The organism is Streptomyces sp. NPDC053673, from assembly GCF_055585225.1.
This window is the reverse complement of record NZ_JBVJKN010000005.1, coordinates 214403-270317: the sequence shown is the minus strand read 5'-3', so window position 1 is coordinate 270317 and position 55915 is coordinate 214403. Positions and strand designations below refer to the sequence as shown.

Below are 55915 nucleotides of genomic sequence, written 5' to 3'. Positions count from 1 at the left end.
AGCCGACCTTCCAGGACGCGCTTGCCCCATTCATTGGGGACGGCGAGGAGAGCAGTGTCGGCCACCAGCGCGAGCGGCTGGCAGCGCTCGATCCACTGCTTGTCCTTGGGCTCGATGCCCTGCTGGCCCTCTCCGAGGAGTTGCTCCAGCACTCGTGGCCACACTGCGGCAAGATCGGCAGGTACGTCAGCCACAAGGCACGCTCTCTCACAGGTCCCACGAATGTGTGGTTCTCGGGACGGGTCGGTCAGGCCCGGCAGGCGGGTAGGAAAGGAATTCGAGTCCAGTCACGGTAGTCAGGCCGACCCGTGCGGTTCAAGTTGTTGTCCACAGCCTGTGCACAGTCGGCGCGGCGGTGACCCTGGTTTGACCGGATGGCGTAGCCGCGCGTACCGTAACCAGGTCGAGTTGTCGATGGCTGCTGCCGCCTGCCTCCGATGGGCAAAGATCACGATCAGTGATTGTGAAGCGGTGCACTCGGGCGTATTGCGAGCTACTCGTGGGCGCACGGTGACAGCCAGGCGATGCCCCGCCACTACACGAATCATTTCTGGAGCCCCCGAGTGAGCAAGCGCACCTTCCAGCCGAACAACCGTCGTCGTGCGAAGACCCACGGTTTCCGCCTGCGCATGCGTACCCGTGCCGGCCGCGCCATCCTGGCGAACCGCCGCAGCAAGGGTCGCGCCAACCTGTCCGCCTGATCGCTAACAGGTCATGACGTGCTGCCTACCGAGAATCGGCTGAGGCGGCGCGAGGACTTCGCGATCGCGGTACGCCGAGGACGCCGGGCCGGACGCCCGCTTCTCGTCGTCCATCTACGCAGCGGTGCAACGGACCCGCACGCGCCTGGGGAGAGCGCTCCCCCGACGCGTGCGGGTTTCGTCGTGAGCAAGGCAGTAGGTGGCGCGGTCGTACGGAACCAGGTGAAGCGCAGACTGCGGCACCTGATACGCGACCGCCTGCCGAAGCTGCCCCCCGGTAGCCTGGTGGTCGTACGGGCGCTGCCCGGAGCGGGCGACGCCGACCATGCACAGCTGGCCCGAGACCTGGACGCCGCCTTTCAGCGGCTGCTGGGAGGGGGCGCGCGATGAAGTACCCGCTGCTGGCTCTGATCAAGCTGTACCAGTGGACGATCAGCCCGCTGCTGGGGCCCGTCTGCAGGTACTACCCGTCGTGTTCTCACTACGGATATACAGCCATCGACCGGCATGGCGCGGTGAAAGGCACGGCGCTGACCGCCTGGCGCATTCTGCGGTGCAATCCGTGGTCGCCCGGTGGCGTGGACCATGTCCCACCGCGCAAACGACCTCGTTGGCACGAGCTGCTGCGCGACTACCTGCGCGGCGGCAGGGGCGGGCAACAACCTGAGACCAGCCCGGCCGCAGAGACCTCGCCCAATGCTCAAGGAGCCTGATTAGTGGACACGATTGCCAGTCTCTTCAGCTTTATCACCACACCCGTCTCCTGGATCATCGTCCAGTTCCACTCTCTTTACGGGGCGGTCTTCGGTCCCGACACGGGCTGGGCCTGGGGACTGTCCATCGTGTCCCTGGTGGTGCTGATCCGAATCTGTCTGATCCCGCTCTTTGTGAAGCAGATCAAGTCGATGCGGAACATGCAGGCGCTCCAGCCGAAGATGAAGGCGATCCAGGAGCGCTACAAGAACGACCGACAGCGTCAGTCCGAAGAGATGATGAAGCTGTACAAGGACACGGGTACCAACCCGCTGTCCTCGTGCCTGCCCATCCTGGCGCAGTCGCCGTTCTTCTTCGCTCTGTACCACGTGCTCAGCAATATCGCCTCGGGCAAGACCATCGGCGTCCTCAACCAGAGTCTGGTGGACAGCGCGCGGCAGGCTGAGATCTTCGGCGCTCCGATCGCCGCGAAGTTCACGGATTCCGCGGAGAAGGTCGCGGCGCTCCACGCTTCGATCACCGATGTGCGCATCGTCACCGCGGTCATGATCGTCCTGATGTCGGCGTCGCAGTTCTACACGCAGCGCCAGCTGATGCAGAAGAACGTCGACCTGAGCGTCAAGACGCCGTACATGCAGCAGCAGAAGATGCTGATGTACATCTTCCCGATCATCTTCGCCGTGATGGGCATCAACTTCCCCGTCGGTGTCCTTGTCTACTGGCTGACCACCAACGTGTGGACCATGGGCCAGCAGATGTACGTGATCAACCAGAACCCCACCCCGGGGTCCAAGGCGCAGGACAACTACCTGCAGCGTCTGCTGAAGAGCGTCAGTGCTCACGGTGAGGTGCGCGGCCGCCGTAAGCGCAACGTGGTCCAGGCCATCGTCGCCAAGGGCTCCGACCGCAACGACAACGAGCGCAAGTTCATCGCAGGCCTGGCCAAAGCGGGCTTCGCCGCCCAGGCGGACGGCACCGTGACCAAGAGCGATGCTGTCGCCACGGAGGCCGAAGCCGCCGCAGCCGCGCGGCGACAGCCCAAGCGTCAGAGCAAGGCCCAGCGCCAGTCCGGTGGTGCCCAGCCCCAGCAAGCCGGCTCGGTGAAGCCGTCGCTGGAGAAGCAGGACCAGCCGCAGGACGCCACGCCGAAGCCGGCCGGCAAGACCGGCCCCGGTACTGCTCGTCAAGCCAAGACCGGACAGCGCAAGGGCCAGCAGAGGCCCAAGCACCCGTCGTCCAAGAAGTAAGAAGGAGTCCATCCGTGACGGAAGGCACCACCTCCGCCGCCGCCGAGGGTGGCGACACCCTGACCCGCCTGGAGCAGGAGGGGGAGATCGCCGCTGACTACCTCGAGGGCCTGCTCGACATCGCCGATCTTGACGGCGACATCGACATGGACGTCGAGGCGGACCGGGCCGCGGTCTCGATCATCAGTGACGCGAGCAGCCGGGATCTGCAGAAGCTCGTGGGCCGCGACGGCGAGGTGCTGGAGGCGCTCCAGGAGCTGACGCGGCTTGCGGTGCACCGGGAGACCGGGGACCGCAGCCGGCTGATGCTCGACATCGCGGGCTTCCGCGCCAAGAAGCGTGCCGAGCTCGCCGAGCTCGGGGCCAAGGCCGCGGACGAGGTCAAGAACACGGGCGAGCCGGTGAAGCTGAAGCCGATGACGCCGTTCGAGCGCAAGGTTGTGCACGACGCGGTCGCGGCCGCGGGTCTGCGCAGTGAGTCCGAGGGCGAGGAGCCGCAGCGCTTCGTCGTCGTGCTCCCGGCCTGACCTCATCGTTCTGTCGGCCCCGTCTGTGTTCGCAGACGGGGCCGAATTTTGTCAGCCTGTTAGTCAGCCACCACAGCGCGGTAATGCGGTATGGAAGGACGGTTCCGGTGACGGAGGCAGCAGAGCTTCCCCAGGCGCCACAGGAGGCGCGGACGGTATTCGGTGAGTTCTTCCCTGAGGCCGTCAGGTACGCGGAGCTGCTCGCGGATGCGGGAGTCAAGCGCGGCCTGATCGGTCCGCGTGAGGTGCCGCGGCTGTGGGAGCGGCATCTGCTGAACTGTGCGGTGCTCTCGGAGGTCGTGCCGGAGGGCGTCACGGTCTGCGACGTCGGCTCCGGCGCGGGGCTTCCCGGTATTCCGTTGGCTCTCGTCCGCCCGGATCTCAAGATCACACTCCTTGAGCCGCTGCTGCGGCGCACGAACTTCCTCCAGGAGGTCGTCGAGCTCCTGGGGCTGGACCATGTCACGGTGGTACGGGGCCGGGCCGAAGAGATGCTCGGAAAGCTGCCGCCCGTGCATGTGGTGACCGCTCGCGCGGTGGCTCCACTGGACCGGCTGGCCGGCTGGGGCGTTCCGCTGCTCCGCCCGTACGGGGAGATGCTCGCGCTCAAGGGCGACACCGCAGAGGAAGAGATCAACGGTGCCCGAGCGGCCCTGAGCAAGCTCGGGGTCGTGGAGACCTCCGTGCTGCATGTCGGGGAAGGCATCGTAGATCCGCTCTCCACGGTGGTACGGGTCGAGGTCGGAGAGAGCCCGGGCGGTGTGAGATTCGCGGCCAAGCGGGCCAAGGCTGCTCGTACCGAGCGCACCCGTCGCCGTCGATAAGTCCAGTCGGGCGAGCTAGGAGCGCTTCGTCGGCTGCTTGCCGCCCCCGTCCCCATACGTACGCATTTCGGAGTGTCGTAACGATGTGACCGTGCGGCGCGTGCATCGTGTTTCACGTGAAACGTCGCTCACTGCTGCAGGGAATCATCAGCCGCGGTCGCGCGGCTGCCGCGCCGCGCGACCGTAAGCCCCTCGCGAGGGCTACGGACTTGTCCACAGAGGTGGATTTCTCCACAGAACCACCGGCCTCGCTGGTTCACGACCCCGAAAGCATGGCAGGCTCTGTTCATCGCGAGCCTGAAGCCGAGGAGAGTGAATCCTTGCGGTCCGACGCCAACATCGCGGGACCGATGACCGACCCGGTCCCTGGTCCCCGTACCGAACTGGCGGGGGAGGATGTTTCACGTGAAACACCGCCCCCGATGGACGACACCCCCATTGGTCGTGCTGCCCAACTGGCGGTGGAGGCTCTGGGCCGTGCCGGCGAGGGTCTCCCACGGCCTGAGCAGACACGCGTCATGGTGGTCGCCAACCAGAAGGGTGGGGTAGGTAAGACGACCACAACGGTCAACCTTGCCGCTTCGCTTGCGTTGCACGGCGCCCGTGTTCTGGTAATCGACCTCGACCCCCAGGGCAATGCCTCCACGGCGCTGGGGATCGATCATCATGCCGAAGTCCCCTCGATCTATGACGTCCTCGTGGAGAGTAAGCCGCTCTCCGAGGTGGTCCAGCCGGTCCCGGACGTCGAAGGCCTCTTCTGTGCACCGGCCACCATCGATCTCGCTGGTGCGGAGATCGAGCTGGTTTCCCTGGTGGCACGGGAGAGCCGGCTTCAGCGAGCGATCCAGGCCTACGAGCAGCCGTTGGACTACATCCTCATCGACTGCCCGCCGTCGCTCGGCCTGCTGACCGTCAACGCCCTCGTCGCGGGCGCTGAGGTGCTGATCCCCATCCAGTGCGAGTATTACGCCCTGGAGGGCCTGGGCCAGCTCCTGCGGAACGTCGACCTGGTACGCGGGCACCTCAACCCCGCGCTGCATGTGTCGACGATCCTGCTCACCATGTACGACGGTCGGACCAGGCTCGCCTCGCAGGTGGCGGACGAGGTCCGCAGCCACTTCGGTGACGAGGTGCTGCGGACGAGCATTCCTCGATCCGTGCGAATCTCGGAGGCGCCCAGCTATGGGCAGACGGTGCTCACGTACGACCCGGGCTCCAGCGGCTCGCTGTCGTATCTTGAGGCAGCCCGTGAGATCGCACTGCGCGGGGTCGGGGTCCACTATGAGGCCCAGTCCGCGCATGTGGTCAGCCAGAACAATCAGCAGAGCATGTCGGAGGGGATCCAGTGAGCGAGCGACGTAGAGGTTTGGGGCGTGGGCTCGGTGCGCTGATCCCGGCCGCTCCGCAGGAGAAGCCTGTGCCCTCCGATGGGGCAGGCCCGACGTCTTCGGGTGCGGCCCCGGTACTGACGGCTGAGCGGGGTGTGGCCGCAGCGAAGGTGGCCACGCTTCCTCCGGGGTCTGTGACGCCCGAGCAGCGTGCGCCTGAGTCGGAGCCAGAGCCTTCCTCCGACGCGGTGTCGACTGCCGGTGCGCACTTCGCCGAGGTGCCGCTGGACTCCATCACACCGAACCCCCGCCAGCCGCGTGAGGTGTTCGACGAGGACGCGCTCGCCGAGCTGGTCACCTCCATCAAAGAGGTCGGGCTGCTCCAGCCCGTTGTTGTCCGGCAACTGGCCCCCGAGCGGTACGAGCTCATCATGGGCGAGCGTCGCTGGCGCGCCTGCCGCGAGGCGGGCCTGGAGCGCATCCCCGCGATCGTGCGGGCCACGGAGGACGAGAAGCTCCTGCTGGACGCCCTCCTGGAGAACCTCCACCGGGCCCAGCTGAACCCGCTGGAAGAGGCAGCCGCTTACGACCAGTTGCTCAAGGACTTCAACTGCACGCACGACCAGCTGGCCGACCGGATCGGGCGCTCGCGTCCGCAGGTCTCGAACACGCTGCGACTGCTCCGACTTTCGCCCCCCGTCCAGCGCCGCGTGGCTGCCGGTGTGCTGTCCGCCGGTCATGCCCGGGCCCTGCTCTCGGTGGAGGACTCCGAGGAGCAGGACCGGCTGGCACACAGGATCGTGGCTGAAGGCCTCTCGGTGCGGGCTGTCGAGGAGATCGTCACCCTGATGGGCTCACGGCCCACGAGCGCCCCGAAGTCGAAGGGGCCTCGGGCCGGGGCCCGGCTGTCGCCGGCGCTCACCGATCTCGCGTCTCGCCTTTCCGACCGTTTCGAGACGAGGGTGAAGGTCGACCTCGGTCAGAAGAAGGGGAAGATCGTCGTCGAGTTCGCCTCGATAGAAGATCTGGACCGGATCCTCGGCACTCTTGCCCCGGGAGAGGGGCGAGTCATGGAGAAGGGACTCTCCGAGGAAGGCTCGGAGGACGACGAGGCCTGAGGCCTCCGCGTAGTGATCAAGGGCGGGTCGTGTCCGGCAGTCGGCGGAACACGGTCCGCCCTTTGCCGTCTCACGGTAGGCGTGTCCTCGCTGGGTGGATACGATGCGTTCTGGTATGGCGCATCCACCTTGACCCAACTCAGAGGAAGGCGAGCCATGCGATCGGTGAGCCGCAGCCAGCTAGTGACGGCCGGCCTGAGCCTTGGCGCAGTCGGCGGGTTCATCGGCAGCCTGCTCCGGGAACGGAGCGCGTTGTCCGCTGCTCTTGGCGCGGCAGTCGAAGGAAGTGAGGAGCAGCCTTCATGGGCCGTCGGCTCGTACCACTCACGCTGGACAACCTTCCAGACCTCCCCAAGCGCTGCCGAGCGTGTGTCTTCTGGGAGCTTGATCCAGTCAGTGGAGAAGCCGCAGTAAAAGCGGGCAGACCTGAGCTGGAGAAGGAAGCCTGGATCTCCGCCGTGCTACTGGAGTGGGGATCCTGCGGCCGCGTCGTCTATGTCGACGAGGTCCCGGTCGGGTTCGTTCTCTATGCCCCGCCCGCATACGTGCCGCGCTCCACCGCCTTCCCGACCAGTCCTGTCTCGCCGGATGCTGTGCAGCTGATGACTGCCTGGATCATGCCGGGCTACCAGGAACAGGGGCTCGGTCGAGTGATGGTGCAGACCGTCGCCAAGGACTTGCTGCGGCGTGGCTTCAAGGCGATCGAGGCCTTCGGGGACGCGCGCTGGACGGAGCCGGCATGTGTCCTGCCTGCCGACCATCTCCTGGCCGTCGGCTTCAAGACCGTCCGCCCGCATCCCACCTACCCCAGGTTGAGGCTGGAGCTGCGCACCACGCTCTCCTGGAAGGAAGACGTGGAGCTGGCATTGGACCGACTTTTGGGAGCGGTACAGAAGGAACCCGCGCTTCGGCCGTTGTGACGGGTGTCCAGAGACGCGGGATGGGCCAACCCCCAGAGGGTTGGCCCATCCGTGTTTCACGTGAAACGAAGCGCGTCAGACCTTGGTGGCCTCATCGCCGATGAAGGCGTCGAGCTCGCGGACGAGCATGGCCTTCGGCTTGGCGCCCACGATGGTCTGGGCGACCTCGCCGTGCTGGTAGACGTTCAGCGTCGGGATGGACATCACGCCGTACTTGGCGGCCGTGGCCGGGTTCTCGTCGATGTTGAGCTTGACGATCTGAAGCTTGTCACCGTGCTCCGCAGCGATGGCCTCCAGCGACGGGGCGATCTGGCGGCACGGACCGCACCACTCGGCCCAGAAGTCCACAAGCACAGGCTTGTCGCTCTTGAGGACTACCTCTTCGAAGGTGTCGTCGGTCACTGTCTTGAGGGCCACGGGGGTCTCCTTAACTTGCTGTTGTGGGGTGTGGGGCTTTACAGAGTCAGACGGCGGTCGCGGCGGCGGCCTTCTCCTCGTCCGCGAGGGCGGCGAGGAAGCGCTCGGCGTCCAGGGCAGCGGAGCAGCCGGTGCCCGCGGCGGTGATGGCCTGTCGGTAGGTGTGGTCGACCACGTCACCGGCGCCGAAGACACCGGTGAGGTTCGTCCGGGTGGACGGTGCCTCGACCTTCAGGTAACCCTCGTCGTCCAGCTCCAGCTGGCCCTTGAAGAGCTCGGTGCGAGGGTCGTGGCCGACGGCGATGAACAGGCCGGTCACAGGCAGGTGGGAGGTCTCACCAGTCTTGGTGTTGCGCAGCGTCAGACCGGAGAGCTTCTGGTCACCGTGAATCTCGGCCACCTCGCTGTCCCAGGCGAACTTGATCTTCGGGTCGGCGAAGGCGCGCTCCTGCATGGCCTTGGAGGCGCGGAGGCTGTCGCGGCGGTGAACGATGGTGACGGACTTGGCGAAGCGCGAGAGGAATGTGGCCTCCTCCATGGCAGTGTCACCGCCGCCGACGACGGCGATGTCCTGGTCCTTGAAGAAGAAGCCGTCACAGGTGGCGCACCAGGAGACACCGCGTCCGGAGAGGGTGTCCTCGTTCGGCAGGCCGAGCTTGCGGTGCTGAGAGCCCGTCGTGACGATGACGGCCTTGGCGCGGTGCACCGTGCCCGCGGTGTCCGTGACGGTCTTGACCTCACCGGAGAGATCCACGGCGATGACATCGTCCGGGACGAGCTCGGCACCGAAGCGCTCGGCCTGCGCCCGCATGTTGTCCATCAGGTCCGGCCCCATGATGCCGTCACGGAAGCCGGGGAAGTTCTCCACCTCAGTGGTGTTCATCAGCGCACCACCGGCGGTGACGGCGCCTTCGAACACCAGCGGCTTCAGCGACGCACGCGCGGTGTACAGCGCAGCGGTGTAGCCGGCCGGCCCGGAGCCGATGATGATCACGTTACGGACGTCGCTCACGGGTTTCTTCCTCGTCTCTGCAGACTGCCTGCTGCCTACTGGGGCCGGGTCAACGACTCTCACCCCACCCAACGGATCCTACGGGGCGCGCATTCCCGCGGTGCCCGAGCGGCACGGCAGCAGTCTCAGGGGCGAGGGTAGGCGTGGCTCAGCAGAAGCTCCGCCTTACCTGTCGGCGCGGTGTCGACGCACGCCGCATCGACCACATACGCCTCGACCTGAGAGCTGTCGCTGGAGTGCGGCAGCACCACGAGGTACGCCTTGGTGCCCTGGTAGGTGCCCTGCTCGACGGCAAGGGCGGGATCAGTACGGCCGGTGCCCCGCTGGATACAGGGAGGCACAGGTGCGCCGGATCGCAGCGGAGAATTCGGGCTCGACTCGATGCTGAGGGAGGGTTCCTGCCCCGTGCGAGGCCCCTGCTTCGAGGCATCGTCCGGGACCTCCTTCTTCACGGTCTCGGCGGTCAGCAGCGTATGAACGCGACCTTGGAGGGAGTCGTCCGAGAAGACCGGCCCGGTCTGTGTGGCGCTGATTCCCTGGTCCGCCTTCATGCCGTCGGCACCGTCGCCCGTGCGGACCGCTTGGAAGAGCAGGACGCTGAGCCCCACGGCAGCCATGCTGAAAGCGGTCCCCAGAATGGCGGTACGTCGGCGCCGTCGAGCCTGTGCCGTTCGGCCGGGGCCGACGGAAGCGCGCGGGCGTCCTGCGGGACGGTCGGCGGGTGCTCGGTCGGGCTGCTGCAGTGCGGGCTCTGTTTCACGTGAAACATGCGACGGCTCATCGTCAGGAGCGGTGGCGTTGAGCAGCGCCTCGGCGGCCAGGGCGGCATCGATACGGCCTGCGATGTCGGCAGGCATGCGCTGCGGCCCGGGCAGCGTGCCGAGCAGGCCGCGGATCTCTTCCAGCGATGCTCGTACATCGGCACACAGATCACAGCCGTCGAGATGCTGCCTGACCGCGGCCTGACGGGACGGTGAGAGGAGGCCCTCGGTGAGATCGGAGATCTCGGAGACATCCGGGTGCTGAGCCGTGCCGGTCGTGGAGGTCACGCGCGCCCACCTCCGCCCTTCACAGCAGCAGGATCACTCGGTCCTGCATCCTTTGGTCCCGACGCCGGTGGGACGGATGTCCCTGGCGTCCGGTTCCTTCCCCCGTCAAGACCACGGCTATCCCCGGTGTCACTGCGCAGATGAGTGAGCATCGGGAGCAATCGTGCCCGGCCGCGTGCACAGCGGCTCTTCACGGTCCCCGTGGGTACGTCCAGCACCCGTGCCGCCTCTGCCACGGGGTACCCCTGCATGTCGACCAGGACCAGCGCCGCTCGCTGGTCAGCGGGAAGTGTGGCCAGCGCGGCCAGCAGCTCCCGGTGAAGGTCCTGGCGTTCTGCGGGCGCCTCGGCGGACTCATGAGGCTCGAGGAGCTGCTCAAGCCGCTCGGTGTCGTCGACGGGTGACGTCTTGCGGGAGGCGGCCTTCCGGGCCCGGTCGAGACAGGCATTGACCGTGATGCGGTGGAGCCAGGTCGTCACGGCGGACTGGCCGCGGAAGGTGTGGGCGGCTCGGAAGGCCGAAACGAGCGCATCCTGCACGGCGTCCGCGGCCTCCTCACGATCCCCCAGTGTGCGCAGAGCGACGGCCCAGAGCCGATCGCGGTGGCGCCGTACGAGCTCACCGAAGGCGTCAGGGTCTCCGGCGACATGACGAGCCAGCAGATCCCGGTCGCTTGTGTCGCCAAGCGTCGCGTCGTCCAACGGTGAGCCCCCTCCCCACGTCTCGCTCTGATGTCAGCTGGAGAACCTGATGTCCGTGATGCCTTGCTTATGGCCCGGGTTGCTGAACTCGTCCTGCGGCGAGAACGGCATGGCAGTCATCCACATCACCACGTAGCGGCTCTTCACCGGCTTCTCGGCCGTGAGCTTCAGGGAGTTGCCCTCGGTCTGGCCGGCCGCGATCTTCTTCATGGAGTCGACCGAGCCGGCCGGCGTCAGAGAATCCGTCGCATAGAGCGCGATGGCGGTGTGGTTACCGTCGTAGTGGAGAGCTATCGAGGCAGTCGCGATGTTCCTCTCGGCGCCGAGGTCATAGACGATGCCCACGCCTTGCTTGAACGGCGCCAGAACGGGACCGCCGACGTAGCTCTTGCTGCGCCAGTACGAGGAGCTGTCGTCGTCGTAGGTCTTGTTGACGTCCTCCGCATTCTGCGGATTGCCGTCCGGGGCGTACTCCTTGGCGTCCTGGACGGTCAGTGGTACCGGCGTCCTCGGCTTGTCGTCCCCGCCGTTGTCCGTCGTCTGGGAGGTTCCGGGGTCTTCGGGGGCCTTGTCGTCGTCCAGGAGCTTGTCGGCGACCTGCCAGCTGCCCAGTCCCAGCGCGGCGATGAGCAGCGCGGACACGGCCCATTTGAGGGCCTTGCCGGTGCGGCTCTCCAGCGGGGCGGGCGGCGCCGCCACCGGCTGGGTGGCGGCGGTCCCGGCGTGTGCCGAGGGCCGTCCGTAGGTGCCTTGCTGGTACGTGGTGCGCTGATACTCGGGTGGGGCCGTGAACGAGGGCTCCGGCGGCCGGATACGGGGCATCGCCGCGACTGCCTTGGCGAGTTCGTCCGGGGTGGTGCAGGGCGGCTCCTGGCGGGACGCGGTGGCACCGTCGTTGACCAGGGCGCGCATGGCGAGCTCGGACAGCCCGCGGTGAACGCCTGCCCGCACCTGGTCGGGGGCAATGAGCCCAACGCCCTTGGGGAGCCCGGACAGGCCGTAGGCGTCGTTCTCGTACGGCCAACGCTGGGTCAGCGCGGCGTAGAGCAGTGCCCCGATGGCCTCGGTGTCCGTGCGCTGCGGACGCTCGGCACTGATGCCACGCAGGGCGGCGTTCACGGCGAGCCCGCGGATCCGGTACTGCCCGGTCGAACTGCGGAGTACGGCGCCCGGCGTGAGCCGGAGGTGGGCGAGGCCCTCCCGGTGCGCCGCGGCCATTGCCTGAGAGACCTGGCTCACGAGCTGGAACGCGTCATGAGCCTCCATCGGCCCTGCGGCGAGGAGCGCGGTGAGCTCTATGGCGTCCGGCAGCCACTCATGCACGACGTAGACGACGTCGTTCTCCTCGACGGCGTCCAGCACCTGTACGAACCGGGGGTCGCCCAGGAGAGCTGAGGAGCGGGCCGCCGCGAGCACGGACCGGGCCCGCGGATGATCGGCGGGAAGGATATGGACGCCGACAGCACGGCGCAGTTTTTCGTCGACTGCACGCCAGCTGCTGAAACCGTCCAGACGGGTGACACACTCCTCGAGTCGGTAGCGTCTGGCGAGTTTGTGACCGCTGTGCAGTTCGGGCGCCGCCATAGGAGGCTGCTCGCCGCCCTTCTGCTCGGTGCCCGTGTCCTGAGCGTTCTTCTCTGCCGTGTCGTCGGCTTCCGCCACCCCGTCGGTCGTGGCCTTCTCCGCCTGGGCGGTCAGCGGGTCGTCACCGCTGTTGTCGGCCACGTCGACGGCAGCCGTGCTACGTTCCGCCACCGTCGTTCCCTGCCTCCCCATCCGTTGCGCCATATCCAGCAGCCATGCCAATTGTGCCCACAGTCCGCCGCTATGCACGACACACGGTGGCGGACGATGGTTGTGCGCGAAAGAGCGCTGTTAGCGCCCCAGTCGCCCGCGGACCATGCCGACCAGGGCGTTGAGCTCCTCGATCCGCATCTTCTTCGCTGAGACGAAGAAGATGACAAGCAGGACCACTCCGCCGGCGGCGAGTGCGACGAGCGAGCCGAGCGCGCCCTCGCCGAGAGCCTTGAGTACGAAGAACCCCACCGCCCCGCCCGCTACCGCAGCGGGGACGGAAGCCAGGCACAACCGTGCGTAGGTCCGCACCACATGGGAGCCGTCGAGGTCACCGCCCAGCCGGTTGCGCAGCCGGCGCCAGGCGATCCCGACGCCGACGGCGTAGGCGAGACCGTACGCGGCGGCCATACCCACCACGGCCCACTCCGCCGGGAGGACGAAGTAGCAGGCGGCCGACGCCGCCGCGTTCACTGCGGCCACGATGACCGTGTTGTAGAACGGCGTGCGGGTGTCCTCGTAGGCGTAGAAGCCACGGAGGACGACGTACTGCACCGAGTACGGAATAAGACCGAGACCGAAGGCCATCAGGATGAAGCCCATGGACTTGGCGGCTTCCGTGCCGGCGGACGCGTAGAGCAGGGTGCACATCGGCACGCCCAGTGCCAGGAACGAGAAGGCGACCGGGACAATCGCGACGGCCGAGTTCCGCAGTCCCTGCGAGATGTCGTCGCGGACGGCGCCCGGGTCCCCGTCATGAGCGGCCCGGGAGAGTCGCGGCAACAGAGCCGCCATGACCGACACCGTGATGATCGCCTGCGGCATGCCCCAGATGAGCTGGGCATTGGAGTAGGCAAGGAAGCCCGCCCCGTCCTTGCCCGACGCATCACCGGCGGCGGTGGAGAGCTGGGTGACCACGACCACGCCTGCCTGGTTGGCGAGGACGAACAGAACCGTCCATTTGGCGAGCTTGACGGTCTTCCCCAGCCCGTGGCCCTTCCAGTCGAAGCGGGGACGGAAGCGGAAGCCGGTCTCACGGAGATAGGGGATCATCGCGAGGGCCTGGACGCTCAGGCCCAGCAGGGTACCGATGCCCAGCAGGCGCACGCCCTCGGGCGGAATCGTCTGCACACTCATCTGGGACTCGGCGGAGGTGCCGTAGACCCAGATGAACATCCCGAAGGTGAAGATCATGACGATGTTGTTGAGGACCGGGGTCCACATCATCGCGCCGAACTTTCCGCGGGCATTGAGGATCTGGCCCATGACCACGTGCACACCCATGAAGAAGATCGTGGGAAGGCAGTAGCGGGCGAAGGTGACGGCGACGCTGTTCGCCGGAGGGTTGCCGGCGATCGTGGGCGACAGGGCTGCGATCAGCAGCGGCGCTGCGAACACGGCGATCGCGACGATCGCACCGAGCGCGACCATGACGAGGGTCAGCAGCCGGTTGGCGTAGGCCTCGCCGCCGTCCTCGTCGTTCTTCATGGCACGCACGAGCTGTGGAACGAAGACAGAGTTGAGGCCGCCGCCCACCGTAAGGATGTAGATCATCGTCGGCAGGGTGTAGGCGACGGTGAAAGCGTCGCCGAGCAGCGCGGCACCCAGGGCGCCGGTGATCACCAGGCTGCGAACGAAGCCCGTGAGTCGCGACACCAGTGTGCCGGCGGCCATGACGGCGCTGGATTTGAGCAGCCCCGACGCCCTGCCGCCCGACTTCTTGGGTGCGGGCGCAGGTGACGGCGCTGGGACGGGTGCGGGGTCCGCCTCCGCACCGGGAGTGGGCGCCGACTGGCCCGCGACCTGCTGGTCCCGGTAGAGGTGGGCGAAGGCGTCCGGCGCGGGCTCGTCCTTGCCGGCTCGTGTCACGAGATCGTCGACGCCGGTGAACTGGACAGTCCCGGCGTCGTCCCCGTACGGCAGACGACGAGACGGACCGTCCGGCTCGGGTGGCGGTGTCTGGGCCCAGATCCGGGGGTCAGGCGCATGCTGCTGAGCCGGCGGCTGCTGGTACATCGGCTGTGGCCGCTGGAAGCCGGCGGGCGGTGGCGGAGGATGGGCGGCGCGGTCATAGAGCGCCTCCGATACCGGGTCCTGGGCGGAGAGGTCCTGTGCCCGATAGGGGTCGTGCGCGTACGCGTCCTGCACATACGGGTCCGGCGTGGGCTCGGGCGACGGCGGTGGCACCTGGCCCGCCGCAGGCTCCGCCGGCTGGGGACCGGGTGGGGGGTACTGAGCGCCCGGGGAGGGCGCAGTGCTCCCCGCGCCCTGCCCGCGGTCACCGTCGTACGGCGCGTTCATGGTTACCCCACCTCATCGTCCCCGGCCGACCGGCCACGACATCGCTCAACGGTCCACTTTCTCACCCGTGCTCGACGGGTCGGCGCTTTCCGGTCCGGTGTCCGGTGTCAGGTCACTCGGCTGCTCCGGGCCGTCGCCCTCCGCACCCGCTGGGCTCTCTTCAGCCGGTTGGGCGTCCGCGGCGGCATCGCGAGCCGCCGCGCGCTTGCGCTGGGTGTACATCCTGACGCCTGCGAGGACGAGAAGCAGCACGCCGCCGGCGATGACGAGCATCACAGTCGGGGTGATCTCGGAGACCTTGACCGTGAAGGTCATGGGACCGCCGTACAGCTTGCCGTCCTCGGTGTAGAGCTGGGCCGTCACCTGCACCGGTCCGTTGGCGTTGGCCGCGGCGGCGAACTTCACCGACTGGCTGTGCCCGCCGTCGATCTTGACCGGCTGCTCGGCGATCACGGTGCTGTCGTCCAGCTTGAGGCGTGTGGGGTTCGAGGACTTGATCCGAAGGACGAGGTTGTCGACCCCCTGGACCAGCTTGTTCTGCACGGTCACGGGGATCGTGGCGCTGCGGCCCGACAGCGTCAGTGCCGACTTCTGGATCAGCCGCACCTCAGTGGTGAGGTTCTTCAGATAGCTCTGCACCCCGCTGCGGTACTGGGCGGCCGGGGCCGCCTTGCCGCGCCAGGACGTGGACATCTCCCGGTTGATCGCATTGCCGAACGGGGTCACCACCCGGTCCGGGGACGTGAGGATGACCTTGAAGTTGTCGAGGGTCTCCTGGGTGGACTTGATGTCCTGGAAGGTCCGCACCGGCAGCTCCCGCGTACGGAGCTTCTTCGGATACTGCGAGGAGGCCGGAACCTGGGTGGTGGCGTCGGGGTCGGGCTTGGCCGACGCAGCCGCGATCAGGTCCAGTGGCTGGGTCCAGCGCTCGCCGGCGAGGCCGTGCAGCGCCTTCGCCATCGTCTGTGCCTGGGCGGACGTCGGCATTCGCTGCGGGGCGACCACGATGCTCCGCTGCGCGTCCGGCGCCTGAAGGGTCAGAGCCTGCGTCTGGGCCAGGAACTCCTGGACCGTCTTAGTCGAGGTCCCCGCCTTGCTCATGTCCCCGTAGAACGCCGTTGAGAGCCGCCCGTCCGCCACGACCGCCGTCGTGCCGCCGCCGATGGGCCGCGCCGCGGAGGGCGTGTAGGACACCGAGCCGGTCTCGCGGAGACTGTCGCTTCGGGCGATGATCTTGTGTGCTCCGGCCGAGGTCGCGACATCGACGATCGACGGGTCGATCGCGCCCTCCACCGGCCAGGCGAAGTCGATGGACGGCTTCACATGGAGGATCGTCTCAACGGTCGACTCGGCCACCGCCGTGGCGGGCTGCAGATGGCTGAGGGACCCGGAAACGTCCTTCCCACGGTGTGCGAGGGAGGCCAGGTCGGGGTCCCCGAACGGCACGGCGACGACCTTGCGGCCCTGGACCGCTTCCTCGAGAGTGCTCAGCCACTTCTTGGCCACGGCCTGGTTCCGGCCGGGGGTCGTGGCGCCCTGACCGTTCTTGATCCGGTAATTCCGGGTCATCGCGTCGACCGTGGCCAGCAGGTCCGGGTCGATGACCCATGTCACGGGCAGCTGACTGCCGAGGGAGACGAGCTGCTCGAGCCGGCCTCCCGGGGCGAGCTCAGTGGCCAGGGTGTCGTTCTCGAAGACCGGGGTCTGCTGCTCGTCCGAGCCGGTCTCGGCCGACAGATGCGTCGTCGAGATGAGCGGCCAGAGGAAGGTGAGCTGGGTCTTCTTGCCGGTGGCCTCCGGCTGCCACGGGAGGAACGTCCGCTCGATGCCCAGCACCCGCTCGCGCGGCTCGCTCTGGGTTTGTCCGGAGAGGGAGACACCGAGCTGGTACACGCCCTCCTCGTCGAGCTTGAGCTTGCTGACCGGGACGGTCAGCTTGAATTCCTGGCTGATGCCCGATGCCAGCCGGGCGAACCTGACGGTGTACGGGCCGCCGAGCTCCTCGGCGTCACTTTCCGGCGAGTAGCTGGTACGCGCGGACGCCTCGTCGATCTCCGGCCGGTCCGCCATGCGCGGTCCGACGCGCAGATCGACCTGCGCGTCCGTGACCGGTTCCTTGCCCTTGTTCGTCACGGTGCCCGTGATGGTGAGCGTGTCGTCTTTCACAGGGGCGCTCGGTGACAGGTCGTTCAGTGCCACATCGACAGTGCGGGATTCGCTACCGTCCGTTGCGGCGTACGCGGCCGGTGCCGCCGGTACGCACAGCAGACCGGCGAGCAGTGGAGTTCCCGCGAGGACGGCGGCTGTGCGCCGCAGCCACCGGCGGGCAGGAGAAAGACCCATCCCCTGGAATTCTGCCGCCTCGGCCACGCGCTCGTCCGTCCCTCGTCGTCTGTTGCCGTTGGTGGGTGTCGCTAGGTGCGTCCACGAATGGTAACGAGGTGCGCTGTGACGAAGTGCTGGGGACTGCTCCACATGATCGGAGGAGGGGCGTGAGCGCGAGGGAAACAGGGAAGCTCGCGTGCGCGCGGGCACGTACTCTTTTCTGTTGTGCCGAACGCCAACGAAGACAACCTCACCGAACTGAGCCAGGTGCAGCGCCGCGCTGTGAGCGAGCTGCTGCGCGTATCCCCTGTCGCCGATGACCTCGCCCGCCGATTCCAGCAGGCAGGGTTCAGCCTCGCGCTGGTCGGCGGCTCGGTGCGGGACGCGCTGCTCGGCCGGCTCGGCAACGATCTCGACTTCACCACTGATGCCCGCCCCGAGGACGTTCTGAAGATCGTCCGGCCGTGGGCCGACTCTGTGTGGGAGGTCGGGATCGCGTTCGGCACGGTTGGGTGTCAGAAGGACGCCCGCGTCGGAGACGCCCTGCAGCGCTTCCAGATCGAGGTCACGACGTACCGCTCCGAGGCGTACGACCGGACCTCCCGCAAGCCTGAGGTGTCCTACGGCGACTCCATCGAGGAAGATCTGGTCCGCCGCGACTTCACCGTGAACGCGATGGCCGTAGCGCTGCCGGAGAAGGAGTTCATCGACCCGCACGGCGGTCTGGAGGACCTCGCGGCGAGCGTTCTGCGTACCCCTGGCACTCCCGAGGACTCGTTCTCCGACGACCCGCTGCGCATGCTCCGGGCCGCGCGCTTCGCCGCTCAGCTGGACTTCGAGGTGGCCCCCGAGGTCATCACCGCCATGAAGGAGATGGCCGAGCGGATCGAGATCGTCTCCGCGGAGCGGATCCGTGATGAGTTCAACAAGCTCATCCTCTCCCCGCACCCCCGGAAGGGTTTGGCGCTGCTGGTCGACACCGGTCTCGCTGGCCACTTCATCCCCGAACTGCCGGCTCTCCGACTGGAGAGTGATGAACACCACCGGCACAAGGACGTGTATGAGCACTCGCTGACCGTGTTGGAACAGGCCATCGACCTGGAGGAGAGCGGACCGGATCTCGTACTCCGCCTCTCTGCGCTCCTTCACGACATCGGTAAGCCGAGGACGCGGCGGTTCGAGACGGACGGCCGGGTCTCGTTCCATCATCACGAGGTGGTGGGCGCCAAGATGACCAAGAAGCGGCTGACGGCGCTCAAGTACTCCAACGACTTGGTCAAGGACATCGCCCGGCTGGTGGAGCTGCATCTACGTTTCCACGGTTACGGCACCGGCGAGTGGACCGACTCGGCGGTGCGTCGGTACGTGCGGGACGCCGGCCCTCAGCTGGAGCGACTGCACAAGCTGACGCGCTCGGACTGCACCACACGGAACAAGCGGAAGGCGAGCGCGCTGTCGCGTGCCTATGACGGGCTCGAGGAGCGCATCGTCCAGCTCAAGGAGCAGGAGGAGCTGGATTCGATCCGTCCGGACCTGGACGGGAACCAGATCATGGAGGTTCTGGGTGTCGGCCCCGGCCCGGTGATCGGCAAGGCCTACGCATTCCTGCTGGAGCTGCGGCTGGAGAACGGGCCGATGGAGCATGACGATGCCGTCGCGGCCCTCAAGGGCTGGTGGGCAACTCAGGGCTGACCCCGAAACGGGCGCCATGTTTCACGTGAAACATGGCGCCCGTCGTGCTGGGAGGGTGGCGATGTTTCACGTGAAACATTGCCCCGCTAGCGCACACCTCCCGTGTGCCGCCACCGGAGCATCATCGCGGCGACCGCCCCGTAGAGCGCGGCGACCATGAGGACCAGCGGGACGGATCTGCCGTCGGGAGGCAGCATCAGGGCGGTCACGCCCGCGGCGCCGACGAAAGCGACGTTGTACAACATGTCGTAGAGGGAGAACACCCGACCTCGGAAGGCGTCATCAATGGACGTCTGCACGACTGTGTCGGTGGTGATCTTGACTCCCTGGGTGACGAGGCCGAGAACGAACGCGGCGGCGAGCGTCGGCACGGGAGTGAAGGAAAGACCGAGGGCCGGTTCGAAGATGGCCGCCGCCCCCGTGCACATCGCCACCCAGCCGTACTGGCCGAGCCGGTCGACCGCCCAGGGTGTGGTGACAGCCGCGGCGAAGTACCCCGCGCCTGAGATGATCACGGCCAGACCCAGGAGAGCCAGCCCTTCCGATTCCGTCTCCGACCATGCGTAGCGGCAGAGCATCAGGACCATCACGGTCAGAGAGCCGTAACAAAAGCGGACCAAGGTCATTGCGATGAGGACCTGGACGGCGGCCGGCCGCTTGGTCAGATGGCGCAGCCCGCTGATGAGGCCGCGGGCTGTCGACGCTACGGCTGCGGCCAGCCGTGGCTGCACCAGCTCCGGATCGGGGCCGAGGAGTCCACGGTCCATGCGCAGCGATGCGAGCGCGGCGCAGAGGTAGAGCGCTGCGCCGAGCAGCACCACGGCTGCGTCCGAGCCGGAAGCGGCCAGTCGTACGACGAATGCGAGCCCTGCTCCCGCAGTGGCGGCGAGGGTGCCCGCCGTCGGCGAGACGGAGTTGGCCATGACGAGCCGCTCCTCGTCGACAACGCGCGGCAGTGCGGCGGAAAGTCCGGCCAGGATGAAGCGATTGACGGCTGTGACGGACAGTGCGGAGGCGTAGAAGAGCCAGTCGGGGACGGACGCGAGGATCAATACGGCGGTGCAGCAGGCGAGGGCGGCCCGCAACAGATTCCCGTAGAGGAAGACCTGACGCCGCTGCCAGCGATCCAGCAGGACACCCGCGAAGGGGCCGATCAGTGAATACGGCAGGAGCAACACCGCCATGGCGGAGGCGATCGCGGCGGGGGAGGCTTGGTTCTCCGGAGAGAAGACGACGTGCGTGGCGAGCGCGACCTGGTAGACGCCGTCGGCCGACTGGGAGAGCAGCCGTACGGCAAGCAGGCGGCGGAAGTTCGTCAGGCGCAGGAGTACGCGCAAATCACGTACGACAGGCATGTGGGCAAGCGTCACACACGAAGAGGGTCCCCGGGCGGATTGCCCGGGGACCCTCAACGATCGGACAGCGGACGAGCTTTAGCGCTCGACCTCGCCCTTGATGAACTTCTCGACGTTCTCGAAGGCCTCGTCGTCGAAGTACTGCACCGGCGGGGACTTCATGAAGTACGAGGACGCGGACAGGATCGGGCCGCCGATGCCGCGGTCCTTGGCGATCTTCGCGGCGCGCACGGCGTCGATGATGACACCCGCCGAGTTCGGGGAGTCCCACACCTCGAGCTTGTACTCGAGGTTCAGCGGGACATCGCCGAAGGCGCGGCCCTCGAGGCGGACGTACGCCCACTTGCGGTCGTCCAGCCACTGCACGAAGTCCGACGGGCCGATGTGGACGTTCTTCTCGCCCAGCTCACGGTCGGGGATCTGCGAGGTGACTGCCTGCGTCTTCGAGATCTTCTTGGACTCAAGACGCTCACGCTCGAGCATGTTCTTGAAGTCCATGTTGCCGCCGACGTTCAGCTGCATGGTGCGCTCGAGGCGGACACCGCGGTCCTCGAAGAGCTTCGCCATGACGCGGTGCGTGATGGTGGCGCCGACCTGCGACTTGATGTCGTCGCCGACGATCGGGACGCCTGCCTCGGTGAACTTGTCCGCCCACTCCTTGGTACCGGCGATGAAGACCGGGAGAGCGTTGACGAAGGCGACCTTGGCGTCGATGGCGCACTGCGCGTAGAACTTCGCAGCGTCCTCGGAACCGACGGGCAGGTAGCAGACGAGAACGTCGACCTGCTTGTCCTTGAGGGTCTGGACGACGTCGACCGGGGTCTCGGCGGACTCCTCGATGGTCTGGCGGTAGTACTTGCCCAGACCGTCGTAGGTGTGGCCGCGCTGCACGGTCACACCCGTGCTCGGCACGTCGCAGATCTTGATGGTGTTGTTCTCGCTGGCACCGATGGCGTCGGCGAGGTCGAGGCCGACCTTCTTCGCGTCGACGTCGAAGGCGGCGACGAACTCGACGTCACCAACGTGGTAGTCGCCGAACTGGACGTGCATCAGACCGGGCACCTTGCCGGCCGGATCTGCGTCCTTGTAGTACTCGACGCCCTGCACCAGCGAGGCGGCGCAGTTGCCCACGCCGACGATGGCTACGCGAACCGAACCCATTCCGGTTGCTCCCTGTGTGTTCTCGTACGAGACCCTGCATGGATGCGGGGCCTCACTTGGTGGTGTCATCGGACGGATCCGGCTGGTTGGAGTGCCCGGAAGGGCTCCCCTCGGGGGACACTGCGCCCCGGTGCCGGGGCAGGCCGCCCGTCTCTGCAGATGTGGTGTCCTGCTGAGCGTCCTCGGAGGCGGAGGATCGTCGCTGATCCCGCCCCGCCCGCTCGCTCTCGATGAGCTCGTTCAGCCAGCGCACTTCGCGCTCCACGGACTCCATGCCGTGCCGCTGCAGCTCAAGCGTGTAGTCGTCAAGGCGCTCGCGGGTGCGGGCGAGGGAGGTACGCATCTTCTCCAGACGCTCCTCCAGCCGGCTGCGCCGGCCCTCCAGCACCCGCATCCGTACCTCGCGCTCCGTCTGCCCGAAGAAGGCGAACCGGGCCGCGAAGTGTTCGTCTTCCCAGGTGTCGGGGCCGGTGTGGGAGAGGAGCTCCTCGAAGTGCTCCTTACCTTCTGCCGTCAGCCGGTAGACGATCTTGGCCCGACGCCCCGCGAGCGAGGCGGCAAGAGCGTCCTCAGGAGCGCTGCCCGGCTCCTCGATCAACCAGCCGTTGGCGACCAGCGTCTTGAGGCAGGGGTAGAGGGTCCCGTAACTGAAGGCCCGGAAGATCCCCAGCGACGTGTTGAGCCGCTTGCGCAGCTCGTATCCGTGCATCGGGGCCTCGCGGAGCAGGCCGAGAACGGCGAACTCGAGGATGCCGGAGCGTCTGCTCATCGATCGCCTCCTCAGCCTTCCCTGACTGCTATGCCGCTCTGATGTATCGACTCGATACATCCAGACGATAGAACGGCGCTCTTGCTGCTACAAGAGGAGGCATCGTGACCGGCGTCACATCGTCAATTCGCCGCAATCGAGATGCCTGTTTTGGGGTGAATTTCGACCCTGGGTGGTTTTTGGTCGTGCGTAGTCTGTGCGGCATGCAGACCACCGGGAACCGTGTGACGCCAGCGAGCGTCATCGTCCTGGATGCATTGCGGATGAGCCCTTCACGGGGCTGGTCCGTATTGATGCGGGGGGACCGGATCTCAACTGCCGCTTCCAGGCCTACGCGCCTGCCCTAGGAGTAGTCGTTCGATGAGCGAGCACCGTCGCAAACCGCCGCAGCCGCAGGGTGGCGGACGTGCCGCGGCCAGGCGCGCCGCCCAGCAGCCTCCATCAGGCCGCCGCGCTGCCCCGCCCCGGGGCACGAGCACCGGAACCCCCTCTGCCTCGTACGGGCAGGAGGAGCGATCGTACGGAGGCCGGGCAGAGGCTCGGCGTGCCGCCCAGCGGGGCGGTGGCGGGCGCAGAAGAGCCGCGGAAGGCGGTGGCGCGGGCTACGGCGGTCACGGCGGCGGTCGGCGTGGTGGCGGCCCCGGTGGGCCTGGGCGCGGCCACGGCGGCAACCCGGGCAAGAAGCGGCTGATCGACTACCCGCGCCACGACAAGTACGGCTGGCGGCGCTGGGTCCCGTCGTGGAAGCTCATGACGGGGCTGTGTCTCGGCTTCCTCGGCAGCCTGATGGCCGCCGGGACCATCGCCTACGCGATGGTGGGGATCCCGGAGCAGGACAAGGCGGCTGCGGCGCAGAACAACGTCTACTACTGGAAGGACGGCAGCCAGATGGCTGCCACCGGTGGTGAGATCAACCGTCAGATCATCTCCTACGAGAACATCCCCAAGGCGATGCGTCACGCGGTGATGTCGGCCGAGAACAAGACGTTCGAAACCGACTCGGGCATCGACCCCATGGGTATCGCCCGTGCCGTGGTCAACATGGCCAAGGGCGGGCAGACGCAGGGTGGCTCGACCATCACCCAGCAGTACGTGAAGAACGCCATGCTGGGTGACCAGTCGCAGACCTTGAGCCGGAAGGTCAAGGAGCTCTTCATCTCCATGAAGGTGGGCGCCGAACTGGAGAAGGAAGACATCATGGAGGGCTACCTGAACACGTCGTACTACGGGCGTGGCGCCTACGGAATCCAGGCCGCGGCCCGTACGTACTACAACACGAACGCCAAGGACCTCAGCCCGAGCCAGTGCGCCTTCCTCGCCTCGCTGCTCAAGGGCGCCACGTACTACGACCCGGCCGGTTCCACGGAGATCGACCGGACGGCGACCCGCGAGGCCAATACGGCCCGCGCGGTGAAGCGCTGGCAATGGATCATGGGAGAGATGGCCAACGACGGCTATCCCGAGTCCTCGACGTACGCGGTGGCTCGCAAGGGGGCGTTCCCGATGCCCGAGCCGCCCAAGAAGAACGCCCAGCTCAGCGGGCAGACCGGCTATCTCGTGGACCTTGCCAAGGCCTACTTCATCAACAACAACCCCAGGGGCATCACGGCCGAGGACCTGTCCAAGGGCGGCTACGAGATCTACACGACCTTCGAGAAGCCCAGGGTCGAAAAGCTGAAGGCCGCTGTCGAGAACGTCCGCAAGAAGAACATCGACCCGAAAAAGCGCCCGGAAACGGACACCCACGTTCAGTTCGGTGGCGCCTCGGTGGACCCGAAGACGGGCGCGATCGTCGCCATCTATGGCGGTGAGGACGCGACGAAGCACTTCACCAACAATGCGGACGAGACCGGTGCCCAGGTCGGCTCGACGTTCAAGCCGTTCGTTCTCGCCGCTGCGATGCGGGACGGCGTGCGCAACCCGAAGCTCCCGTCTGATCAGGGAGACGAAGACCGCACATTGGTCGACCCGGACAAGAGCAAGTACAGCGCCATCGACAACCTCAAGATCAAGAACTATGACGGCACGGTCTGGGAGAACGAGAAGGGAGAGCAGTGGCTGCAGGCCAATGACGGCCATAAGTCGTACAAGGACATCACCTTGCGTGAAGCCATGATCCGCTCTGCCAACTCGCCCTTCGTCCAGCTGGGCATGGATGTGGGCGTCGACAAGGTGAGGGAGGCGGCGGTCGACGCCGGGCTGCGGGAGGACTCGCTGGTCAAGTCGAACGTCCCGTCGTTCTCGATCGGTATCTCCAGCCCCAGCGCCATCCGTATGGCGGGCGCGTACGCGACCTTCGCCGCCAATGGTGAGCAGCGCGAGCCGTTCTCCGTCCTCAAGGCACGCCATCGTGGCGAGGTGGTCTACAACCACGAGGACGAGTCCGAGCAGCGGTTCTCCTCGGCCATCGCGAGCAATGTGACCGACGTGCTGAAGGATGTCGTCGAAGACCCCGCCGGCACGGGCCGGAACGCGGCGCTCCCGGGCCGGGACGTCGCCGGCAAGACCGGTACGACCGACGGCAACAGGTCGGCCTGGTTCGTCGGCTACACGCCTCAGCTGTCCACCGCCATCGACATGTACCGGATGGACGACAACGCGAAGAGCAAGGACCGCAAGTTCGAGAAGATGTTCGGTACGGGTGGTCAGCAGAAGATCCACGGTTCGTCGTTCCCGTCCGAGATCTGGCACGACTACATGTCGGAGGCCCTGGAGGGCACGAAGGTCGAGCGCTTCCCCGAGCCGGAGTCCCTGGACGCCGACGCGGTCTTCGGAGGCGGTCTGTCGAGCCCCGAGCCGTCGCCTTCCCTCACGCCCTCGCAGACGCCGTCCGCGAGCCCGTCCCAGACGCCGTCCCAGACGCCGTCCGATACTCCCAAGCCCAGCAAGTCCTGCGACCCGTTCGACTGGAAGTGCACGCCTACGGGCGGTCAGGACGGCGGTGGCACCACTGCCGGTACTGACGCCGGCACCACCGACGGTGGTACGACGGATGGAGGGGTCACCACCAGTCCCTCACCAGACACCACGAGCGGTACCACCAATGGCAACGGCAATGGCAACGGCGGCTGGTTCGGAGGCTCGACGGGCTGACAGCCCTTCTCTCCGAACCCGCCACGAGGGCCGCCGCACCGGAACGTCGATTCCGGTGCGGCGGCCCTCGCCGTTGTCCACAGGCCGTACGCGTCCACAGCCCCGTACGGCAGGATGGGCCCCATGCCGAGCCCACAGAAGACGATCGTGCAGAAGGACCAGCCGCTGGTATGTCCCACGCAGCGGGACGAGGTCGCGGCGGCCGGCAGTGAGCTGATCGGTGGTCCTGTGGGCCGCTGGGCGTGGGTCGGCAGTGGCTGGTTCACGCCTGTGCGGGTCGTCGCCCTGGTGGCGATCGGGATGTTCGCGCTCGGCATGGTGCAGAAGATCCCCTGCTACGACTGGGCCTGGTTCCGTGGCACCAGCTCGCAGTACACGCACGCCTGCTACTCGGACATCCCTCACCTCTTCCTCGGGCGGGGCTTCGCCGACGGTCAGATTCCGTACTTCGACCGGCTGAGCGGCGACATGGAGTACCTCGAATACCCCGTTCTGACAGGGCTGTTCATGCAGGCCGCCGCCTGGCTGACGCCATCCGGCGGGTCCATCCAGCACCGCGAGCAGATGTACTGGATGGTCAATGCGGGCATGCTGCTGATCTGCACCGCCGTCATCGCCGTCTGCGTTGCCCGCACCCACCGCCGCAGGCCCTGGGACGGGCTACTGGTCGCGCTCGCGCCCGCGTTCGCCCTCACCGCCACCATCAACTGGGATCTGCTGGCCGTGGCCCTCACGGCGGCGGCGATGCTCATGTGGTCACGTGGACGACCCCTGGCCTTCGGCATCCTCATCGGACTCGCGACCGCCGCCAAGCTCTATCCGGTCCTGTTGCTCGGACCTCTCCTGGTGCTGTGCTGGCGGGCGGGCAAATACCGGGCGTACGGGGCAGCCCTGCTGGGTGCGGCGGGCTCCTGGCTGATCGTGAACCTGCCGGTCATGCTGCTCGCCCCCGAGGGGTGGAAGAAGTTCTACACCTTCAGCCAGGAGCGGCAGGTCGACTTCGGCTCGTTCTGGCTGATCATCACCCAGCGCACGGGCGAGCCGCTCGACGTCGACACGGTCAACACGTACGCGACGCTGCTGATGCTGCTGGCCTGCGCAGGTCTCGCAGCGCTGGCGCTCACCGCACCGCGCCGGCCGCGGTTCGCGCAGCTCGCCTTCCTGGTCGTGGCGGCGTTCATCCTTACTAACAAGGTCTACTCGCCGCAGTACGTGCTGTGGCTGATCCCTCTCGCCGCGCTGGCCAGGCCCCGTTGGCGGGACTTCCTGATCTGGCAGGCCTGCGAGGTCGTGTACTTCCTGGGGATCTGGATGTACCTCGCGTACACGACAAGCGGTGACAAGCACCAAGGCCTGCCCACGGAGGGCTACCAGCTGGCGATCGCCGTGCATCTGCTGGGGACGCTCTACCTGTGCGCCGTGGTCGTACGGGACATCCTGATGCCGGAGCGTGACGTCGTACGGCAGGACGGAACGGACGACCCGTCCGGCGGGGTGCTGGACAGGGCACAGGACGTGTTCGTGCTCGGTCAGGCGGCGCATCCACCGCGGCACGCCGCGCACGCGGTTGAGGGGCCGCGGGTGGAGTGGGGAACCACAGGGACTACAGGGACCGCGGGAGGCTAGCCGCGGCGCGCGCGGCGTGGGGCCGGCAACCGGCGGCCGGGCCGGGCCCCGTGGGCGGGCCTAGCGGTCGACCAGGCGGTCGAACTGCGTGGTCGTGTGGCGCAGATGGGCGACCAGCTCATCGCCGACCTTCGGCTCCTGCGAGTCCGCCGGTACGAAGAGGATCGACACCTGCATGTGCGGCGGCTCGGCGAACCAGCGCTGCTTGCCTGCCCAGACGAACGGCGACAGATTGCGGTTGACGGTCGCCAGACCCGCGCGGGCGACGCCCTTGGCGCGCGGCATGACGCCGTGCAGGGCCTTCGGCGCCTCCAGGCCGACCCCGTGCGACGTGCCGCCTGCGACGACCACCAGCCAGCCGTCCGAAGCGGCCTTCTGCTGGCGGTAGCCGAAACGGTCGCCCTTGGCTACGCGGGTGACGTCGAGGACAGAGCCCCGGTACTCGGTCGCTTCGTGGTCACCGAGCCACAGCCGCGTGCCGATCCGGGCACGGAAGCGGGTCTGCGGGAACTGCTGCTGGAGCCGCGCCAGTTCTTCGGCGCGCAGATGGCTCACAAACATGGTGTGCAGGGGCAGCCGCGCGGCGCGCAGCCGGTCCATCCAGGCGATGACCTCCTCGACCGCGTCGGAGCCGTCCGTGCGGTCCAGCGGCAGATGCAGGGCGAAGCCCTCGAGGCGTACGTCCTCGATCGCCGTGTTCAGCTGGCCCAGTTCCTGCTCTGAGACGCCGTGACGCTTCATGGAGCTCATGCACTCGATGACGACGCGCGCGCCGACCAGGGCATGCACACCGTCGACCGAGGAGACCGAGCGGATGACCCGGTCCGGCAGCGGAACCGGCTCCTCACCGCGCCGGAACGGGGTGAGGACGAGGAGATCGCCGCTGAACCAGTCCTTTATCCGCGCCGCTTCATAGGTCGTGCCCACGGCGAGCATGTCCGAGCCGAAGCGGGTCGTTTCTTCGGCGAGGCGCTCATGACCGAACCCGTAGCCGTTGCCCTTGCAGACCGGGACGAGGCCCGGGAACTGGTCGATCACGGACTTCTGGTGCGCCCGCCAGCGTGCGGTGTCTACGTAGAGGGAGAGCGCCATGGCCGGACCGGAACCTTTCTGGTGGCAGCGGTGTATCAGAGATATGAGCGAGGTTACGGAAGGATCAGCGGCGCGACATGTAGATGTCGAGCGCCTTGTGCAGGAGCTTGTTGAGCGGGAAATCCCACTCACCGACGTATTCGACGGCCTCTCCGCCGGTGCCGACCTTGAACTGGATCAGGCCGAAGAGGTGGTCGGTCTCGTCGAGCGAGTCGCTGATACCGCGCAGGTCGTAGACGGTGGCGCCCATGGCGTAGGCGTCGCGCAGCATCCGCCACTGCATCGCGTTCGAGGGCCGGAACTCGCGGCCGATGTTGTCGGAAGCGCCGTACGAGTACCAGACGTGCCCGCCGACCACGAGCATCGTCGCCGCAGACAGGTTCACCCCGTTGTGCCGCGCGAAGTAGAGACGCATGCGGTTCGGGTCCTCGCTGTTCAGCACCGTCCACATGCGCTGGAAGTACGAAAGCGGGCGGGGCCGGAAGCGGTCGCGCTCCGCCGTGATCTCGTACAGCCGCTGCCACTCGGCGAGGTCGTCGTAGCCGCCCTGGACGACCTCGACGCCGGCCTTCTCGGCCTTCTTGATGTTGCGCCGCCACAGCTGGTTGAAGCCCTTGAGGACATCGTCGAGCGACCGGTTGGCCAGGGGTACTTGGTAGACGTACCGGGGCTGTACGTCACCGAAGCCGGCGCCGCCGTCCTCGCCCTGCTGCCAGCCCATCTTGCGCAGCCGGTCCGCGACCTCGAAGGCGCGCGGCTCGATGTGGGTGGCTTCGACGTCACGCAGACGCTTCACATCCGGGTCCTGGATACCGGCCTTGATCGCAGGCGCGTCCCAGCGGCGGATGACGACCGGCGGGCCCATCTTCACGGAGAAGGCGCCCTGGTGCTTGAGGTGCGCCAGCATCGGCTGCAGCCAGTCGTCCAGGTTCGGGGCATACCAGTTGATCACCGGGCCCTCGGGCAGATACGCCAGGTACCGCTTGATCTTGGGCAGCTGGCGGTACAGGACGAGACCGACTCCGACGAGCTCCCCGCTCTTGTCGAACCAGCCAAGGCTCTCCGAGCGCCACTCGGTCTTGACATCCGCCCACGCCGGGACCTGGCAGTGACTCGCCGCGGGCAGGCTCTGGATGTACGCCAGATGCTGCTCTCGGCTGATGGTCCTCAGGGTCAGGCTCATGCGGGGTGCTCCTCGGCAGGTGTGTCCCCATGGGTCAGGGGCTCCGGCTCTCGCGCCGAAGCCTACTGGGCCGTGGCAACACCCCGCGTAGCCGTGAGCGAAGGGGCTAGTAGCCGATCAAGCCACCGAAGAGCCCGCCGTGTGCCATCCCGAGGAAAAAGCCCAAGGCTGAGGCACCGAGTCCGATGATCAGGAGGAAGCGTTCACGGGTCGTGGCGGAGATGAACTGGCCGTACGCGCCCGTGAGAATTCCGATCAGCCCGGACCAGGAGCTGAGCAGGTGGAGGCTGTCGAACAGGGCGGACACAAAGGCCACGACACCCAGGACCAGCGTCACCACCATCAGGGTGTCCTGAAGTGGATGGGGTTTGCCGTCCGTGGCGAGGAGAGAGCCGGTGGGGTTCGATCGCATTGTCTGTGCCATGAAGCACCTCCTGGCGTTGCCGGAAAGGCGGCGCACTGTGACGCCGCCCACACCCGATGGATACAGGGTGCGGCCCCTCGCAGCCGGATTTCAACCGGAAGCGGGTCTGCGGGTACTCTGTACGGTCTGCACCGGTGTCTGCCCAGGCCAGCACTCGATCCCTCGCTTTTCGAGGCCGATTGTCAGTGGCGCCTGATTTACTCGTAGACATCGATGCTTACGCATCACGACCCTCCTGCCACGGAACGACCGTGGCCGCTGAGTCCAAAGGAGGTGGGTTCCACATGCGTCACTACGAGGTGATGGTCATCCTCGACCCCGATCTCGAGGAGCGCGCTGTCTCCCCGCTGATCGAGAACTTCCTCTCCGTCGTCCGTGAGGGCAACGGAAAGGTTGAGAAGGTCGACACCTGGGGCCGTCGTCGTCTCGCTTACGAGATCAAGAAGAAGCCCGAGGGCATCTACTCGGTCATCGACCTGCAGGCCGAGCCTGCGGTCGTCAAGGAGCTCGACCGCCAGATGAACCTGAACGAGTCGGTCCTCCGGACCAAGGTCCTCCGTCCCGAGACCCACTGAGCGCCTAGCTCAGAGGTCATCGGGTTCGAGTAGCAGCAAGCAGCCAGCAGCAATCCCGCCGAGAGGTTCACCCATGGCAGGCGAGACCGTCATCACGGTCGTCGGCAATCTCGTCGACGACCCCGAGCTGCGTTTCACCCCGTCCGGTGCGGCGGTCGCGAAGTTCCGCGTCGCGTCCACTCCCCGCACCTTCGACCGTCAGACCAATGAGTGGAAGGACGGCGAGAGCCTGTTCCTCACCTGCTCGGTCTGGCGTCAGGCGGCGGAGAACGTCGCCGAGTCGCTCCAGCGCGGCATGCGTGTCGTCGTGCAGGGCCGGCTGAAGCAGCGGTCCTACGAGGACCGCGAGGGAGTCAAGCGCACGGTCTACGAGCTGGACGTCGAGGAAGTCGGCCCCAGCCTCAAGAACGCCACGGCCAAGGTCACCAAGACCACCGGTCGCGGTGGCCAGGGCGGCTACGGCGGCGGCCAGCAGGGCGGCGGCAACTGGGGCGGCGGTCCCAGCGGTGGCCAGCAGGGTGGCGGCGGTGCTCCCGCCGACGACCCCTGGGCCACCAGTGCGCCGGCCGGCGGTCAGCAGCAGGGCGGCGGCGGTGGCGGCTGGGGCGGAAGCTCCGGCGGCGGCTACTCGGACGAGCCCCCCTTCTAGGGATCCGTCCCAGGGGCAGCTCGTACCCCCACTTCTTGATCACACAGGAGATACACCATGGCGAAGCCGCCTGTGCGCAAGCCGAAGAAGAAGGTCTGCGCTTTCTGCAAGGACAAGACCGCGTACGTGGACTACAAGGACACGAACATGCTGCGGAAGTTCATTTCCGACCGCGGCAAGATCCGTGCCCGTCGCGTGACCGGCAACTGCACGCAGCACCAGCGTGACGTCGCCACGGCCGTCAAGAACAGCCGTGAGATGGCGCTGCTGCCCTACACGTCCACCGCGCGCTAAGGGAAGGGTGACCGAAAAATGAAGATCATCCTCACCCACGAGGTCTCTGGCCTCGGTGCCGCCGGTGACGTCGTCGACGTCAAGGACGGCTACGCTCGCAACTACCTGGTCCCGCGCGGTTTCGCGATCCGCTGGACCAAGGGTGGCGAGAAGGACGTCGAGCAGATCCGCCGCGCCCGCAAGATCCACGAGATCGCGACCATCGAGCAGGCCAACGAGATCAAGGCCCGCCTCGAGGGCGTGAAGGTGCGTCTGGCCGTTCGCTCCGGCGACGCCGGCCGCCTCTTCGGCTCCGTGACTCCGGCTGACATCGCTTCCGCGATCAAGTCCGCCGGTGGCCCGGACGTCGACAAGCGCCGCGTCGAGCTCGGTTCGCCGATCAAGACCCTGGGCTCGCACCAGGTGTCCGTGCGTCTGCACCCCGAGGTTGCCGCGAACCTCGGCATCGAGGTTGTCGCCGCCTGAGCGACTGCTCGCAGAGCATGAGAGGGCCGCACCTGCCAGGTGCGGCCCTCTCGCTGTTTCACGTGAAACGGGATCGGCGGCTGTTTCACGTGAAACAGCGAGAGCAGCCCTTGTCAGCGCGTTGCTCCCGTGACGATCCAGCGGCCGGAACGGGTGCGCAGCCACAGGGTCAGCATGCGGACCGTCATCATGAGTGCCATCGCCCACCAGAGCGCGGTCAGTCCCCCGCCGAGGGCAGGGACAAGCAGGGCGACGGGGGCGAAGACCGCGAGGGTCACCACCATCGCCCCAGCCAGATAGGGGCCGTCCCCGGCACCCATGAGGACACCGTCCAGCACAAAGACCACGCCGGCGACCGGCTGGGAGAGCGCGACCACGAGCAAGGCCGGAATCAGGGCGCTCTGGACCGCTTGGTCGCCGGTGAAGAGAGGCACGAAGAGCGGACGGGCCAGCACGATCAAAGCTCCGAGCACCAGACCCGAGACGATGCCCCACTGCACCATGCGACGGCAGGCCTCACGTGCGCCTTGGGGATCGTCGGCGCCCAGATACCGGCCGATGATCGCCTGCCCGGCGATGGCGATCGCGTCCAGTGCGAAGGCCATGAGGCTCCAGAGGGCAAGAATGATCTGGTGCGCGGCGATATCGGTGTCGCCCAGGCGCGCCGCAACGGCAGTGGCGATCAGCAGGACAGCGCGCAGGGAGAGCGTACGGACCAGAAGCGGGACGCCGGCCTGAGCACTGGCTCGAATGCCTGCGGCGTCGGGGCGCAGCGAGGCGCCGTGCCGACGGGCTCCGCGGATGACCACGACGAGATAGGCGGCAGCCATTCCGCACTGAGCGATGACGGTGCCCCAGGCGGAACCTGCGATACCGAGTCCCACGCCATAGACGAGGCCCGCGTTGAGCGCCGCGTTGGCGGCGAAGCCGGCGATGGCGACGTACAGCGGCGTACGGGTGTCCTGGAGGCCGCGCAGTACACCGGTAGCGGCCATCACGACGAGCATCGCGGGGATACCGAGGCTGGATATTCGGAGATAGGTGGTGGCGTACGGAGCAGCAGTGTCGGAGGCTCCGAAGATCTCGATGAGCCAGGGTGCCATGGGCAAGGTGACCGCGATGACGGCCGCGCCGAGCAGCAGGGCCAGCCAGATCCCGTCCATGCCTTGGCGGATGGCGGCGCCCAGTTCGCCGGCGCCGACCCTGCGGGCGACCGCTGCCGTAGTGGCGTAGGCGAGAAAGACGAAGACGCTCACCGCCGTGGTCAGCAGCGCGGCGGCGACCCCCAGTCCGGCAAGTTGCGGAGTGCCGAGGTGGCCGACGATGGCGCTGTCGACCATCAGGAAGAGCGGCTCGGCGACGAGGGCTCCGAAGGCGGGTACGGCCAGCGCGACGATCTCGCGGTCATGGCGTCGTCGGCTGGTGTTCGGTGCCGTGGGGGCCTCTGTCATGGCGCTCAATCTAATCTTCCACAGGTAAGAGATGCAATGTATCGGTGGTCCTTACCAAACTGTGGGATGAGACTTCTGCTGTGCGCCGTTTGTTCTGATCTTGGTCCAGTCGGGAAAGTTTTTCTCCCCCACAGCCGGTGGACGGAAAAACCGCAGCTCAAAGCAGTCGCGGCGGAAGTGCTATGACTTTGTCCACAGTGCTGTCCCCTGGTCCGTGCACAGGTTCTGTGGGGTTCTCCACAGCATCTGGTCCCTCGTCCACATGGCCTGTGGATAACCAGATTGGCTGACGGTGCCGACAGCCCTAACGTGGACCGGCGCCCGACGTGCCAGAGAGCGGAGTCGGGCCTCTCGTTTTGTCAGTGCTGTGTCGTAAAAAGAGTGCCATGGCGAGGTCCGCGGAGCGGACGGGAGGAGGTGGCCGGTGAGCATTCCCGAGCCCCTGGACGATCCCTGGGCCGACACCGGTCCGGGTGACCGTCTGCCCGTCTCCCGTCCGCGACGGGGAGAGGGCCGTGGCCGCGGCCGCGAGGAGCAGCACGAGCGGAGCAGGGAAAGCGGCCCCTGGGACGACAGCTCACCCGGCTTCGAGCGGGTGCCTCCACAGGACCTCGATGCCGAACAGTCCGTCCTCGGCGGCATGCTGCTGTCCAAGGACGCCATCGCGGACGTAGTCGAGATCATCAAGGGCCATGACTTCTACCGGCCCGCGCACGAGACCGTCTATCAGGCGATCCTCGATCTGTATGCCAAGGGTGAGCCCGCCGACCCCATCACGGTGGCCGCCGAGCTGACCAAGCGCGGCGAGATCACCCGCGTCGGCGGTGCCTCGTATCTGCACACGCTGGTCCAGTCGGTCCCGACCGCGGCCAACGCCTCGTACTACGCGGAGATCGTCCACGAGCGCGCGGTGCTGCGCCGCCTCGTGGAGGCCGGCACACGCATCACACAGATGGGATACGCGGCGGACGGCGACGTCGACGAGATCGTGAACTCGGCCCAGGCCGAGATCTACGCCGTCACCGAGCAGCGGACCAGCGAGGACTATCTGCCGCTCGGCGACATCATGGAAGGCGCGCTCGACGAGATCGAGGCGATCGGTTCGCGCAGCGGTGAGATGACCGGAGTGCCCACCGGCTTCACCGACTTCGACTCGCTCACCAACGGTCTGCATCCCGGCCAGATGATCGTCATCGCGGCCCGTCCCGCCATGGGTAAGTCCACGCTTGCACTGGACTTCGCTCGTGCCGCCTCGATCAAGAACAATCTGCCCAGCGTCATCTTCTCCCTCGAAATGGGCCGCAACGAGATCGCGATGCGTCTGCTGTCCGCCGAGGCACGCGTGGCGCTGCACCACATGCGCTCCGGGACGATGACGGATGAGGACTGGACCCGGCTGGCCCGCCGGATGCCCGATGTCTCCCAGGCTCCGCTGTACATCGACGACTCCCCGAACCTGTCGATGATGGAGATCCGCGCCAAGTGCCGCCGGCTCAAGCAGCGCAACGATCTGAAGCTGGTCGTCATCGACTATCTGCAGCTGATGCAGTCCGGAGGCTCCAAGCGGGCAGAGAGCCGGCAGCAGGAGGTCTCGGACATGTCCCGTAACCTCAAGCTGCTCGCCAAGGAGCTGGAGATCCCGGTCATCGCGCTCTCCCAGCTGAACCGTGGCCCCGAACAGCGTACGGACAAGAAGCCGATGGTCTCCGACCTGCGTGAATCCGGCTCCATCGAGCAGGACGCGGACATGGTCATCCTGCTGCACCGCGAGGACGCGTACGAGAAGGAGTCGCCGCGCGCGGGCGAGGCCGACCTGATCGTGGCCAAGCACCGTAACGGCCCGACCGCGACCATCACGGTCGCCTTCCAGGGCCACTACTCGCGCTTCGTGGACATGGCTCAGACCTGATCCACGGCCATGCTGCAGGTTCTCGGACCCCGTGTCCTTCTCACCGGGGATGTCCGCCGAGTGTCCCATAGGACACGGAGACGACCAGGGTCTCGGTGGAACAGCACGCGCCACTATGGTGGGCCGATGGCGTCGATCAAGCAGTTCCAAGTCACCTTCGACTGCGCAGAACCTGAGCGCGTCGCTCGATTCTGGTGCGAGGTGTTGGGGTACGTCGTACCGCCGCCACCGGAGGGGTTTGCTACCTGGGACGATTTCAATCGCTCGCTGCCGCTTGAGCGTCAGGGTTCAGCGTTCGTCTGCATGGATCCCTCAGGTGTGGGACCGCGCATGTACTTCCAGCGCGTTCCTGAAGGAAAGGTCGTCAAGAATCGGTTGCATCTTGACGTGCGGGTCGGCACCGGGCTCGTGGGTGAAGAGCGCCTTGCCACACTCGAGGCCGAGTGCGCACGACTGGTCGCGCTCGGCGCGGTGCGCGTGCGGCTACTGCTTGCCGATGGCGTCAATGAGTCGTGCATGGTGATGCAGGACATCGAGGGCAACGAGTTCTGTCTCGACTGAGGGACGCGAACGTGTCCTCGTTCTGCCCTCATGAGCCAGACGAAGAGACGCCCCCGATCGATGAGGGCGCTGTGGCGCAGATCGCCGGATCAGGCGCTCGGGACGATGAGCCGTCCGGCCGGTTCGGCAGAGTACGGCCCCGGTCTTCCGGTCGGGCTGATCACGCCTTGGGGTCGGTGCCGCCGGGTGGGGTGCTGACCTCGTCGATGTCGGCGAGGACCTTGCGCGTGAGGCGTAGCTCGATCTCGAGAATGTCGCGACGGAACTTTCCCGGGTCTCTTTCGTAGCGGGCCTTGCCGGCTGCGGAGGTGAAGGCGGACGCGGGGACCGCGGCCTGGCCCGGTGGAATGAACTTGGAGACCTCTTCGATGGCGGCCAGTGCGTAGGCCATCGCGCCGCGATACTTGTGGTGCTCGGATTCGGGTGAATTGAGCATCTCGAGCCCGGCGTGGCGGGAGACGCGGTCCGCGACCTCCGCGAACTCACCGGGATCGATGATCTGGGACGGCTGAGGGCCGCCGAAGGCGGGCGGCGGCGGTGGGATTTCGTCCGCCATCAGGAAGGTGAAGAGCCGGTCGCGGCCGCACTTCCGGCATGTGCCTTCGTACACGGTGACGAGGTCGTCACCGTGCTGCTCCAGGCGGTGCCGGCGGTCGAAGTCGGAGCTCCCGCACTCGCATGGGTGCAGGTCCATGTACAGGTGCGCTTCGAGTGAGGAGCGAGCTCTCAACATGGCATGATCCTAAAGTCTGTTGGGCGATATGCATATGCGCAGGGCCTGGGGAGGGGCATCACGTGGAGAGGTCGGCCGATCCCCGGATGGTGTTGGGCGCATGGCAGTCGTACTCACAGGCGCACCAGGAAGAACTCGTGTCGGCCGCGAGGCGGGACATGAGCGCGGTCGCCGCTGTTGTCCTGGGAGAAAGGCTGGGCTCGCTTCACTCGGGCCGGAGCGAGGACGAACGTCAGTATTTCGAGTTGCGGGACAGCCAGGGCGAGTCAGCGAAGATCTGGGTGGATGCCGTTCCGCTGGAGACGGGGACGATCGCCGACACGGCGACGAACACGACCACGCAGAACTACGTCATCCACGTCTCCGACCGCCTTCCGACCGAGATGCTGGGACGGGTACTCGCACACGAAGTCGGCGAGCTCGTCGCCGTGCGCGAGCGTGCCGCCCAGGGGGTGGCCCTCGTGCAGGAGGACTTCCTGCGTGAAGGAGCCGAACTCCCGGCGCGTCATGAGTTGTCCACCGCGGACATGGGGCGCATAGGCGAGCTCAACTGGCTCGCCGAACGGAGCCTGAACACCGGGCTGTCCGAGCAGCAGCAGATGGAGACGCGTGCGCAGTTCTCCGCACTGCTCGACCCGTACGGGATCCGACCGACTGTCGCCATGAGCGACGGGGAGGCGTTCTACGCCCAGGCGAGGGCGGCACGCGCGCGATATCGAGTGTCGTTCGGCTCCCTCTCCACTGATTCCGTGAGCCTGCTCGACGACCTCGCCCGTCCCATCGAGCAGCTCGCCCCCGCCGATGCCACCGCCCTGCAGGCGTCCCGTGATGCGGCCCTGCGTGCCGAGCGTCAGGTCGAGGCGTTCATCGGCCGGCGAGAGGTCACCATGCCCATGCCCGGCTACGACCAGAACGGGCTTCCGCTGCCGCGCGACCAGTTGGACGCGGCCACCAAGGAGTGGGCGGCATGGCGGGAGCAGGTCAGTGAGCGGACCACGCAGAGGCTGCAGGAGCAGCTAGGGGCCGGCGAGTTCCCGCTCCGCGCGGTGGTGATCGGTGGCGGGGCGAGCCTCAGCGGCCGCGATCCGGAAGCGCTGCTGATCGACGGCGTCGGACGCTGGCATCTGGATCCCGGCGAAGGGATTGTGCAGTCGGCGGACCAGGACCGGGACCTGGCGCAGTGGATGGGGGCGGACCCGTACCGGACCGTGGACGATCCGCGGCACCGGGTGCCGATCGGGGCGGTCCGCCTGTGGGAGGACCAGTTGGCCGCCCAGGGTGATGTGGTGAACGGGCACGCGCGGCTCCGGCTCGGCAGGAACGGTGAACTCCTCGCCGAGATAAGTGCGTTCGACAAGGACGGTACGGAGAGCGAGACTCCGCTGTGGGTGGCCTGTGACGGCACGCCGAGTGTGGCGACCGGGCTGCCGGCGGAGCTCGTGCCGGGAACCGTCCGTGGCCCGGACGGGGTGGAGAGCCGCAGCGAGGCCCTGCGACTGGTCGGTGAGCGGCTGCGGGAGCTCGGGGGGCAGGGGATTGCCGGTGCGGAGGAGTTGCGCGACTGGCTGACCAGGGCCGAACGGGGCGGCGTGGACACCCGGACCGTACTGGGCGCCCTGGACGCGTCGCCGCTGAAGGACGCTCTCCAGGCCGGGCCGGACGGCGAGCCCGCCGTCCGTATCCAGAACTGTTTCACCGTCCTCGAGGCGACCCGCAAGTGGGAGGCCGCGCGTGAGGAGGCCCCGGGGCGGGCGCTGATGGGTGACGAGGTCGCCGAGAACCGATTCGACGCGCGGGACGCCCAGCACTGGATCATCGCCGGATCAGGGGGGACCGGGGTCGCCAACGCGGAGATCATCCTGCTGAACAACCCCGATGCGAGGGTCACAATCGTCGGGCGGGGGCGCCCGCCGGCAGCGCTCAAGCACCAGGTGCAGTTCGGGGCGATGGCGGAGAAGTACGGCCCGGGCGGTGAGGGACGTCTGGAGTTCGGCAACGCGACCGTGGGCGAGATCGAGACGGTCCGGGGCGAGGACGGGCGGACCCGCTTCCGGATGTCGTACACGGTCGGCAAGGACGGGGAGAAGGAGCAGAGGACGGTCGACGCGGACGGCTATGTCGCCAGTCTCGGCCGCACGAACCCGCTGCCCGCCGCCGTGCAGGTGCTCGCGGACGAGGTGCGGGACCGGGGCGGAGAGATCAAGGGGGACCTGCTCTTCGACAAGGACGATCAGTACATCGGCTACGGTCTCACCTTCGCTGTGGACGGCAGGGAGCACCGGGTGGATGTGGACGGTGCGGCATCCTGGCAGCTGCCGCGCGAGGTGTTCGCCCCGAAGACGGGCCTCCAGGCGGAGCTGAACACCATGGGCCTCCGCGCGCTGCCGGCCGAGACGGGGAACGCGGCACCGGGCTTCTCGCCCATCGCCCGGCAGAGCGCGCTCCGCGCGCGTGCCGTCGCGCAGGCGCGGGAAGGGGACGGAGAGGCGGTACAGCGACTGTCGTCCGTGCCGGAACGCTGGAGGACTGCGGCGCGAACCGCGACGACGGCGCGGTCCTCGTCCGCGGAACAGGCCGCGCCCGCCGAGCGGTCGGGCTCCATGCAGCAGGCCGCGCCCGCCGAGCGGCCGGTCTCCGCGCAGCAGGCGGCGCCCGCCGAGCGGGCCACGGCCGAGGGCCGGACAGTCTCCCCCGAGGAGGCCCCGGGCCGGGGCGCGCCCGGCGCCCACCTGTGGCAGTTGGGTGTCACCCGGGGCGGTGGAGGCACCCGTGGACCTGCACGGGCGACGCCCCCGCCCCCGGAAGTCGGCCCGCCCGGGCAGTCACTCGGCTACGGGGACTGAAATCCTTCGGCCACTCCGGTGTGCGGCGAGGTCCGGGGCCCGCGAGATCCTCCAACAGCCGTGCAGGACCTCAAGCCCGTCCCCGTAGGGTCGCCTCATGATGGAGCGGCTCGACGAGGTGGACTGGGCAGGGCTCACGCACGCGTACGGGCCGGCGGACGATGTGCCGGAGCTGTTGCGGGCCGCGGGGGACGCGGAGGAAGGCATACGGGACGAGGCGCTCGACGAACTGGTCTCCTCGCTCTGCCATCAGGGGACGGTGTATTCGAGCACGGCGCCTGCCGTGCCGTTTCTCGGCCGGCTCGCGCTCCATGGGCCGGGCCACAGGGTGGAGCTGCTGTGGCTGATCGGTGCGATCGCCGATGGCAACGGCAACCGCAGGGACCTCGCGGCGGTGCGGCGCGCGATCGCTGAAGTGGTGCCTTCGATGCTCGGCCTCGTGGTGGATGAGGAGCGCGGCGTACGGCGGGCGATGGTGTGGCTGATCGCGGCGTGCGGGGAGGGCGCGCTGCCGCTGATGCCGTTGCTGAGGGCGCGGTTGGCGAGCGAGCAGGACGCGGAGGTGCGGGCGGATCTCGTCACCGCGCTGGGGCTGCTGGATGTCAGCGAGGGTGTCCGGACCGAGCGGGGCCGGGCGCTGCTGTCCGACCCGGAGCCCGAGGTGCGGCTGGCAGCGGCGAACGATCTGTTGCGCACGGCTGAAGCGCCGTTCCCCGCGGAGCTGGTGGAGTGTGCGGTGGAGGCATACGCGGCTCGGCCGGTCTCGCTGGGTCGGGGGCCATGGCCCGACCCCTTCCAACCGCTCGACGAGCGGCTTCTCGACGATCCGGATGCCGCGCTGCGCGCCGTGGCTCGGGGAATGCCGTTTCTCGCGCACAGCATCACCGAGAGATGGCGGGACCGCGAACGGGACGTGCTGCCCTGGCTGGTGAAGGAGGCAGAGCACGCCTACCAGCTGTACGAGATCGCGCGCGTCGGGTCGGCCCTGGAGGGCGAAGAGCACATGCCGTGGCTCGTCCCCTTCCTGGAGTCGTCCGATGACGACAGACGGGCTGCGGCCGCCGTCGTGGCGGTACGCCTGCGAGTGCCGGACGCTGTCGGGCGGGTACTGCGGCTGATGGACGAACTGCCGGAGCACAGCGGGACAGCGAATGCGGTGGCGGCGGCGGTTGAGGTTTTCGGGGCGGTCGCGGAGCCCGTGGCCGTGAGGGTTGCCGAGCGGCCGCGCACGGAGTGGCTCACGGTACTGGCGCACTTTCCGGGACTCGCTGTGCGCTGCCTCGGCGAACTCGTCCGCGCCGTACCGGACTCGGCGGACGTGCTGGCGGCGCTCGGCCCGGATGCCGGGCCCGACGTGCGACGGGCGCTGCTCGCGGCGGCGCACAAGGGCGACGTGGGAGCAGCGCTCGCATACGCGCGGATGACCGGGGACCACTCGCTCGCGGTTGAGCACATACGGGCCGGGCTGAACGGGAAACACTGGCTCCGGTGGCTGGGTACAGCCGGTCTGGTCGGGCCCGCGGGGGCGGAGTTGCTGCCGGAGCTGGAGCGGCGGTTGGTGTCGCCGTCGCGGGACACCAAGGCGGCGGCCGCGGCGGCGATCTGGCGGATCACCGGCCGCACCACGGACACCGTGGGGCCACTGGCCGACCAGCTCGCTCGGTTCGAGCACTTCTACGAGCCCCAGATGGAATCGCTGCGGATGCTGACCGAGATGGGCCGGCTCCCGAGGCAGGCGCGCCCCGCGGTGGAGCGACTCGCGTGGTCGGCGCGCCGGGTTGCGGCCGCCGGCCCGTTCAACGACGGGACCCCGCATGCCGACGACGAGGCGCGTGCCCTGGCGAGGAAGCTGCTGGCCACGGCGCCTCGGAATGACTCCGGGTGATTCCGGATCGGGTGGTCAGGCCGGAGACATCAGTTCGTAGAGGCTGTCCGAGCCATCCGTGAAGTAGGGACCGGACGCAGAGCGGATGGTTCGTGCGGCCGCGATGCCCTTCGATACTCAGGAGGCCGGTCGACCCGGGCCGGACCGTTCGGATAGATCTGGTGCATGACCTCACCTTTCGAATCGCTTCTGCCCAGTACCGAGCGGGCCCTGCTGCACCGGGTGGCCACCGCGCAGTCCGAAGGGCGCGCCCCCTCTCTCGTCGGGGCGGTGGCCCGGGGCGGACATCGCGTCTGGAGCGGTGCGCGCAGCTGCGTGGACGGCCATGCACCGGACGCCGACACTCAGTACCGCATCGGCTCCCTCACGAAGACCTTCACCGCCGTGCTGGTCCTGCGGCTGCGGGACGAAGGGCTGCTCGACCTGGGCGATCATCTGGAGAAGCACCTCCCCGGAACGGGGGTGGGTGAGGTCACCGTCGCCCAACTCCTGGGTCACAGCGCGGGGCTGGTTGCCGAGAGCCCCGCGCCGTGGTGGGAGCGCACGCCCGGCACGCTCCGGCCCGAGCTGAGCGATGTACTCGGCGACAGGCCTCTTTTGCACCCTGTGGGTCGTCGGTACCACTACTCCAACCCCGGTTACACACTGCTCGGTTCGCTGGTCGAGGCGGTGCGCGGGGAAGCATGGGCCGAGGTGCTCCGGCGCGAGATCCTGGAACCACTGGGCATGAGCCGTACGAGTACTCAGCCGCAGGCTCCTCATGCGGGCGGATGGGCCGTGCACCCCTGGGCGGATGTGATGATGCCCGAGCCGACCGAGGATCTCGGTCTGATGGCCCCGGCCGGTCAGCTCTGGTCGACCGCCGCCGACATCTGCCGGTTCGCCGGCTTCCTGGCCGAGGGGGACGACCGCGTGCTCTCAGCGGACTCCGTACGCGAGATGCGGACACCGTCGGCGCCGCCGGAGACCGGGGAGTGGGACAGCGGGTACGGGCTCGGTCTTCAGGTCGTACGGAGGGACGGGCGCACGCTCATCGGCCACACCGGGTCGCTGCCCGGGTACGTTGCCTGCCTGTGGGTGTGTGTGGAGGAAGACGTCGCCGCGGTGGTGCTGGCCAACGCCACCGCGGGGCCGCTCACCGCCGTGGTCGCCGCCGATCTCGTACGCATCGTGGCCGAGGCGGAACCGAGCTTCCCCGAGCCGTGGCGTCCGATGCCGGAAGTGGACGAGGCGCTGCTGGAGCTCGCGGGGCCCTGGTACTGGGGCACGTACGCCTTCGGGCTGAAGCTGGTGGCGGACCGGGGCCTGGAGCTGTACCCGCTGAAGGCGAACGGCCGCGGCTCGCGCTTCCGTGCCTGCCCGGACGGCACATGGACCGGGCTGGACGGCTACTACGCGGGGGAGACGCTACGCGTCGTGCGACGGACCGATGGCGCGGTGAGCCATCTCGACCTGGGTTCCTTCGCCTTTACGCGTGAGCCGTACGATCCTGTGGCCGATGTACCTGGTGGGGTGGACGAGGGCGGCTGGCGTGGCTTGAAGCCCCCAAGCCCCCAAGCCCCCAAGCCCTGAAGCCCTGAAGCCCTGAAGCAGTGAAGCAGTGAAGTGCTGAAGCAGTGAAGTGAAGCCGTGGCTCTGAAGTCGCGGAGACCGTGAAGCCGCGAGGCCCCAGCTGCGCAGACATGAGGCCCGGAAGCCGTGGGCTGTGGGCCCGCGCCCTGGTTCCCGGACCGTGAGACCGGAGCGATGTTTCACGTGAAACTGGCCCGGGCCGGCCAGGCTCGGGGCTCAGGCGGTCAGTTCGCGCTCCAGCGGTGTACGGAAGCGCGGCGTGAACCGCGCCTTGCCCACCCATGCCGACAGTCGTGAGGCCTCCGCTTCGATCGCGGTGGAGGCCTCACGTCCGGGGTCCGACAGCAGCCGCCAGACGATCTCGCCGTCAGCGCGCTGGGCCCAGCCTCCGACGATTTCGCGTTCCACCACACGGTGGGCCCGACGGTCCCGACGTAGTCGAAGAGGGTAGGCCGGTGGTCGGCGGTGAGATGGAAGTTGCGGTCGGCCCAGGCCATGGCGCTCGGGTCGAGCCTGGGCAGTAGCGCTGTCCAGGGTTCAACGGGAGGTTCCGGTTGCCGGTCAGAGAGTGCGCTTGAAGCCGATGTGCGACGCCTCGAAGCCGAGGCGCTCGTAGAAACGGTGGGCGTCGGTGCGGGAGGCGTCGGATGTGAGCTGGACCAACTGGCAGTTACGGCGCCGGGATTCGTCGACGGCCCATTCGATGAGCTGGGTGCCCAGGCCGCTGCCGCGTTCCTCGGCGTGGATCCGTACCGCTTCGATGATCGAGCGGCTGGCGCCGCGCCTCGAGAGGCCGGGGATGACGGTGAGCTGCAGCGTGCCGACGACTCGGCCGTCCCGCTCTGCGACCACGAGATGCTGGTTCGAGTCTCTCGCCATTCGCTCGAACGCAGCGGTGTACGGGCTGAGGTCGTCCGGCGACTCGCGCCGCGCGCCCAGCGGGTCGTCGGCGAGCATCGCCACGATCGCGGGGATGTCGGCGGGGCACGCGGGCCGTATCTGAAGATCGCTCATGCTCCGCAGCCTATGCGGGTGCGCCTTCGAGTCCGCCCGTATCAATGCAGGCGCACGGCGCCTACGCCGGTACCCCTGCGGTCGGGATCTTCAGTTCCTCGACCGCCCTGACCAGGGGGGCCAGCCCGGGGTTCTTCGCGGCCTCGTCGAGCGCCCCGCGCAGTGCGCTGTCGTTCGTCGGCCGGGCCTCGGAGAGCAGCTTCAGGCCGGCCTCCGTGACATCGGTGTAGATGCCGCGGCGGTCGGTGTCGCAGAGGTAGCGGCTGAGCAGCCCTCGGTCCTCGAGCCGGGTGACCAGACGGGTCGTGGCGCTCTGGCTGAGCACGACGGCGTCGGCGACCTGCTTCATCTGGAGATGGCCGCCCGGGCCGTTGTGCTGACGGCTCAGGACATCGAGGAGTGAGTACTCGCGCACGCTCAGATCGTGGTTGGCCTGGAGGGCCCGCTCGATGTGGGCCTCGATCCTGCCATGCAGCAGAGAGAGGGCGCACCAGCTCTGGGCGAGGGCGGTGAGTGCCGGGTCAGTCGCTGTCATCGATCTCTCCTTCGGCTAGGAGCGCCTTGAGGGCCGGGGCAGTGGGCCTTGGAGGGGCTGGAGCCCAGGATAGTCGACCCATGCAATAGCCCGCGCTTGCAATTAGTCGGCGTCTGCAATTATTGTGGACGCTCGTAAGGCGCAGACGCAATCTTCTGGAAGGTGACAACCCCATGCCGCTCGCGCTCCTCGCTCTCGCCATCGGGGCATTCGGTATCGGAACCACCGAGTTCGTGATCATGGGACTGCTCCCAGAAGTCGCCGATGACTTCCAGGTCTCCATCCCCACCGCCGGCTACCTGGTGACCGGGTACGCCCTCGGGGTCGTCCTCGGCGCACCGCTGATGACCGTCCTCGGGACCAAGGTCTCCCGCAAGCGGATGCTGATGCTGCTGATGGGGCTGTTCATCGCAGGCAATGTGCTGTCCGCCGTCGCCCCGGCCTTCGGTGTCATGCTCGCCGGCCGTGTGGTGGCCTCGCTCGCCCATGGCGCGTTCTTCGGCATCGGATCGGTGGTCGCGGCCGACCTGGTCGCCCCCGAGAAGAAGGCCGGCGCCATCGCCATGATGTTCACCGGGCTGACCGTCGCGAACGTCGTCGGCGTTCCGCTGGGCACGTTCATCGGGCAGAGCGTCGGCTGGCGCGCCACGTTCTTCATCGTCGCCGGGCTTGGCGTGCTGGGGCTTGCCGGAGTCGCGAAGCTGGTGCCGGAGCAGCCCAGGCCCGAAGGCGTACGGCTGCGCCATGAACTCGCAGCGTTCCGCAATGTGCAGGTACTGCTGGCCATGGCGATGACCGTGCTGGGCTTCGGCGGGGTCTTCGCAGCGATCACCTACATCACGCCGATGATGACCGAGATCGCCGGCTTCGCCGACTCCTCTGTCACCTGGCTGCTCGTCCTGTTCGGCCTGGGCATGGTCGGCGGCAACCTGGTCGGCGGCAGGTTCGCGGACCGGGCGCTGATGCCGCTGCTGTATGTCTCGCTCGGTGCTCTCGCTCTCGTGCTGGGACTGTTCACGTTCACCGCGCACAACAAGATCGCGGCAGCCGTCACCATCGTGCTCGTCGGCGCGCTGGGCTTCGCCACTGTGCCGCCGCTGCAGAAGCGGGTCCTCGACCAGGCGTCGGGTGCTCCGACGCTGGCCTCGGCCGTCAACATCGGCGCCTTCAACCTGGGCAACGCGCTCTCTGCCTGGCTCGGCGGGATCGTCATCGCGGCCGGCCTCGGCTTCACCGCCCCGAACTGGGTCGGGGCTCTGCTCGCCGCCTCTGCGCTCGGGCTCGCTGTCCTCTCGGCCGCCCTGGAGCGCGCTTCCGTCCGCCGCGGGAGCCGGGTCGTGGCCGCCGGTGCGGCGACAGAGCCCGTGTCCGTCCCTGCGGCGCGTCACTGAGCCCCTGCGCCCAGGCCCCTCATCCCCACCAATGCCCTGCAGCCCTACCGCACCAAGGAGTTCATCATGACCGCCACTGCCACCACCGCCGTCGCGCCGCTGACCACACAGGATGCCGAGGCTCTCGTGGAGGCCGCCCGCTCGGCGGCGGAAGCGGCCGGTGTGACCGTCGCGATCACCGTCCTCGACGCCGGGGGCCACCTGCTGGCCTTCCGCCGCGACGATCGGGCGGTACTCATCGCAGGCGAGACCAGCACGCGCAAGGCCTACACGGCGCTGCAGCTGAACGCCCCCACCGCGGACCTCGTCGATGCGGTGCAGCCGGGTGGGCTGTTCCACACGCTCCCGACGGCTCTGGACCGCCCGCTCCTCTTCATCGCGGGCGGCGTCCCGGTCCACCGCGACGGCCGCGTCATCGGCGCGATCGGCGTCGGGGGCGGCGCACCGCAGCAGGACCACGGCTTCGCGGTCGCGGCGCTGAAGGCCCTCGCCTAGGCAGTGTCGGTCGATCAGGCGGGACACACCTACGGGCGCGGTCCTGGCGCGGACGCGCTCAGCCCGCCGCGACCGTCAAAGGCGCAAAGCGGCGGGTCCAGTCGCCCGGCAGTACGGGGGTGCCGTGGGTCATGACGGCGTTGAAGGCGATCGGGCTCAGGCCGTTCGCCTTCACCCACGTGAGCAGTTCCTCGTGGCGTACGTCGATGTCGGTGCGCAGGGGGCGGTCCGTCGCGTTGGCCAGAGAGAGGATCAGGGACTTCGCCGTGTCCGTGTCGCGGGCGATGAGTGGGCCGATGACATGGGTCTCCATGTTGGGCCAGGCGGCCGCGTAGCCCGTGAGGACACCGTCGGCCTCCGCGACCCTCAGCTGGTCGGCGAATGCCGGGAGGCGCGTGATCATGAGCGTGCGGTCCTGGCCGAAGACGTCGGCGTCGAGGCGGAGGATCGCCGGCAGGTCTTCCGCGGTCGCTGGGCGGGTCGTGGCCCGAGGAGCAGGGCCGGAGAGGCGGAAGTGGCCGCGAACCATCTCGGCGCGACCGACGACCGTGAAGCCCAGCTCTTCGTACAGCGGCTGTCCGTTCGGCGTGGCATGCAGGGTGAGCGGGGTCTCCCCGGCCTCGGCCACCACATGCTGCATGAGACGCCGCCCGATGCCACGCCGGGCATACCGCTCGGCCACGAGGACCATCCCGATGGCGGCGAGCCCCTGGCCGTTGGCCGGACCCGAACCATGGACAGGGTCCATGCCAGAGGCAGGGCCCGGACCGTACGAGGTCACCACACACGCGCTGACGAGGCCCTTGCCCGAGGGGTCGTCGATGCCGTACCCCGTTCCTGCCGCGAGCAGCAGGCCCCATTTGTGCTCCTCGCGCGGCCAGCCGCGGTCCTCGGAGAGATCGGCGCAGGAAAACAGGTCTGCCGGGGTCAGACGCCGGATGGCGAACTCGCTGAACGGTGTTGACATGAAGGTCAGGCTGTCGGACGCAGAGATCGCCCGTCCAGCGCTTTACCGGAAGTGGCCGAGACCCGGAGGCGGCGTCCGCGCCGCGTCATTCCCCAGGGCTTGAGGACCGAGATCGCGGTCATGAAGAGGTATGTGGAGAGGGAGACGATGGGGGCGGCGAGCAGACCGGACGGGTCCGCCACGGAGAGACCTGCCGCAGCCTCCCGCGCTGCGGCGTTCACACCCGGCCGCAGCGAGAACGCCGTCAGTGCGGTGGTGAGCAGCGTCAGCCAGAACTTGGTCCAGACCCAGCGATAGCGGGCCAGACCCCATGGTGTGCCCAGCGAGAGCACCAGGCCGCTGCCGAGGGTGAGCAGGGCGACGGGGATCATCAGCCAGTTCGCGAAGACGGCCATGGAGCGGTACGAAGCTTCGGCGACGGCGGGAGATCCCGAGGCGACCGCGGCGACACTCAGTCCGAGCAGCCCGAGGGAGAGCCCGAGCCAGCCCGCGGACGCGGAGACATGGACGACGAGGATGGCCCGGCGAGCGGGGCGCTTCAGTGGTTTCACGTGAAACACCGTGCCGGGGAGACGGTCTCTTCCGCGTCTGACGGCGGGAGTAACCGGGCGTACTAGCCTCGGCGTACATGGCGAGACCGCACCTCTTCGACCTCGACGGAACACTTTGCTGGCATGGGTGCGCACGCCACCCACGGTTCACGTTGGCCGTCGGTTCCGTTCAGCGAGCCGGTCGACCGGTCCGGCATTCTTGATGCGACGGCCAAGGTGAAGATCGCGAACCAGCTCTGTGCAGAGTTCGAGCTTGAGCTGGACGACTGCGTTGCCTACGGTGATTCGAAGTCCGACGCGCAGATCTTCGCCGCGGTGCCCGTTGCGGTGGCGGTGAATGCGGACCATCATCTGTCCGGGCTCTCCACACACGCCTATACGGGGAGAGATCTGCGGGAGGCCTACGAACTGGTCCGATTCCTTCGATAGTTCGGGTGCGGGGGCATGCCCTGCAGGCCCGAGACCCGGCCGCGCTTACGGACATGGGGGCGATGCAGCCTAACGGGAAAACGGGTACGGATACCCGGACTTTCCGCTGTTTGTCCGATGCGAACGTGCCACCTGGCATGCTGCGACGACGAGTGCTGCGGGCATTGACGCAATCCGGTCCCGCTCGTCCTGATTCTCGAAATCGCGAAGGCTAATGTGGGCGGACAGGAGTCCTGAGGCAGAGCGGGGAATTGAGAGCACGTTCCGGACCAACGGAAGTGCGCAGACCGACCGAGAGATGTTCGAGGCGAGGCACACAATGGACGCTCCGACCACCACGTCGGCCGACAACGGCACCTCCGGCGAGAACGGTGCGAACGGCGGAGGAGGCTGGTTCACACCTCGTAAGCGGTCTGCCGCGGGCCGGCCGGCTCCCGGGGCTGACGAGGGCCCCATGGATGCGCCGGGCGAAGCGAGCGAGGGGCGAATAGCGACCCCGAGCCGGCCCGTCGCCTCCATACGCCCGGTCGGCACCGGGGCGGACCGGGCCTCCGGGACAACGGCCCGCGGGTCCACGGTCCCCCCGGCACGGACAGCGCCGGAGGCCCCTGGGGCCGCCGCGCCCCAGGAGGTGCCGCAGGCGGTGCCCCAGGCCGCGTCCGAGTACCGTGCCCCTGAGCCGCACGCTCCGCACCACGGCTCCGCCCGCAGTGCGGAGGCTGCTCGGCCCGCCCCCGATCCGCTCTCCGGCGTCCGTGACGACAACGCCTCGCCCGACGCGATCCTCATCCGGCGGACCATGGCGGAGATTGCGCCCGTCGCCGACAAGGTCACCTCGTACTTCTACGCCCTGCTGTTCGTCCGCCACCCCGATCTGCGGTCCCTCTTCCCCGCCGCGATGGACACCCAGCGGGACCGTCTCCTCAAGGCGCTGCTCACCGCCGCCGAGCACATGGACAACACCGCCGTGCTCGTCGACTACCTCCAGCATCTGGGACGGGGTCACCGCAAGTACGGCACTCAGCCCGCGCACTACCCGGCCGTCGGCGAGGCCCTCATCGGCGCGCTGACCCGTTACGCCACCACGACCTGGGACGACGAGACCGAGGCCGCCTGGGTCCGTACGTACACGACGATCTCCCAGGTCATGATCGACGCGGCGGCGGCGAACGAGCGTCTCGCGCCCGCCTGGTGGCACGGCGAGGTGGTCTCGCACGACCTCAGAACCCCGGACATCGCGGTCATCACCGTCCGCCCGGACCAGCCCTACCCCTTCCTGGCCGGTCAGTACACGAGCCTGGAGACCCCGTGGTGGCCGCGGATCTGGCGCCACTACTCCTTCGCGGGCGCGCCGCGCTCCGACGGGCTGCTGTCGTTCCATGTGAAGGCCGTCCCGGCGGGCTGGGTTTCCAACGCGCTGGTCCACCACGCCCGCCCCGGCGATGTGTTCCGGCTCGGCCCGCCCGCGGGTTCGATGACCGTCGATCACACCACCAACAACGGTCTGCTGTGTCTCGGCGGCGGCACCGGGATCGCCCCGATCAAGGCTCTGGTCGAAGATGTCGCCGAGCACGGCGAGCGCCGTCCGGTGGAGGTGTTCTACGGGGCGCGCAGCGGCCACGACCTCTACGACATCGACACGATGCTGCGGCTCCAGCAGAGCCATCCGTGGCTCCAGGTGCGGCCGGTCGTCGACGGCAAGGCGCAGCTGCCCGACGCCGTGCGCGAGTACGGTCCGTGGAACGAGTACGACGCGTATCTCTCCGGCCCGGTCGGGATGATCCGCAGCGGCGTGGACGCGCTCAGGAACGTCGGTATCCCGTTCGAGCGCATCCGCCACGACTCTCTTGAGGAGCTCGTCGCCGCGGCGGACTGAGCCACACCGGACTGAGCCACACCGGATTGAGTCGCACCGGACCGAGCCGTAGCGGACCGAGTCGCACCGGACCGCGCTGCACCGGGTTCAGCCGCAGCCGAGCAGCCAGGGTTCAGCCCAGGTCAGGCGCGTGCATGGCACGCACGCCCTCGATGTTGCCGTCGAGATAGTGCCGCAGCGAAAGCGGTACGAGATGGACCGCGGCGATCCCGACGCGGCTGAAGGGCACACGGACGATCTCGTACTCGCCGCAGGGCTCGTCCACCTCGGGGCCATGGCGCCGCGATTCGTCCATCGACGCGAGCCGGCAGACGAAGAAGTGCTGGACTTTCACGCCCGAGACTCCGCCGTCCACGATGTGCTCGACGGTGTCGACGAAGCAGGGCACCACGTCGGTGATCTTGGCGCCGAGCTCCTCGTCGACTTCTCGGTGCAGGGCGTCGACGACGGTCGCGTCCTCCGGTTCGACACCGCCGCCGGGGGTGAGCCAGTACGGATCGACGCCGGGCTTGGTGCGCTTGATGAGGATGAGGTCGTCACCGTCGAGCAGGATGGCGCGTGCGGTGCGCTTGACCACTGGCCTCGGGGGCAGGGGGGTCGTCCCCGCAAGGGAATTGCTGCCGGTCATGGCAAGAGAGTGGCCCACGCCACCCGTTCTGAAACTCCCGTCCGCCCTGCCGTTCGCCTGTCGTCGCCCGCCGTCACCAGTCGACCGCGGCGCGCAGCAGCGCTTCGTGCGCACGCGCGATGTGCGGGAGTGCGAGCGTTCCGGTACGGACGACGAGGAAGTAGGTACGCAGTGGGGGGACGGGAGGGTCGAGCAGAGCCACCAGGCGCCCGCTCTCCAGGGCGTCGGCGCACAAATAGCGTGGCAGCACGGCAAGCCCGGCGCCTGCGGCGGCGGACTCCAGGACCGCGCGCAGATCGGGCGCGATGACGGTGCCCGCGGCAGACGGCCGGCTGTCGAAGACAGCGGCCCAGTAACGGGCGACGAACGGCAGGGACTCATGCACCTCCACCACGGGCAGCTGCTCCAGCACGACAGCGCCCTTGCGCAGCAGCACACCGGGACCCAGCCGTGCCGCCCAGCGCGGTGAGGCGACCAGGACATGCTCCTCGTCGCAGAGGGGAGTCGAGGTGAGCAGCCCGCCGCGCGGGCGTGCCGTCGCGATGGCCAGATCATGATGCCCGGCGGCCAGTCCCTCCAGGGTCTCGTCGGCGTTGCCCACGAAGGACGTGCGCAGCGCGAGGCCCTGTGAGATCAGCGGGGTGAGCGCGGGAAGGGCGCGTACGGAGGTGAACTCGGGCGGACCGGCGAGATGGAGCGTCCGGACCCCGGACTCCTCGTCCAGTCCGGCCTCGGTGATCTCGACGAGGGCGTCGAGATGCGGGGCGGCCCGGTGGGCGAGCTCGTCGCCGACGGTCGTGGGCGTGACTCCTCGCGCCTGACGCAGGAAGAGCGGGCGTCCCAGCTGCCGCTCCAGGGTCCGTATCTGGCTGGTCACCGCGGGCTGGGAGAGCCCGAGCAGCGCGGCGGCGCGGGTGAACGAGCCGGCCCGGTGCACCGTGATGAATGTGCGCAACAGGGCCAGGTCCATCGTCCAACTATAAATAAGTCGATAGGCCTCTGTCGCTAGCGTGATTGGACACTGACGCAGAGTCAACTAGCCTTGTTCGCACGGTTCTTCGCGAGTGGAACAGTGCCGGCAGCCGCGCCGATGACGCGCAGGCGCCCGCGTCGGCAACCGCGCGTGGGACCGGGACGGTCCGAGCCATGAGGGGGGAGGCTCGGACCGTCCGTCTTTCTTCCTCAGCCGTCTTCACGGCTGCCGGGCGGCGTCAGCCCGCGGCCGCGTCCAGTGCGCGGAGCACATCCGCCACGAGATCGTCCGGATCCTCCGCGCCGGCCGAGAAGCGGATGAAACCCTCCGCCACGGCGTCGCCGCCCCACCGGCCACGGCGCTCGGCGCTGGAGCGGACGCTGCCGAAGCTCGTCGCGTCGTCGACGAGGCGCAGCTGCGCCAGGAAGCGTTCCGCGTGCGCGCGGTCCGGCAGCTCGAAGGAGACCACCGAGCCGAAGCGGCGCATCTGGGCCGTGGCGACCTTGTGCGACGGATCGTCGGGCAGTCCCGGGTGGCGCAGCCCGGTCACCTCGGCGCGGCCGGCCAGCGCCCGCGCGAGGGCGAGCGCGTTCGCGCACTGCCGGTCGGTCCGGAGCTGCAGCGTGGCCAGCGAGCGATGTGCCAGCCAGGCCTCCATCGGGCCCGGGATCGCGCCGACGACCTTGCGCCAGTGCCGTACGCGCGCGGCGAGCGCGGTGTTCCGGCAGACCACGTAGCCGAGCAGCACATCGCCGTGCCCGGTCAGCCCCTTCGTGCCGCTGGCCACGGCGAAGTCCGCGCCCAGCGCCAGCGGGCGCTGGCCGAGCGGGGTCGCGAGCGTGTTGTCGACCGCGACCAGTGCGCCTCCCGCGTGCGCCGCGTCAGCCAGCCGGCGTACGTCGCACACATCGAGCCCGGGGTTGGACGGTGTCTCGATCCACAGCAGCTTCGCCCCGTCGAGTACGGCGAGCTGTGCGTCGCCCCTCGTCGGCGCGGTGCGCACCTCGACCCCGTACGCCTCGAGCTGCTCGCGCACCAGCGGCAGGGCCTGGTAGCCGTCGTCCGGGAGGACGACCACGTCGCCCGCCCGCACCTGGGACAGCAGTACCGCCGAGACCGCGGCCATCCCGGAGGCGAAGACGACCGTCTCGACGCCCGTCTCCCCCGGCGCCTCCAGCTCGCCGATGGCCTGCTCCAGCAGCGTCCAGGTGGGGTTGGAGTCGCGCCCGTAGACGTACGGGCCCGTCGGCTCACCGGGCAGGTGGTAGTGCGCCGCGAAGACCGGCCCCGGCAGCGTCGGTTCGTACTTCCGGGCTTCCGGCAGCCCGGCCCGTACGGCCCTCGTTCCGTCGCCCACGTCGGGCTGGTCGCTCATGCTCGGCTCGTCGCTCATGCCGCTCGCTCCTCGACAGCCTGCCGTACTGCGGCGAGCAGCCCCTCGCTCGCCGCCTCCACCATCTCCAGGCACTCCTCGAAGCCGTCCATGCCGCCGTAGTACGGATCGGGGACATCGAGTTCGCCCCGGGCCACAGGATCGTAGGAGCGCAGCAGCCGCACCTTTGCGGCGTCCGCGTCCGTCGGGGCGAGCCGCCGCAGCTCGTGCAGATGTCCCTCGTCCAGGGCGATCACCAGGTCGAGCCGGGCGAACCAGGAGGCGCGGAACTGCCGCGCGACATGGCCGGACTCATAGCCGTTCGCCCGCAGAACGGCGACGGTGCGGTGGTCGGCGCCGTCGCCCTCGTGCCAGCCTCCCGTGCCGGCGCTGTCCACCGCGACGAGGTCGCCGAGCCCGGCCTCCTCGACGCGGGCGCGGAAGACGGACTCGGCCATCGGCGATCTGCAGATGTTGCCGGTACAGACGAAACAGACGGAGAAGGACATCAGGTGCTCAGCCCTTGTCGTCGGGGAGTACGACGTTGAGCGCCCACGACACGATCGAGATGATCAGGCCGCCGAGCACCGCGGTCCAGAAGCCCTCGACATGGAAGTCCAGCCCCAGTTTGTCGGCGAGCCAGGAGGTCAGCAGCAGCATCAGCGCGTTGACCACCAGCGTGATCAGCCCGAGCGTGAGGATGAAGAGCGGCAGCGTCAGCAGCTTCACGACGGGCTTCACAAGGAAGTTGACCAGGCCGAAGAGGAGGGCGACGACGACCAGCGTCAGCGCCTTCTTCCCCGTGCTGTCACCAGTGAGCGTGATGTCCTGGACCAGCCAGATCGCCACGAGCAGGGCTCCGGCGTTCGCGATCGTCTTGACTACGAAATTCATCATGTGTCTGATCGTGGCAGACACGATCGGACCAACGGCAGGGGCGGACGGACATGAAGGCATTCCGACTGGACGAGCTGGAGGCGGAGCGCGCCGCCAACGACGGTGCGTATCTGCAGTTCCTGCGCGAGCCGAACATGTCGGTCGGACTGTACGCACTGGACGCCGGCGAGCTCGACCCGCAGCAGCCCCACGGTCAGGACGAGGTCTACTTCGTCGTCAGCGGCCGGGCCTCGATCACTGTCGGTATGGAAACGACGCAGGTGGGGCGGGGCAGCGTCGTCTATGTCCCCGCCGGAGTGGCCCACAAGTTCCACCACATCACGGAGGACCTGCGGGTTCTGGTCGTCTTCTCTCCACCCGAGAGCTGACAGGTAACCCCCGGTTTCCCTAGGGGACGGCTCAGGGGACTTCAAGGGCCGCCGGGGCTCCGGAGACTGCTCTCGCACCTCTAGCATCGAAACCAGGACAACTCAGAGAAGCGAGGTAAGGACGATGGCGGTGCGGGAGATATTGACGGGGATGCCCTGGTGGGTGAAGTGGATCGCAATCCCCTTGATCGCCATTGTCGTCTTCGGCGGGATGATCGCCAGTTTCGTCGGCTTTCTGGTCTGGCTGCTCTTCAAGATCCTTCTCTTCGTGGCGATCGTCGGTGGACTGATCTACGTCGTACGGAAGTTCATGACGTCGTCCTCGTCCTCGAAGAGCGACTGGTAGCGACTGGTAGCGGTACAGCGACTGCCGGGGATACAAGGAGTACGAGAGTACGAAAGGTACGTACACCTGTTAGCCCGCCCGGGGGAATGGTGAAGGCTGTACCACGCGGCCGAACGGGGGCTGCCATTAGAGTGGCAAAACCTCCGCCGTCCCCTGGGAATCCTGAGTCGACGATCACCGCGAACAGCGGATTGTGCGACTTTCTGCGTTGTTTCTGTCGTTGATCTCAGGAACACCTCATGTCCCAAGGAGCACGGCGGGCGCGCGGGGGCGGCCCCCGCGGGCGGGCGAGCCGCCCGTCACCATGCCTGGGGGTGACCTTTGGCCACGGCTACGGCTACCAGCTCTGCGCCTACGACGACCGCCGCGCCTACCCTGATCGGCTCGGTCCAGCGGGCGTTGAGACTCATGGAGGCCGTGGCCTCCCATACCGACGGAGCCCCTGCCAAACAGCTCGCGCGTGAGGCGGGGCTGCCGCTTCCCACCGCCTACCACCTGCTGCGGACACTGACGCACGAGGGTTATCTGCGGCGTGAGAAGGGTGTGTTCGTCTTCGGTGAGGCGGCGGAGCGGCTGGCGTTCGGCGGGGCGATGCAGAATCGTCGCAGCAAGATCCAGGACGCCATGACGTACTGGCGGGACACGATCGGCGTACCCATCTACTTCGCCGTCTACCGCGAGGGCGAGATCGAACTCGTCGCGGTCGCCGACACCCCCTACTCTCCCGCCGTCGATGAATCGGCCGACATCCGCGAGACGGGGCACGCTCATGCACTCGGCCAATGCCTGCTGAGCCAGCTCGACGAACCGGCCCGCAAGGACCATCTTGATCGCCATCCCGTGGAGGCGATCACTCCCTATACGGTGCGTGACCGGCGGACTCTGCTGGAGCGGCTGGGCGGGATGGGCCGGATGCAACCCGTGGTCGAGCGACAGGAATATGCACTCGGCACGGTCTGCGCGGCCATTCCGGTCACCACCGGTTCCACGGCCGCTGCGATGGCGATTTCCCTCCCTCACCACCAGGCAGAAAGATTGCTGCCCGCGGTTGATCAACTACGCAGAGGTATCGAAAGTCTGCTCAGCCCCATCACGTTCTCTATCAGTATCTGAAAAATCACTCCTTGTGATCTGTTAGTAGGTGCAGCACGATGGCGTCAAGAGGGCCTAGGGGATCATTCCTGGCTGTCTTCACGACTGCTTCATCCACTGCGGGGTAACACGATGCGCGAGTCGGTTCAGGCCGAGGTACTGATGAGCTTTCTGGTGTCGGAAGAACTGTCCTTCCGGATCCCGGTGGAACTCCGGTACGAGACCAGAGACCCCTACGCGGTGCGAATGACCTTTCATCTGCCCGGCGACGCTCCCGTGACCTGGGCGTTCGGCCGGGAGTTGCTGCTCGACGGCATCAACCGGCCCAGTGGGGACGGCGATGTGCACATCGCGCCGACCGAGCCCGAGGGGCTGTCCGACGTACGTATCCGGCTCCAGGTCGGCTGCGACCGTGCGCTGTTCCGGGCGAGCGTCGCGCCCTTGGTGGCGTTCCTCGACCGGACCGACAAGCTGGTCCCGCTGGGGCAGGAGTGCACGCTCGGTGACTTCGAGGATCACCTGGAGGCAGCCCTCGGGCGCATCCTCGCCGAGGAGAACGCCGGCTGAGGCGCGGGCCCCGCAGGGCGGCTGGTTTGCGCACCGGTCATTCCGAGGTCCGGCACGTGGTGGCCGGTCCCTCTGCACTCCGGCTAGTTCGCGCGCGGCCCACT

Annotated in this window: 53 protein-coding genes and 2 pseudogenes (1 of these 55 only partly in view); 29 read left to right on the top strand and 26 right to left on the bottom strand. The window is 68.0% G+C overall.

The genetic code is table 11. The annotated features are described in order from the left end of the window. A protein-coding gene (gene dnaA, locus ACZ6ZQ_RS10670) for a chromosomal replication initiator protein DnaA (protein ID WP_469768163.1) crosses the window boundary here: on the bottom strand, nucleotides 1-194 show its 5' end (the start). It extends 1573 nt beyond the left edge of the window; the window shows 194 of its 1767 coding nt (coding positions 1-194); its start codon is at nucleotides 192-194; its stop codon lies off the left edge, out of view. A 369-nt stretch (nucleotides 195-563) separates the two neighbouring features. On the opposite strand from dnaA, the gene rpmH reads away from it, so the two are divergent. The 9 genes from rpmH to ACZ6ZQ_RS10625 all read left to right on the top strand — a co-directional run bounded on the left by rpmH (nucleotide 564) and on the right by ACZ6ZQ_RS10625 (nucleotide 7379). Beyond that, nucleotides 564-701 carry a 50S ribosomal protein L34 gene (gene rpmH, locus ACZ6ZQ_RS10665; RefSeq protein WP_018846094.1) on the top strand — a complete coding sequence of 46 codons (138 nt, stop codon included), beginning with the start codon at nucleotides 564-566 and terminating at the stop codon, nucleotides 699-701. An 18-nt stretch (nucleotides 702-719) separates the two neighbouring features. After that, complete coding sequence (gene rnpA / locus ACZ6ZQ_RS10660; RefSeq protein WP_453659766.1) at nucleotides 720-1091, top strand: ribonuclease P protein component; 372 nt, start codon at nucleotides 720-722, stop codon at nucleotides 1089-1091. After that, entirely contained in the window at nucleotides 1088-1414 is a 327-nt protein-coding gene (gene yidD / locus ACZ6ZQ_RS10655; RefSeq protein WP_469768162.1) for a membrane protein insertion efficiency factor YidD, read from the top strand. Before rnpA ends, yidD begins: the two co-directional genes overlap by 4 nt. 3 nt (nucleotides 1415-1417) lie before the next feature. After that, nucleotides 1418-2662 carry a membrane protein insertase YidC gene (gene yidC, locus ACZ6ZQ_RS10650; RefSeq protein ID WP_469768161.1) on the top strand — a complete coding sequence of 415 codons (1245 nt, stop codon included), beginning with the start codon at nucleotides 1418-1420 and terminating at the stop codon, nucleotides 2660-2662. Nucleotides 2663-2676: 14 nt separating this feature from the next. Beyond that, complete coding sequence (locus ACZ6ZQ_RS10645) at nucleotides 2677-3189, top strand: Jag family protein (RefSeq protein ID WP_469768160.1); 513 nt, start codon at nucleotides 2677-2679, stop codon at nucleotides 3187-3189. A 107-nt stretch (nucleotides 3190-3296) separates the two neighbouring features. Beyond that, the gene (rsmG, locus tag ACZ6ZQ_RS10640; RefSeq protein WP_469768159.1) at nucleotides 3297-4013 is read left to right on the top strand and encodes a 16S rRNA (guanine(527)-N(7))-methyltransferase RsmG; all 717 of its coding nucleotides are present in this window, start codon (nucleotides 3297-3299) and stop codon (nucleotides 4011-4013) included. 272 nt (nucleotides 4014-4285) lie between these two features. Next, nucleotides 4286-5362: a ParA family protein gene (locus ACZ6ZQ_RS10635; RefSeq protein WP_469768273.1), complete on the top strand. Its 1077-nt coding sequence runs from the start codon at nucleotides 4286-4288 to the stop codon at nucleotides 5360-5362. Next, nucleotides 5359-6459, top strand: a complete 1101-nt coding sequence (locus tag ACZ6ZQ_RS10630) for a ParB/RepB/Spo0J family partition protein (protein WP_469768158.1) — start codon at nucleotides 5359-5361, stop codon at nucleotides 6457-6459. Before ACZ6ZQ_RS10635 ends, ACZ6ZQ_RS10630 begins: the two co-directional genes overlap by 4 nt. A 302-nt stretch (nucleotides 6460-6761) precedes the next feature. Continuing rightward, entirely contained in the window at nucleotides 6762-7379 is a 618-nt protein-coding gene (locus ACZ6ZQ_RS10625) for a GNAT family N-acetyltransferase (RefSeq protein ID WP_469768157.1), read from the top strand. A gap of 75 nt (nucleotides 7380-7454) precedes the next feature. Here ACZ6ZQ_RS10625 and trxA read toward each other — a convergent pair whose 3' ends face one another. From trxA to ACZ6ZQ_RS10590, 7 genes are all read right to left on the bottom strand, one after another. Continuing rightward, nucleotides 7455-7796 (bottom strand): thioredoxin, encoded by a 342-nt coding sequence (gene trxA / locus ACZ6ZQ_RS10620; protein WP_453659758.1) that lies wholly within the window; start codon nucleotides 7794-7796, stop codon nucleotides 7455-7457. A 46-nt stretch (nucleotides 7797-7842) separates the two neighbouring features. After that, entirely contained in the window at nucleotides 7843-8808 is a 966-nt protein-coding gene (gene trxB, locus ACZ6ZQ_RS10615) for a thioredoxin-disulfide reductase (protein ID WP_469768156.1), read from the bottom strand. Nucleotides 8809-8933: 125 nt separating this feature from the next. Then, the gene (locus tag ACZ6ZQ_RS10610; protein ID WP_469768155.1) at nucleotides 8934-9857 is read right to left on the bottom strand and encodes an anti-sigma factor family protein; all 924 of its coding nucleotides are present in this window, start codon (nucleotides 9855-9857) and stop codon (nucleotides 8934-8936) included. Beyond that, the gene (sigM, locus tag ACZ6ZQ_RS10605; protein ID WP_469768154.1) at nucleotides 9854-10558 is read right to left on the bottom strand and encodes an RNA polymerase sigma factor SigM; all 705 of its coding nucleotides are present in this window, start codon (nucleotides 10556-10558) and stop codon (nucleotides 9854-9856) included. Before sigM ends, ACZ6ZQ_RS10610 begins: the two co-directional genes overlap by 4 nt. Nucleotides 10559-10591: 33 nt before the next feature. Then, nucleotides 10592-12313 (bottom strand): protein kinase family protein, encoded by a 1722-nt coding sequence (locus tag ACZ6ZQ_RS10600; protein ID WP_469768153.1) that lies wholly within the window; start codon nucleotides 12311-12313, stop codon nucleotides 10592-10594. Between the two features lie 120 nt (nucleotides 12314-12433). Continuing rightward, nucleotides 12434-14653, bottom strand: a complete 2220-nt coding sequence (gene murJ, locus ACZ6ZQ_RS10595; RefSeq protein WP_469768152.1) for a murein biosynthesis integral membrane protein MurJ — start codon at nucleotides 14651-14653, stop codon at nucleotides 12434-12436. A gap of 45 nt (nucleotides 14654-14698) precedes the next feature. Beyond that, nucleotides 14699-17023 (bottom strand): DUF6049 family protein, encoded by a 2325-nt coding sequence (locus tag ACZ6ZQ_RS10590; RefSeq protein ID WP_469768151.1) that lies wholly within the window; start codon nucleotides 17021-17023, stop codon nucleotides 14699-14701. Between the two features lie 180 nt (nucleotides 17024-17203). On the opposite strand from ACZ6ZQ_RS10590, the gene ACZ6ZQ_RS10585 reads away from it, so the two are divergent. Next, a complete protein-coding gene (locus ACZ6ZQ_RS10585; RefSeq protein WP_469768150.1) occupies nucleotides 17204-18670 on the top strand; it encodes a CCA tRNA nucleotidyltransferase in 1467 nt (488 codons plus the stop codon). Nucleotides 18671-18756: 86 nt separating this feature from the next. Here the strand turns inward: ACZ6ZQ_RS10585 and ACZ6ZQ_RS10580 are convergent, their stop codons facing one another. The 3 genes from ACZ6ZQ_RS10580 to ACZ6ZQ_RS10570 all read right to left on the bottom strand — a co-directional run bounded on the left by ACZ6ZQ_RS10580 (nucleotide 18757) and on the right by ACZ6ZQ_RS10570 (nucleotide 21955). Next, entirely contained in the window at nucleotides 18757-20025 is a 1269-nt protein-coding gene (locus ACZ6ZQ_RS10580; protein WP_469768149.1) for an MFS transporter, read from the bottom strand. 78 nt (nucleotides 20026-20103) lie between these two features. After that, a complete protein-coding gene (locus tag ACZ6ZQ_RS10575) occupies nucleotides 20104-21186 on the bottom strand; it encodes an inositol-3-phosphate synthase (protein WP_453667796.1) in 1083 nt (360 codons plus the stop codon). A gap of 52 nt (nucleotides 21187-21238) precedes the next feature. Then, nucleotides 21239-21955: a PadR family transcriptional regulator gene (locus ACZ6ZQ_RS10570; RefSeq protein WP_469768148.1), complete on the bottom strand. Its 717-nt coding sequence runs from the start codon at nucleotides 21953-21955 to the stop codon at nucleotides 21239-21241. Nucleotides 21956-22315: 360 nt separating this feature from the next. Here ACZ6ZQ_RS10570 and ACZ6ZQ_RS10565 point away from each other — a divergent pair, with 360 nt between their 5' ends. Continuing rightward, the gene (locus ACZ6ZQ_RS10565) at nucleotides 22316-25048 is read left to right on the top strand and encodes a transglycosylase domain-containing protein (RefSeq protein ID WP_469768147.1); all 2733 of its coding nucleotides are present in this window, start codon (nucleotides 22316-22318) and stop codon (nucleotides 25046-25048) included. Nucleotides 25049-25171: 123 nt separating this feature from the next. Then, nucleotides 25172-26674 (top strand): glycosyltransferase family 87 protein, encoded by a 1503-nt coding sequence (locus ACZ6ZQ_RS10560; protein ID WP_469768146.1) that lies wholly within the window; start codon nucleotides 25172-25174, stop codon nucleotides 26672-26674. Nucleotides 26675-26734: 60 nt separating this feature from the next. Here the strand turns inward: ACZ6ZQ_RS10560 and ACZ6ZQ_RS10555 are convergent, their stop codons facing one another. The 3 genes from ACZ6ZQ_RS10555 to ACZ6ZQ_RS10545 all read right to left on the bottom strand — a co-directional run bounded on the left by ACZ6ZQ_RS10555 (nucleotide 26735) and on the right by ACZ6ZQ_RS10545 (nucleotide 29373). Continuing rightward, entirely contained in the window at nucleotides 26735-27766 is a 1032-nt protein-coding gene (locus ACZ6ZQ_RS10555) for an alanine racemase (RefSeq protein WP_469768145.1), read from the bottom strand. 64 nt (nucleotides 27767-27830) lie between these two features. Further along, the gene (locus tag ACZ6ZQ_RS10550) at nucleotides 27831-28949 is read right to left on the bottom strand and encodes a lipid II:glycine glycyltransferase FemX (protein ID WP_469768144.1); all 1119 of its coding nucleotides are present in this window, start codon (nucleotides 28947-28949) and stop codon (nucleotides 27831-27833) included. A gap of 106 nt (nucleotides 28950-29055) precedes the next feature. Continuing rightward, nucleotides 29056-29373, bottom strand: a complete 318-nt coding sequence (locus ACZ6ZQ_RS10545; protein ID WP_469768143.1) for a hypothetical protein — start codon at nucleotides 29371-29373, stop codon at nucleotides 29056-29058. 284 nt (nucleotides 29374-29657) lie between these two features. On the opposite strand from ACZ6ZQ_RS10545, the gene rpsF reads away from it, so the two are divergent. From rpsF to rplI, 4 genes are all read left to right on the top strand, one after another. Continuing rightward, nucleotides 29658-29948 carry a 30S ribosomal protein S6 gene (gene rpsF, locus ACZ6ZQ_RS10540; RefSeq protein WP_004950685.1) on the top strand — a complete coding sequence of 97 codons (291 nt, stop codon included), beginning with the start codon at nucleotides 29658-29660 and terminating at the stop codon, nucleotides 29946-29948. 73 nt (nucleotides 29949-30021) lie between these two features. Further along, entirely contained in the window at nucleotides 30022-30597 is a 576-nt protein-coding gene (locus ACZ6ZQ_RS10535) for a single-stranded DNA-binding protein (RefSeq protein ID WP_469768142.1), read from the top strand. A gap of 57 nt (nucleotides 30598-30654) precedes the next feature. Beyond that, complete coding sequence (gene rpsR / locus ACZ6ZQ_RS10530; RefSeq protein ID WP_005315025.1) at nucleotides 30655-30891, top strand: 30S ribosomal protein S18; 237 nt, start codon at nucleotides 30655-30657, stop codon at nucleotides 30889-30891. 18 nt (nucleotides 30892-30909) lie between these two features. Then, nucleotides 30910-31356, top strand: a complete 447-nt coding sequence (gene rplI / locus ACZ6ZQ_RS10525) for a 50S ribosomal protein L9 (protein WP_453662024.1) — start codon at nucleotides 30910-30912, stop codon at nucleotides 31354-31356. Nucleotides 31357-31469: 113 nt separating this feature from the next. Here the strand turns inward: rplI and ACZ6ZQ_RS10520 are convergent, their stop codons facing one another. Next, nucleotides 31470-32807, bottom strand: a complete 1338-nt coding sequence (locus tag ACZ6ZQ_RS10520) for an MATE family efflux transporter (RefSeq protein ID WP_469768141.1) — start codon at nucleotides 32805-32807, stop codon at nucleotides 31470-31472. Nucleotides 32808-33231: 424 nt separating this feature from the next. Between ACZ6ZQ_RS10520 and dnaB the strand changes: the two genes are divergently transcribed. Continuing rightward, entirely contained in the window at nucleotides 33232-34716 is a 1485-nt protein-coding gene (gene dnaB / locus ACZ6ZQ_RS10515) for a replicative DNA helicase (protein WP_469768140.1), read from the top strand. A gap of 126 nt (nucleotides 34717-34842) precedes the next feature. Then, complete coding sequence (locus ACZ6ZQ_RS10510) at nucleotides 34843-35277, top strand: VOC family protein (protein ID WP_469768139.1); 435 nt, start codon at nucleotides 34843-34845, stop codon at nucleotides 35275-35277. 160 nt (nucleotides 35278-35437) lie between these two features. Here ACZ6ZQ_RS10510 and ACZ6ZQ_RS10505 read toward each other — a convergent pair whose 3' ends face one another. Further along, the gene (locus tag ACZ6ZQ_RS10505; RefSeq protein WP_469768138.1) at nucleotides 35438-36010 is read right to left on the bottom strand and encodes a hypothetical protein; all 573 of its coding nucleotides are present in this window, start codon (nucleotides 36008-36010) and stop codon (nucleotides 35438-35440) included. Nucleotides 36011-36072: 62 nt separating this feature from the next. On the opposite strand from ACZ6ZQ_RS10505, the gene ACZ6ZQ_RS10500 reads away from it, so the two are divergent. The 3 genes from ACZ6ZQ_RS10500 to ACZ6ZQ_RS10490 all read left to right on the top strand — a co-directional run bounded on the left by ACZ6ZQ_RS10500 (nucleotide 36073) and on the right by ACZ6ZQ_RS10490 (nucleotide 42310). Further along, nucleotides 36073-38853: a hypothetical protein gene (locus ACZ6ZQ_RS10500; RefSeq protein ID WP_469768137.1), complete on the top strand. Its 2781-nt coding sequence runs from the start codon at nucleotides 36073-36075 to the stop codon at nucleotides 38851-38853. 97 nt (nucleotides 38854-38950) lie between these two features. Then, nucleotides 38951-40738, top strand: coding sequence for a HEAT repeat domain-containing protein (locus tag ACZ6ZQ_RS10495; RefSeq protein ID WP_469768136.1), 1788 nt, complete (start codon nucleotides 38951-38953; stop codon nucleotides 40736-40738). A gap of 165 nt (nucleotides 40739-40903) precedes the next feature. Beyond that, complete coding sequence (locus ACZ6ZQ_RS10490) at nucleotides 40904-42310, top strand: serine hydrolase domain-containing protein (protein ID WP_469768135.1); 1407 nt, start codon at nucleotides 40904-40906, stop codon at nucleotides 42308-42310. Between the two features lie 216 nt (nucleotides 42311-42526). Here ACZ6ZQ_RS10490 and ACZ6ZQ_RS10485 read toward each other — a convergent pair. The 3 genes and pseudogenes from ACZ6ZQ_RS10485 to ACZ6ZQ_RS10475 all read right to left on the bottom strand — a co-directional run. Then, nucleotides 42527-42873: pseudogene (locus ACZ6ZQ_RS10485) on the bottom strand (DNA glycosylase AlkZ-like family protein); the annotation flags it as partial. Next, entirely contained in the window at nucleotides 42872-43324 is a 453-nt protein-coding gene (locus ACZ6ZQ_RS10480; protein WP_469768134.1) for a GNAT family N-acetyltransferase, read from the bottom strand. The gene ACZ6ZQ_RS10480 and the pseudogene ACZ6ZQ_RS10485, both read right to left, overlap by 2 nt. A 61-nt stretch (nucleotides 43325-43385) precedes the next feature. Continuing rightward, complete coding sequence (locus ACZ6ZQ_RS10475) at nucleotides 43386-43859, bottom strand: MarR family winged helix-turn-helix transcriptional regulator (protein WP_469768133.1); 474 nt, start codon at nucleotides 43857-43859, stop codon at nucleotides 43386-43388. A gap of 173 nt (nucleotides 43860-44032) precedes the next feature. Between ACZ6ZQ_RS10475 and ACZ6ZQ_RS10470 the strand changes: the two genes are divergently transcribed. Then, on the top strand, nucleotides 44033-45250 hold the full coding sequence (locus tag ACZ6ZQ_RS10470) for an MFS transporter (RefSeq protein WP_469768132.1): 1218 nt from the start codon (nucleotides 44033-44035) through the stop codon (nucleotides 45248-45250). A gap of 66 nt (nucleotides 45251-45316) precedes the next feature. Then, a complete protein-coding gene (locus ACZ6ZQ_RS10465; protein ID WP_469768131.1) occupies nucleotides 45317-45745 on the top strand; it encodes a GlcG/HbpS family heme-binding protein in 429 nt (142 codons plus the stop codon). Nucleotides 45746-45803: 58 nt separating this feature from the next. Here ACZ6ZQ_RS10465 and ACZ6ZQ_RS10460 read toward each other — a convergent pair whose 3' ends face one another. Continuing rightward, nucleotides 45804-46712 carry a GNAT family N-acetyltransferase gene (locus ACZ6ZQ_RS10460; RefSeq protein WP_469768130.1) on the bottom strand — a complete coding sequence of 303 codons (909 nt, stop codon included), beginning with the start codon at nucleotides 46710-46712 and terminating at the stop codon, nucleotides 45804-45806. A 5-nt stretch (nucleotides 46713-46717) separates the two neighbouring features. Further along, on the bottom strand, nucleotides 46718-47263 hold the full coding sequence (locus tag ACZ6ZQ_RS10455; protein WP_469768129.1) for a DUF2269 domain-containing protein: 546 nt from the start codon (nucleotides 47261-47263) through the stop codon (nucleotides 46718-46720). A 123-nt stretch (nucleotides 47264-47386) separates the two neighbouring features. Between ACZ6ZQ_RS10455 and ACZ6ZQ_RS10450 the strand changes: the two are divergent. Further along, nucleotides 47387-47692 (top strand): annotated as a pseudogene (locus ACZ6ZQ_RS10450) (hydrolase); the annotation flags it as partial. Nucleotides 47693-48011: 319 nt separating this feature from the next. Beyond that, nucleotides 48012-49568 (top strand): globin domain-containing protein, encoded by a 1557-nt coding sequence (locus tag ACZ6ZQ_RS10445; RefSeq protein ID WP_469768128.1) that lies wholly within the window; start codon nucleotides 48012-48014, stop codon nucleotides 49566-49568. A 112-nt stretch (nucleotides 49569-49680) separates the two neighbouring features. Here the strand turns inward: ACZ6ZQ_RS10445 and ACZ6ZQ_RS10440 are convergent, their stop codons facing one another. The 5 genes from ACZ6ZQ_RS10440 to ACZ6ZQ_RS10420 form a co-directional block, all read right to left on the bottom strand. Next, nucleotides 49681-50160, bottom strand: a complete 480-nt coding sequence (locus tag ACZ6ZQ_RS10440) for an NUDIX domain-containing protein (protein ID WP_469768272.1) — start codon at nucleotides 50158-50160, stop codon at nucleotides 49681-49683. Nucleotides 50161-50269: 109 nt separating this feature from the next. Beyond that, nucleotides 50270-51166 (bottom strand): LysR family transcriptional regulator, encoded by an 897-nt coding sequence (locus tag ACZ6ZQ_RS10435; protein ID WP_469768127.1) that lies wholly within the window; start codon nucleotides 51164-51166, stop codon nucleotides 50270-50272. Nucleotides 51167-51407: 241 nt separating this feature from the next. Next, the gene (locus ACZ6ZQ_RS10430; RefSeq protein ID WP_469768126.1) at nucleotides 51408-52562 is read right to left on the bottom strand and encodes a cystathionine gamma-lyase; all 1155 of its coding nucleotides are present in this window, start codon (nucleotides 52560-52562) and stop codon (nucleotides 51408-51410) included. Beyond that, nucleotides 52559-53050 (bottom strand): low molecular weight protein-tyrosine-phosphatase, encoded by a 492-nt coding sequence (locus ACZ6ZQ_RS10425; RefSeq protein WP_469768125.1) that lies wholly within the window; start codon nucleotides 53048-53050, stop codon nucleotides 52559-52561. The genes ACZ6ZQ_RS10430 and ACZ6ZQ_RS10425 overlap by 4 nt, the downstream gene beginning before the upstream one ends. Before the next feature lie 7 nt (nucleotides 53051-53057). Next, nucleotides 53058-53438 (bottom strand): phage holin family protein, encoded by a 381-nt coding sequence (locus tag ACZ6ZQ_RS10420; protein ID WP_469768124.1) that lies wholly within the window; start codon nucleotides 53436-53438, stop codon nucleotides 53058-53060. Between the two features lie 50 nt (nucleotides 53439-53488). Here ACZ6ZQ_RS10420 and ACZ6ZQ_RS10415 point away from each other — a divergent pair, with 50 nt between their 5' ends. The 4 genes from ACZ6ZQ_RS10415 to ACZ6ZQ_RS10400 all read left to right on the top strand — a co-directional run bounded on the left by ACZ6ZQ_RS10415 (nucleotide 53489) and on the right by ACZ6ZQ_RS10400 (nucleotide 55811). Beyond that, nucleotides 53489-53806 carry a cupin domain-containing protein gene (locus tag ACZ6ZQ_RS10415; protein WP_453657747.1) on the top strand — a complete coding sequence of 106 codons (318 nt, stop codon included), beginning with the start codon at nucleotides 53489-53491 and terminating at the stop codon, nucleotides 53804-53806. A 130-nt stretch (nucleotides 53807-53936) separates the two neighbouring features. Next, the gene (locus ACZ6ZQ_RS10410) at nucleotides 53937-54152 is read left to right on the top strand and encodes a DUF5326 family protein (RefSeq protein WP_453657745.1); all 216 of its coding nucleotides are present in this window, start codon (nucleotides 53937-53939) and stop codon (nucleotides 54150-54152) included. Between the two features lie 408 nt (nucleotides 54153-54560). Further along, a complete protein-coding gene (locus tag ACZ6ZQ_RS10405; RefSeq protein WP_469768123.1) occupies nucleotides 54561-55265 on the top strand; it encodes an IclR family transcriptional regulator in 705 nt (234 codons plus the stop codon). 111 nt (nucleotides 55266-55376) lie between these two features. Continuing rightward, nucleotides 55377-55811 (top strand): SsgA family sporulation/cell division regulator, encoded by a 435-nt coding sequence (locus ACZ6ZQ_RS10400; RefSeq protein ID WP_469768122.1) that lies wholly within the window; start codon nucleotides 55377-55379, stop codon nucleotides 55809-55811. The last annotated feature ends 104 nt before the right edge of the window (nucleotides 55812-55915 follow it).

What these genes read in the sequence shown, in the direction of transcription:
- ACZ6ZQ_RS10550 (WP_469768144.1), bottom strand. Translation starts at nt 28,949, where the DNA reads ATGAGCCTGACCCTGAGGACCATCAGCCGAGAGCAGCATCTGGCGTAC.
- rplI (WP_453662024.1), top strand. Translation starts at nt 30,910, where the DNA reads ATGAAGATCATCCTCACCCACGAGGTCTCTGGCCTCGGTGCCGCCGGT.
- ACZ6ZQ_RS10425 (WP_469768125.1), bottom strand. Translation starts at nt 53,050, where the DNA reads ATGTCCTTCTCCGTCTGTTTCGTCTGTACCGGCAACATCTGCAGATCG.
- ACZ6ZQ_RS10505 (WP_469768138.1), bottom strand. Translation starts at nt 36,010, where the DNA reads ATGTTGAGAGCTCGCTCCTCACTCGAAGCGCACCTGTACATGGACCTG.
- murJ (WP_469768152.1), bottom strand. Translation starts at nt 14,653, where the DNA reads ATGAACGCGCCGTACGACGGTGACCGCGGGCAGGGCGCGGGGAGCACT.
- ACZ6ZQ_RS10405 (WP_469768123.1), top strand. Translation starts at nt 54,561, where the DNA reads ATGGAGGCCGTGGCCTCCCATACCGACGGAGCCCCTGCCAAACAGCTC.
- ACZ6ZQ_RS10470 (WP_469768132.1), top strand. Translation starts at nt 44,033, where the DNA reads ATGCCGCTCGCGCTCCTCGCTCTCGCCATCGGGGCATTCGGTATCGGA.
- ACZ6ZQ_RS10535 (WP_469768142.1), top strand. Translation starts at nt 30,022, where the DNA reads ATGGCAGGCGAGACCGTCATCACGGTCGTCGGCAATCTCGTCGACGAC.
- ACZ6ZQ_RS10565 (WP_469768147.1), top strand. Translation starts at nt 22,316, where the DNA reads ATGAGCGAGCACCGTCGCAAACCGCCGCAGCCGCAGGGTGGCGGACGT.
- yidD (WP_469768162.1), top strand. Translation starts at nt 1,088, where the DNA reads ATGAAGTACCCGCTGCTGGCTCTGATCAAGCTGTACCAGTGGACGATC.
- ACZ6ZQ_RS10465 (WP_469768131.1), top strand. Translation starts at nt 45,317, where the DNA reads ATGACCGCCACTGCCACCACCGCCGTCGCGCCGCTGACCACACAGGAT.
- ACZ6ZQ_RS10510 (WP_469768139.1), top strand. Translation starts at nt 34,843, where the DNA reads ATGGCGTCGATCAAGCAGTTCCAAGTCACCTTCGACTGCGCAGAACCT.
- ACZ6ZQ_RS10490 (WP_469768135.1), top strand. Translation starts at nt 40,904, where the DNA reads ATGACCTCACCTTTCGAATCGCTTCTGCCCAGTACCGAGCGGGCCCTG.
- ACZ6ZQ_RS10545 (WP_469768143.1), bottom strand. Translation starts at nt 29,373, where the DNA reads ATGGCACAGACAATGCGATCGAACCCCACCGGCTCTCTCCTCGCCACG.
- ACZ6ZQ_RS10475 (WP_469768133.1), bottom strand. Translation starts at nt 43,859, where the DNA reads ATGACAGCGACTGACCCGGCACTCACCGCCCTCGCCCAGAGCTGGTGC.
- ACZ6ZQ_RS10430 (WP_469768126.1), bottom strand. Translation starts at nt 52,562, where the DNA reads ATGAGCGACGAGCCGAGCATGAGCGACCAGCCCGACGTGGGCGACGGA.
- ACZ6ZQ_RS10400 (WP_469768122.1), top strand. Translation starts at nt 55,377, where the DNA reads ATGCGCGAGTCGGTTCAGGCCGAGGTACTGATGAGCTTTCTGGTGTCG.
- ACZ6ZQ_RS10575 (WP_453667796.1), bottom strand. Translation starts at nt 21,186, where the DNA reads ATGGGTTCGGTTCGCGTAGCCATCGTCGGCGTGGGCAACTGCGCCGCC.
- ACZ6ZQ_RS10570 (WP_469768148.1), bottom strand. Translation starts at nt 21,955, where the DNA reads ATGAGCAGACGCTCCGGCATCCTCGAGTTCGCCGTTCTCGGCCTGCTC.
- ACZ6ZQ_RS10445 (WP_469768128.1), top strand. Translation starts at nt 48,012, where the DNA reads ATGGACGCTCCGACCACCACGTCGGCCGACAACGGCACCTCCGGCGAG.
- ACZ6ZQ_RS10520 (WP_469768141.1), bottom strand. Translation starts at nt 32,807, where the DNA reads ATGACAGAGGCCCCCACGGCACCGAACACCAGCCGACGACGCCATGAC.
- ACZ6ZQ_RS10555 (WP_469768145.1), bottom strand. Translation starts at nt 27,766, where the DNA reads ATGGCGCTCTCCCTCTACGTAGACACCGCACGCTGGCGGGCGCACCAG.
- ACZ6ZQ_RS10635 (WP_469768273.1), top strand. Translation starts at nt 4,286, where the DNA reads ATGGCAGGCTCTGTTCATCGCGAGCCTGAAGCCGAGGAGAGTGAATCC.
- ACZ6ZQ_RS10435 (WP_469768127.1), bottom strand. Translation starts at nt 51,166, where the DNA reads ATGGACCTGGCCCTGTTGCGCACATTCATCACGGTGCACCGGGCCGGC.
- ACZ6ZQ_RS10420 (WP_469768124.1), bottom strand. Translation starts at nt 53,438, where the DNA reads ATGATGAATTTCGTAGTCAAGACGATCGCGAACGCCGGAGCCCTGCTC.
- ACZ6ZQ_RS10560 (WP_469768146.1), top strand. Translation starts at nt 25,172, where the DNA reads ATGCCGAGCCCACAGAAGACGATCGTGCAGAAGGACCAGCCGCTGGTA.
- rpsR (WP_005315025.1), top strand. Translation starts at nt 30,655, where the DNA reads ATGGCGAAGCCGCCTGTGCGCAAGCCGAAGAAGAAGGTCTGCGCTTTC.
- ACZ6ZQ_RS10580 (WP_469768149.1), bottom strand. Translation starts at nt 20,025, where the DNA reads ATGCCTGTCGTACGTGATTTGCGCGTACTCCTGCGCCTGACGAACTTC.
- ACZ6ZQ_RS10415 (WP_453657747.1), top strand. Translation starts at nt 53,489, where the DNA reads ATGAAGGCATTCCGACTGGACGAGCTGGAGGCGGAGCGCGCCGCCAAC.
- ACZ6ZQ_RS10480 (WP_469768134.1), bottom strand. Translation starts at nt 43,324, where the DNA reads ATGAGCGATCTTCAGATACGGCCCGCGTGCCCCGCCGACATCCCCGCG.
- ACZ6ZQ_RS10460 (WP_469768130.1), bottom strand. Translation starts at nt 46,712, where the DNA reads ATGTCAACACCGTTCAGCGAGTTCGCCATCCGGCGTCTGACCCCGGCA.
- rpsF (WP_004950685.1), top strand. Translation starts at nt 29,658, where the DNA reads ATGCGTCACTACGAGGTGATGGTCATCCTCGACCCCGATCTCGAGGAG.
- ACZ6ZQ_RS10625 (WP_469768157.1), top strand. Translation starts at nt 6,762, where the DNA reads ATGGGCCGTCGGCTCGTACCACTCACGCTGGACAACCTTCCAGACCTC.
- ACZ6ZQ_RS10495 (WP_469768136.1), top strand. Translation starts at nt 38,951, where the DNA reads ATGATGGAGCGGCTCGACGAGGTGGACTGGGCAGGGCTCACGCACGCG.